This window comes from Streptosporangium jomthongense (assembly GCF_042650425.1).
In the GTDB taxonomy this organism is placed as follows: domain Bacteria; phylum Actinomycetota; class Actinomycetes; order Streptosporangiales; family Streptosporangiaceae; genus Streptosporangium.
The window spans coordinates 261,182-313,736 of record NZ_JBHSBC010000003.1; the positions used below are offsets into that span (position 1 = coordinate 261,182).

The 52,555-nt window shown below is 70.2% G+C and carries 53 protein-coding genes and 1 tRNA gene (1 of these 54 only partly in view); 40 read left to right on the top strand and 14 right to left on the bottom strand.

The features are described 5' to 3' along the window. From ACFOYY_RS05800 to ACFOYY_RS05840, 9 genes are all read left to right on the top strand, one after another. Positions 1-1,246, top strand: the 3' portion of a protein-coding gene (locus ACFOYY_RS05800; RefSeq protein ID WP_386188418.1) for a glycosyltransferase family 2 protein. Its footprint begins 698 nt before the window's first position; 1,246 of the gene's 1,944 nt are visible here — the last part of the coding sequence; its start codon lies beyond the left edge, outside the window; its stop codon occupies positions 1,244-1,246. A 69-nt stretch (positions 1,247-1,315) separates the two neighbouring features. Next, positions 1,316-2,356: an energy-coupling factor ABC transporter permease gene (locus tag ACFOYY_RS05805; protein WP_386188420.1), complete on the top strand. Its 1,041-nt coding sequence runs from the start codon at positions 1,316-1,318 to the stop codon at positions 2,354-2,356. Next, positions 2,356-3,129, top strand: a complete 774-nt coding sequence (cbiQ, locus tag ACFOYY_RS05810; protein ID WP_386188423.1) for a cobalt ECF transporter T component CbiQ — start codon at positions 2,356-2,358, stop codon at positions 3,127-3,129. The genes ACFOYY_RS05805 and cbiQ overlap by 1 nt, the downstream gene beginning before the upstream one ends. Continuing rightward, on the top strand, positions 3,129-3,878 hold the full coding sequence (locus ACFOYY_RS05815; RefSeq protein ID WP_352014696.1) for an energy-coupling factor ABC transporter ATP-binding protein: 750 nt from the start codon (positions 3,129-3,131) through the stop codon (positions 3,876-3,878). The genes cbiQ and ACFOYY_RS05815 overlap by 1 nt, the downstream gene beginning before the upstream one ends. Positions 3,879-4,139: 261 nt before the next feature. Beyond that, entirely contained in the window at positions 4,140-4,478 is a 339-nt protein-coding gene (locus ACFOYY_RS05820) for an STAS domain-containing protein (protein ID WP_352014697.1), read from the top strand. A 56-nt stretch (positions 4,479-4,534) separates the two neighbouring features. After that, positions 4,535-5,308 carry an SDR family oxidoreductase gene (locus ACFOYY_RS05825; protein WP_352014698.1) on the top strand — a complete coding sequence of 258 codons (774 nt, stop codon included), beginning with the start codon at positions 4,535-4,537 and terminating at the stop codon, positions 5,306-5,308. Positions 5,309-5,332: 24 nt separating this feature from the next. Beyond that, positions 5,333-6,097, top strand: coding sequence for a crotonase/enoyl-CoA hydratase family protein (locus ACFOYY_RS05830; RefSeq protein WP_386188426.1), 765 nt, complete (start codon positions 5,333-5,335; stop codon positions 6,095-6,097). Positions 6,098-6,208: 111 nt separating this feature from the next. After that, on the top strand, positions 6,209-6,844 hold the full coding sequence (locus ACFOYY_RS05835; protein WP_352014700.1) for a rhomboid family intramembrane serine protease: 636 nt from the start codon (positions 6,209-6,211) through the stop codon (positions 6,842-6,844). 128 nt (positions 6,845-6,972) lie between these two features. Next, positions 6,973-7,512, top strand: coding sequence for a GntR family transcriptional regulator (locus tag ACFOYY_RS05840; RefSeq protein ID WP_386188428.1), 540 nt, complete (start codon positions 6,973-6,975; stop codon positions 7,510-7,512). A 38-nt stretch (positions 7,513-7,550) separates the two neighbouring features. Here the strand turns inward: ACFOYY_RS05840 and ACFOYY_RS05845 are convergent, their stop codons facing one another. The 4 genes from ACFOYY_RS05845 to ACFOYY_RS05860 are packed head-to-tail and all read right to left on the bottom strand — an operon-like array spanning position 7,551 to position 11,045. Further along, positions 7,551-8,753: an ABC transporter permease gene (locus ACFOYY_RS05845; RefSeq protein ID WP_386188430.1), complete on the bottom strand. Its 1,203-nt coding sequence runs from the start codon at positions 8,751-8,753 to the stop codon at positions 7,551-7,553. Beyond that, positions 8,750-9,427 carry an ABC transporter ATP-binding protein gene (locus ACFOYY_RS05850; protein WP_386188432.1) on the bottom strand — a complete coding sequence of 226 codons (678 nt, stop codon included), beginning with the start codon at positions 9,425-9,427 and terminating at the stop codon, positions 8,750-8,752. The genes ACFOYY_RS05845 and ACFOYY_RS05850 overlap by 4 nt, the downstream gene beginning before the upstream one ends. Further along, on the bottom strand, positions 9,424-10,569 hold the full coding sequence (locus ACFOYY_RS05855; protein WP_386188434.1) for a peptidoglycan-binding protein: 1,146 nt from the start codon (positions 10,567-10,569) through the stop codon (positions 9,424-9,426). Before ACFOYY_RS05855 ends, ACFOYY_RS05850 begins: the two co-directional genes overlap by 4 nt. Continuing rightward, on the bottom strand, positions 10,566-11,045 hold the full coding sequence (locus ACFOYY_RS05860; RefSeq protein ID WP_386188436.1) for a hypothetical protein: 480 nt from the start codon (positions 11,043-11,045) through the stop codon (positions 10,566-10,568). The genes ACFOYY_RS05855 and ACFOYY_RS05860 overlap by 4 nt, the downstream gene beginning before the upstream one ends. A gap of 169 nt (positions 11,046-11,214) precedes the next feature. Here ACFOYY_RS05860 and ACFOYY_RS05865 point away from each other — a divergent pair, with 169 nt between their 5' ends. Next, positions 11,215-11,868, top strand: coding sequence for a response regulator transcription factor (locus tag ACFOYY_RS05865; protein WP_386188438.1), 654 nt, complete (start codon positions 11,215-11,217; stop codon positions 11,866-11,868). A gap of 3 nt (positions 11,869-11,871) precedes the next feature. Next, a complete protein-coding gene (locus tag ACFOYY_RS05870) occupies positions 11,872-13,098 on the top strand; it encodes a sensor histidine kinase (protein ID WP_386188440.1) in 1,227 nt (408 codons plus the stop codon). A 158-nt stretch (positions 13,099-13,256) separates the two neighbouring features. Here the strand turns inward: ACFOYY_RS05870 and serC are convergent, their stop codons facing one another. Together serC and ACFOYY_RS05880 are read right to left on the bottom strand one after the other, a co-directional pair. Beyond that, positions 13,257-14,366, bottom strand: coding sequence for a phosphoserine transaminase (serC, locus tag ACFOYY_RS05875; protein WP_362915210.1), 1,110 nt, complete (start codon positions 14,364-14,366; stop codon positions 13,257-13,259). A 157-nt stretch (positions 14,367-14,523) separates the two neighbouring features. Next, on the bottom strand, positions 14,524-15,630 hold the full coding sequence (locus ACFOYY_RS05880) for a citrate synthase 2 (protein ID WP_352014709.1): 1,107 nt from the start codon (positions 15,628-15,630) through the stop codon (positions 14,524-14,526). A 168-nt stretch (positions 15,631-15,798) separates the two neighbouring features. Here ACFOYY_RS05880 and pdxH point away from each other — a divergent pair, with 168 nt between their 5' ends. The 5 genes from pdxH to ACFOYY_RS05905 all read left to right on the top strand — a co-directional run bounded on the left by pdxH (position 15,799) and on the right by ACFOYY_RS05905 (position 21,902). After that, positions 15,799-16,452 carry a pyridoxamine 5'-phosphate oxidase gene (gene pdxH / locus ACFOYY_RS05885; RefSeq protein WP_352014710.1) on the top strand — a complete coding sequence of 218 codons (654 nt, stop codon included), beginning with the start codon at positions 15,799-15,801 and terminating at the stop codon, positions 16,450-16,452. Between the two features lie 91 nt (positions 16,453-16,543). Further along, on the top strand, positions 16,544-17,761 hold the full coding sequence (locus ACFOYY_RS05890) for an MFS transporter (RefSeq protein ID WP_352014711.1): 1,218 nt from the start codon (positions 16,544-16,546) through the stop codon (positions 17,759-17,761). Positions 17,762-17,933: 172 nt separating this feature from the next. Further along, a complete protein-coding gene (locus tag ACFOYY_RS05895) occupies positions 17,934-18,638 on the top strand; it encodes a metal-dependent transcriptional regulator (RefSeq protein ID WP_352014712.1) in 705 nt (234 codons plus the stop codon). A 120-nt stretch (positions 18,639-18,758) separates the two neighbouring features. Continuing rightward, positions 18,759-20,987 (top strand): ATP-binding SpoIIE family protein phosphatase, encoded by a 2,229-nt coding sequence (locus ACFOYY_RS05900; RefSeq protein WP_352014713.1) that lies wholly within the window; start codon positions 18,759-18,761, stop codon positions 20,985-20,987. Positions 20,988-21,125: 138 nt separating this feature from the next. Beyond that, positions 21,126-21,902: an alpha/beta fold hydrolase gene (locus ACFOYY_RS05905; protein WP_352014714.1), complete on the top strand. Its 777-nt coding sequence runs from the start codon at positions 21,126-21,128 to the stop codon at positions 21,900-21,902. Positions 21,903-21,971: 69 nt separating this feature from the next. On the opposite strand, the gene ACFOYY_RS05910 is transcribed toward ACFOYY_RS05905, so the two are convergent. Next, positions 21,972-22,133 (bottom strand): hypothetical protein, encoded by a 162-nt coding sequence (locus ACFOYY_RS05910; RefSeq protein WP_352014715.1) that lies wholly within the window; start codon positions 22,131-22,133, stop codon positions 21,972-21,974. Between the two features lie 120 nt (positions 22,134-22,253). Between ACFOYY_RS05910 and ACFOYY_RS05915 the strand changes: the two genes are divergently transcribed. Continuing rightward, complete coding sequence (locus ACFOYY_RS05915; RefSeq protein ID WP_352014716.1) at positions 22,254-22,781, top strand: hypothetical protein; 528 nt, start codon at positions 22,254-22,256, stop codon at positions 22,779-22,781. A 98-nt stretch (positions 22,782-22,879) separates the two neighbouring features. Here the strand turns inward: ACFOYY_RS05915 and ACFOYY_RS05920 are convergent, their stop codons facing one another. Beyond that, positions 22,880-24,025 carry an acyl-CoA dehydrogenase family protein gene (locus ACFOYY_RS05920; protein WP_386188445.1) on the bottom strand — a complete coding sequence of 382 codons (1,146 nt, stop codon included), beginning with the start codon at positions 24,023-24,025 and terminating at the stop codon, positions 22,880-22,882. Positions 24,026-24,313: 288 nt separating this feature from the next. On the opposite strand from ACFOYY_RS05920, the gene ACFOYY_RS05925 reads away from it, so the two are divergent. From ACFOYY_RS05925 to ACFOYY_RS05935, 3 genes are all read left to right on the top strand, one after another. Beyond that, positions 24,314-25,624 carry a hypothetical protein gene (locus ACFOYY_RS05925; RefSeq protein WP_386188447.1) on the top strand — a complete coding sequence of 437 codons (1,311 nt, stop codon included), beginning with the start codon at positions 24,314-24,316 and terminating at the stop codon, positions 25,622-25,624. A gap of 61 nt (positions 25,625-25,685) precedes the next feature. Then, entirely contained in the window at positions 25,686-26,564 is an 879-nt protein-coding gene (locus ACFOYY_RS05930; RefSeq protein WP_386188449.1) for a class F sortase, read from the top strand. Between the two features lie 377 nt (positions 26,565-26,941). Continuing rightward, complete coding sequence (locus tag ACFOYY_RS05935) at positions 26,942-27,907, top strand: threo-3-hydroxy-L-aspartate ammonia-lyase (protein WP_362915218.1); 966 nt, start codon at positions 26,942-26,944, stop codon at positions 27,905-27,907. A 27-nt stretch (positions 27,908-27,934) separates the two neighbouring features. Here ACFOYY_RS05935 and ACFOYY_RS05940 read toward each other — a convergent pair whose 3' ends face one another. Then, the gene (locus tag ACFOYY_RS05940; RefSeq protein ID WP_386188451.1) at positions 27,935-28,714 is read right to left on the bottom strand and encodes a methylenetetrahydrofolate reductase; all 780 of its coding nucleotides are present in this window, start codon (positions 28,712-28,714) and stop codon (positions 27,935-27,937) included. A gap of 107 nt (positions 28,715-28,821) precedes the next feature. On the opposite strand from ACFOYY_RS05940, the gene ACFOYY_RS05945 reads away from it, so the two are divergent. Next, a complete protein-coding gene (locus ACFOYY_RS05945) occupies positions 28,822-29,739 on the top strand; it encodes a hypothetical protein (RefSeq protein ID WP_386188453.1) in 918 nt (305 codons plus the stop codon). A 9-nt stretch (positions 29,740-29,748) separates the two neighbouring features. After that, positions 29,749-30,276, top strand: a complete 528-nt coding sequence (locus ACFOYY_RS05950; RefSeq protein ID WP_386188455.1) for a GNAT family N-acetyltransferase — start codon at positions 29,749-29,751, stop codon at positions 30,274-30,276. Here the strand turns inward: ACFOYY_RS05950 and ACFOYY_RS05955 are convergent, their stop codons facing one another. Then, positions 30,277-31,263 carry an alpha/beta hydrolase gene (locus ACFOYY_RS05955; protein ID WP_386188457.1) on the bottom strand — a complete coding sequence of 329 codons (987 nt, stop codon included), beginning with the start codon at positions 31,261-31,263 and terminating at the stop codon, positions 30,277-30,279. It abuts the gene before it with no gap. Positions 31,264-31,419: 156 nt separating this feature from the next. Between ACFOYY_RS05955 and ACFOYY_RS05960 the strand changes: the two genes are divergently transcribed. From ACFOYY_RS05960 to ACFOYY_RS05985, 6 genes are all read left to right on the top strand, one after another. Further along, entirely contained in the window at positions 31,420-31,833 is a 414-nt protein-coding gene (locus tag ACFOYY_RS05960; protein ID WP_362781276.1) for a DUF4259 domain-containing protein, read from the top strand. Between the two features lie 128 nt (positions 31,834-31,961). Further along, entirely contained in the window at positions 31,962-32,744 is a 783-nt protein-coding gene (locus ACFOYY_RS05965) for a class I SAM-dependent methyltransferase (RefSeq protein WP_386188459.1), read from the top strand. A 179-nt stretch (positions 32,745-32,923) separates the two neighbouring features. Beyond that, positions 32,924-33,835 carry a hypothetical protein gene (locus tag ACFOYY_RS05970; protein WP_352014727.1) on the top strand — a complete coding sequence of 304 codons (912 nt, stop codon included), beginning with the start codon at positions 32,924-32,926 and terminating at the stop codon, positions 33,833-33,835. Positions 33,836-33,847: 12 nt separating this feature from the next. Further along, positions 33,848-34,657, top strand: a complete 810-nt coding sequence (locus ACFOYY_RS05975) for a class F sortase (RefSeq protein ID WP_362781281.1) — start codon at positions 33,848-33,850, stop codon at positions 34,655-34,657. After that, positions 34,654-36,150: a DUF2079 domain-containing protein gene (locus ACFOYY_RS05980; RefSeq protein WP_352014729.1), complete on the top strand. Its 1,497-nt coding sequence runs from the start codon at positions 34,654-34,656 to the stop codon at positions 36,148-36,150. Before ACFOYY_RS05975 ends, ACFOYY_RS05980 begins: the two co-directional genes overlap by 4 nt. A gap of 70 nt (positions 36,151-36,220) precedes the next feature. Continuing rightward, complete coding sequence (locus ACFOYY_RS05985) at positions 36,221-37,372, top strand: acetyl-CoA C-acetyltransferase (protein WP_362781285.1); 1,152 nt, start codon at positions 36,221-36,223, stop codon at positions 37,370-37,372. Between the two features lie 51 nt (positions 37,373-37,423). Here ACFOYY_RS05985 and ACFOYY_RS05990 read toward each other — a convergent pair whose 3' ends face one another. Further along, on the bottom strand, positions 37,424-37,576 hold the full coding sequence (locus tag ACFOYY_RS05990) for a hypothetical protein (RefSeq protein ID WP_386188462.1): 153 nt from the start codon (positions 37,574-37,576) through the stop codon (positions 37,424-37,426). Between the two features lie 191 nt (positions 37,577-37,767). Continuing rightward, positions 37,768-38,499 (bottom strand): class I SAM-dependent methyltransferase, encoded by a 732-nt coding sequence (locus tag ACFOYY_RS05995; RefSeq protein WP_352014732.1) that lies wholly within the window; start codon positions 38,497-38,499, stop codon positions 37,768-37,770. Positions 38,500-38,859: 360 nt separating this feature from the next. On the opposite strand from ACFOYY_RS05995, the gene ACFOYY_RS06000 reads away from it, so the two are divergent. Then, on the top strand, positions 38,860-40,911 hold the full coding sequence (locus tag ACFOYY_RS06000; RefSeq protein ID WP_386188465.1) for an ATP-binding protein: 2,052 nt from the start codon (positions 38,860-38,862) through the stop codon (positions 40,909-40,911). Between the two features lie 32 nt (positions 40,912-40,943). Then, positions 40,944-42,809 (top strand): ATP-binding protein, encoded by a 1,866-nt coding sequence (locus ACFOYY_RS06005; protein WP_352014734.1) that lies wholly within the window; start codon positions 40,944-40,946, stop codon positions 42,807-42,809. Here ACFOYY_RS06005 and ACFOYY_RS06010 read toward each other — a convergent pair. Continuing rightward, positions 42,806-43,837, bottom strand: a complete 1,032-nt coding sequence (locus ACFOYY_RS06010) for an adenosine deaminase (protein ID WP_352014735.1) — start codon at positions 43,835-43,837, stop codon at positions 42,806-42,808. The two genes, ACFOYY_RS06005 and ACFOYY_RS06010, sit on opposite strands and share 4 nt — an antisense overlap. Before the next feature lie 138 nt (positions 43,838-43,975). Then, a complete protein-coding gene (locus tag ACFOYY_RS06015; protein ID WP_352014736.1) occupies positions 43,976-45,181 on the bottom strand; it encodes a pyridoxal phosphate-dependent aminotransferase in 1,206 nt (401 codons plus the stop codon). 260 nt (positions 45,182-45,441) lie between these two features. Here ACFOYY_RS06015 and ACFOYY_RS06020 point away from each other — a divergent pair. From ACFOYY_RS06020 to ACFOYY_RS06065, 10 genes are all read left to right on the top strand, one after another. Then, positions 45,442-45,514 (top strand) — tRNA-Trp (locus ACFOYY_RS06020). Between the two features lie 75 nt (positions 45,515-45,589). Then, entirely contained in the window at positions 45,590-45,838 is a 249-nt protein-coding gene (gene secE / locus ACFOYY_RS06025) for a preprotein translocase subunit SecE (RefSeq protein WP_352014737.1), read from the top strand. A gap of 66 nt (positions 45,839-45,904) precedes the next feature. Continuing rightward, positions 45,905-46,690, top strand: a complete 786-nt coding sequence (nusG, locus tag ACFOYY_RS06030; RefSeq protein ID WP_352014738.1) for a transcription termination/antitermination protein NusG — start codon at positions 45,905-45,907, stop codon at positions 46,688-46,690. Between the two features lie 116 nt (positions 46,691-46,806). Beyond that, positions 46,807-47,238, top strand: a complete 432-nt coding sequence (rplK, locus tag ACFOYY_RS06035) for a 50S ribosomal protein L11 (RefSeq protein WP_184712590.1) — start codon at positions 46,807-46,809, stop codon at positions 47,236-47,238. Between the two features lie 155 nt (positions 47,239-47,393). Further along, the gene (rplA, locus tag ACFOYY_RS06040; protein WP_352014739.1) at positions 47,394-48,107 is read left to right on the top strand and encodes a 50S ribosomal protein L1; all 714 of its coding nucleotides are present in this window, start codon (positions 47,394-47,396) and stop codon (positions 48,105-48,107) included. A gap of 152 nt (positions 48,108-48,259) precedes the next feature. Beyond that, complete coding sequence (locus tag ACFOYY_RS06045; RefSeq protein ID WP_386188470.1) at positions 48,260-49,096, top strand: DUF1396 domain-containing protein; 837 nt, start codon at positions 48,260-48,262, stop codon at positions 49,094-49,096. Between the two features lie 357 nt (positions 49,097-49,453). After that, complete coding sequence (gene rplJ / locus ACFOYY_RS06050; RefSeq protein ID WP_352014741.1) at positions 49,454-49,978, top strand: 50S ribosomal protein L10; 525 nt, start codon at positions 49,454-49,456, stop codon at positions 49,976-49,978. A gap of 85 nt (positions 49,979-50,063) precedes the next feature. Further along, entirely contained in the window at positions 50,064-50,456 is a 393-nt protein-coding gene (rplL, locus tag ACFOYY_RS06055) for a 50S ribosomal protein L7/L12 (protein ID WP_352014742.1), read from the top strand. A 651-nt stretch (positions 50,457-51,107) separates the two neighbouring features. After that, positions 51,108-51,569 carry a hypothetical protein gene (locus ACFOYY_RS06060; RefSeq protein WP_352014743.1) on the top strand — a complete coding sequence of 154 codons (462 nt, stop codon included), beginning with the start codon at positions 51,108-51,110 and terminating at the stop codon, positions 51,567-51,569. After that, positions 51,566-52,081 (top strand): hypothetical protein, encoded by a 516-nt coding sequence (locus tag ACFOYY_RS06065; RefSeq protein WP_386188473.1) that lies wholly within the window; start codon positions 51,566-51,568, stop codon positions 52,079-52,081. Before ACFOYY_RS06060 ends, ACFOYY_RS06065 begins: the two co-directional genes overlap by 4 nt. Positions 52,082-52,555: the final 474 nt, after the last annotated feature.

Here is a 52,555-nt window from a genome sequence, read left to right on the forward strand (position 1 = left end):
CGACTGCTACCACCTGGTCGCCAGGCCGGACGGCAGCAGCATCATGCAGCAGCCGGGCAGCCGCGACCCGGTCGCCTGGATTCGGATGATCAAGAAGTCGGTCGAGTTGATGGTCGGCCACGTGCGTCCCGGGGCGCTGCGCGACCACCTGCTCGGGCGGCACTTCAGGATGGACGCGCTGAGCAACCTCGGCAGGCCCTTCCTCGACGCCGGGGAGGAGACGCGCAGGCAGATCGCCGCCGAGGTCGCCGACATGTGCGAGCGGTGGCTGACCGACGGCGTCCGCGAACGCCTCAACCCCATCGACCGGGGCCGCGTCGCCGCCCTCCAGGACGTCGACCGCCTGGTACGGCTCGCGCACATCGAGTCGGCCGTGGTTCGCAGGCGGCTGACCGGCCTGGACTGGGACCCGCGGGACGGGCTGGTCGTCACGGGCCGGGTCGCGCTGGACGCCCTCGAACGGGACGGGGGCCCCGACCTCGTCGCGGGCGGCCTCGACCTGGTGCTGCGGCTGCGCGGCGGCGCTGTGGAGGGTGACCGGGGGCGTCCGGTCGAGCGGGTGTTCCCGGTCGGCGGCGACCACGAGGGCTTCAGCGCCGTCGTGGACGTCACCACGCTGTCCTCCGGGGTCTGGGACGTCTATCTGAACGTCGAGTGCGAGGGCGTCACCCGTCTGGTACGGCTCGGCGCCGACCGGGACGAGCCGGTCACCCGGCCCGCCCCCCGGATGATCGGCGGTGTCGTCGCCCTGCCGTACTTCACCAGGTCGCACGGCAACCTCAGCCTCGACGTCGGCGGACACGTGGTGCGGGTGCCGGGCCGCGTCCGGCTGACCGGGACCCGCTGGACGGCCGGGAACCGGCTGGCGCTCGACGGGCGGGTCAGCGTCGGCTCGGCGGCGCCGGGGACGCGGGCCGTACGGCACCTGGTGTGGCGGGAGCGGTGGTCGGGGAAGGAGTGGCGCGAGCCGGTCGAGGTCGAGGAGGGGGGGACGTTCGCCATGCGGCAGGCACTCGGCAGACTGGGACCCGGCACCTGGGACGCCTACCTGGAACTCGACCTGGGCGGACCGCCCGCGCGGTTCAGGGTCGAGGCGCCCGCCGAGATCGTCGCGCCGCCGCGCACCTGGTGGCGCGGGCTGGTCAGACGCAGCGTCAGGCCCTACGCGACCACGGGCAAGGGGCGGCTGAGCGCGGTCGTGCGGACGTTCACCCCGAGGTCGTTCGCCCGCCGCGTCCTCCGCTAATGCCACTCTCTTGCAAGTGCAAGCCCATGGCTTAAAGTAAGGAGGATTTCGCATCCCCGGAGGCTTGCCGTGCACGTACCCGATGGCTTCTTCAACGCAGCCGTGTCGATTTCGGCCGGGGCCGTCGCGGCCGCCGGCGTGGGGATCTGTCTGCGGGGGGCTCGTAAGGAGCTCGACGACAAGACCGCGCCCATGGCGGGTCTGGTCGCCGCCTTCATCTTCGCCGTCCAGATGCTCAACTTCCCGGTCGCGGCGGGCACCAGCGGGCACCTGCTCGGCGGCACGCTCGCGGCGATACTCGTCGGGCCGTACACGGCGGTGTTGTGCGTGGCCGTCGTCCTGCTGGTACAGGGCTTCTTCTTCGCCGACGGCGGTCTGACCGCGCTCGGGGTGAACATCACCCTCATGGGCATCGTCGCCGTCCTGGCGGGCTGGGCCGTCTTCCGCCTGGTCACGAGCAGGGCGCGCGGGAGGGGCACGGTGGTCGCGGGCGCCTTCGTCGCGGCGCTGGTCTCGGTGCCGGTCTCGGCGATCTCCTTCGCGCTGCTGTTCTGGATCGGCGGCACCGCGCCCATCGAGGTCGGCACGGTCGCCATGGCCATGGGCGGCGTGCACGTGCTCATCGGCATCGGCGAGGGCCTGATCACCGCGGTCACCGTCAGCACCGTGCTCGCGGTCAGGCCCGACCTGGTCTACGGCGCGCGCGGGCTGGCCGCGCCCCTGGTGCTCAGGGGCGCCGACGGCGCGGCCACCACGGTGGACACGGCCCCCAGGGCGGCGGCCCCGCGCCGCATCGGCTGGTTCCTGCCCGCGGGCGTCCTGGTCGCGGCGCTGCTGGCGGGGATCGTCAGCTTCTACGCCTCCTCCTCGCCCGACGGCCTTGAGCGGGTCGCCGAGGACAAGGGCTTCATCGGACAGGCCGGGGACCACGCCCTCGGTGACCAGCCGCTGGCCGACTACGGCGAGGTCGGCGGCATCCCGGTCGGTGTCGCCGGCCTGGTCGGCGTCGGGGTGACCCTCGCCGTCGGCGGCGGCCTGTTCTTCGCGGTACGGCGCCGCAATCAGGGCGAGACCCGCGACGACTCGGCGAAGGACGAGGTCACCGCGTAGTGGGGGCGGGCCACAGCCACCAGCTCTACCGGCCGGGGGACACCCTCGTCCACCGGCTGCCACCCCAGTGCAAGCTGGCGGCGGTCGCGGCCTTCGCGCTGGTGGTCGTGGCGACCCCGCGTGAGTGGCTGTGGGCCTTCGGGATCTACGCGGTCCTGCTCGGCGTGGCCGCGTCCGCCGCCCGGGTCCCGCCGGGCTTCGTGCTGCGGCGGATGGTGATCGAGCTGCCGTTCGTGGTGTTCGCGGTGGCGCTGCCGTTCATCGGGTTCGGCGAACGGGTGCCGTTCCTGGGGGTCACACTCAGCGTCGAGGGGCTCTGGGCGGCCTGGAACATCCTGGCCAAGGCCACGCTCGGGGTGGTCGCCAGCGTGCTGCTGGCGGCGACGACCGAACCGAGACTGATGCTGCTCGGCGCCCAGCGGCTGCGGCTGCCGCCGCTGCTGGTGCAGATCGCCATGTTCATGCTCCGCTACATGGACGTGATCGTGGACGAGATGCGCCGGATGCGGGTGGCCAGGGAGTCGCGGGGCTTCACGGCCAGGGACGTCCGGCACATCCCGGCGGTCGCCAAATCGGCGGGGGCGCTGTTCATCCGCTCCTACGAGCGCGGGGAACGGGTGCACCTGGCGATGCTCAGCCGGGGCTACACCGGTTCGATGCCGGTCATCCAGGACCTGTCCGCCTCCTCGCGTCAGTGGCTCACTGCGGGTATGTTGCCGGGCGCGGCGCTCGTGGCGCTGCTCGGCACGACACTCGTGAACGGAGGCCTGTGATGACCGCCTCGCTGGAGGTGCGCCGCCTGGCGTACGCCTATCCGGACGGCACCCAGGCGTTGTTCGGCGTCGACTTCGAGATCGCGCGCGGGGAGCGGGTCGCGTTGCTCGGCCCGAACGGCGCGGGCAAGACCACGCTGGTGATGCACCTCAACGGCATCCTGACCCCGGGGCACGGCACGGTGACGGTCGCCGGGCTGCCGGTCGGCAAGGAGTCGCTCAAGGAGATCCGCAGGCGGGTCGGGCTCGTCTTCCAGGACCCCGACGACCAGCTGTTCATGCCGACGGTGCGGGAGGACGTCGCCTTCGGCCCGGCCAATCTCGGCCTCAGGGGGCCGGAGCTACGGCGCCGGGTCGAGGAGGCCCTCGACCGCGTCGGCATGCTGGAGGCGATCGACAGGCCGCCGCACCACCTGTCCTTCGGTCAGCGCCGCCGGGTCGCGGTGGCGACCGTGCTCGCGATGGAGCCGGAGATCCTGGTGCTGGACGAGCCGTCGTCGAACCTGGACCCGGCCTCAAGGCGCGAGCTGGCCGAGATCCTCAGGGGGCTGGACGTGACCGTGCTGATGGTCACCCACGACCTGCCGTACGCCCTGGAGCTGTGTGAACGGGCGCTCGTCCTGTCCGGCGGCGTGATCGCCGCCGACGGGCCGACCGCGAAGATCCTCGCCGACTCCGACCTGCTCGCCGCCCACCGTCTCGAACTGCCGTACGGCTTCGCCCTCCCGCGAGCGGAGCATTCTCCATGATCGTCGACATGTGTATCGATTCGCTGTGATAGCGGTTTATATGATCTTTGTCCCACGTTATTCGTGATTTTTCCGGTATAAATCGGCGGGGGCGCCGTGGCTGGGCCGTGGCTCCATTGACGGGGAAGCGGAACGGGGTGAGGGTGATGTGTGGCGTTTGCGGTTCTTCCTCCGCCCGGTGCGAATGATCATAGAGTCGCGGGACCTCACATACGGTGATGGCGAAGTAAAGTGGGTCTGCCTCATGGGCGAGGAGGACTGATGAAGCTACGGCTGGCTCGCCGCGCCGTCGGTGACGCCGTGGTGGTGGCCGTCGAGGGCGAACTCGATCTGTTCACCGCCCCCTTTCTGCGAGACGAGGTTCGCGATGCGATCAAGCTCGACGGGTCCCGGCTGATCCTCGACCTCACCGCGCTGTCGTTCATGGACTCAAGCGGCCTGTCCGTGCTCATCGAGGCCTGGCGGCTGGCCACGGGCGAGGGGGGCGGCGTCAGCCTCGCGGCCCCGCAGGCGCCGGTGGCCAGGATTCTGCGCACCACCGGCCTCGACCGCCGCATCAAGGTCTATCCCGACGTGGTCACCGCGGTCGGCGAGGGCTGAGATCCAACGGGCACCCCTGATAGAACTTCATTCGGTATCCGCGTTAGAGTCCGCTCATGGACCTGAACGGAGCAGCAGCAGTCATCTCGGGCGGTGCCAGCGGCCTCGGTGAGGCCACGGCCCGTCATCTCGCCGCGCACGGCGCCACCGTGGTCGTCGCCGACCTCAACGAGGAGCGCGGCAAGCTCGTCGCCGAGGAGATCGGCGGAGTCTTCGTCAAGACCGACGTCTCCGACGAGCAGCAGGTGCAGGCGGCGGTCGACGCGGCGGTCGCGACCGGCAGGCCGCTGCGCGTCGTGGTCAACAGCGCGGGCATCGGCTGGGCGGGCCGTACGGTCAACCGGGACGGCTCACCGCACGACCTGGCCTCCTACCGCAAGGTCATCGAGGTCAACCTGATCGGCACCTTCAACCTCCTGCGCATCGGCGCCGCCGCCATCGCCAAGACCGACCCGGTCGACGAGGACGGCCAGCGCGGCGTGATCGTCAACACCGCCTCCGTCGCGGCCCTCGAAGGCCAGACGGGCCAGGTGGCCTACTCGGCCTCCAAGGGCGGCATCGTCGGCATGACCCTGCCCGCCGCGCGCGACCTGTCGCCCGTCGGCATCCGCGTCAACACGATCTGCCCCGGCATCATCGACACCCCGATCTACGCCTTCAACGACAACGCCGAGGAGTTCAAGGCCAGGCTCGTGGCCCCCGTCGTCTTCCCCAAGCGCATGGGCAGGCCGGAGGAGTTCGCCCACCTGGTGCGCTCCCTGATCGAGAACGACTACATGAACGCCGAGACCGTCCGGTTCGACGGCGGCATCCGTTTCCAGCCCAAGTAGTTCCCGGCCCAGAGGAGTCAACCGGTGTCTGATGAGGTACTCGCCGAGGTCGGCGACGGCGTCGCGGTCATCACGATCAACCGCCCCCAGGCCAGGAACGCGATCAACGGCGCGGTCGCCAGGGGGATCGCCGCGGTGCTCGACGAGTTCGAGGAACGCGCGGACGTCTCGGTCTACGTGCTGACCGGGGCGGGCGGCACCTTCTGCGCGGGCATGGACCTGAAGGGCTTCCTCAAGGGAGATCTGCCCTTCCTTGAGGGCAGGGGCTTCGGCGGCATCGTCGAGGCGCCGCCGAGGAAGCCGATCGTCGCCGCCGTCGAGGGCTACGCCCTGGCCGGAGGCTTCGAGCTCGCGCTGGCCTGCGACATCATCGTGGCCTCGGAGAAGGCCGTCTTCGGCCTGCCCGAGCCCAAGCGTGGCCTGGTCGCGGCGGCCGGGGGCGTGATGCGGCTGCCGCGGCGCATCCCCTACCACGTCGCGATGGAGATCGCCCTGACCGGCGACCACTTCTCCGCCGCACGGTTGAGCGAGGTCGGCCTGGTCAACCACGTCACGCCCGAGGGCGAGGCGCTGACCAGGGCGGTCGAGCTGGCCGGGCGGATCGCGGCCAACGCCCCGCTGTCGCTCGCCGCGACCAAGCGGGTGATCGTCGAGTCCGCCGACTGGAGCGCGGGGGAGATGTTCGCCAGGCAGGCGGAGATCATCGACCCGGTGTTCGCGTCGAAGGACGCGCAGGAGGGCGCGGCGGCCTTCGCCGAGAAGCGCGCCCCGGTCTGGAAGGGCGAGTAGTCCCGTTCGAGACGCCGGGCACGGCCGTACGGGTCGCGCCCGGCGCACTTCCCGCCTGGAGTGCGTACGGTGGAAGGGCGTGGCGACCGCTCCCGAAGGCCAGGAGAGTGCATGGACGACCGATTTCCCCCGGCGGAACGCCCGGCCGGTGAGCGGCTCAGACGCGGGGCGGGTGAGCTGGCGGCGGGCGCGGCCGGAGCCGCGATCCTCGTCATCCTCCTGGTCGGCGGCATGTGGGCGATCGAGGTCGCCGACTACGTCCTGCCCGGAGAGTTCGACGCCTACGGCATCAGGTCGTGGGACGTCGAGGGGCTGGGCGGCATCCTCCTGGCGCCGTTCCTGCACGCGGGCTTCGGCCACCTCATGGCCAACTCGCTGCCCCTGCTGATCCTCGGCTTCCTCGCCGCGCTGCGCGGGATCGGCAGGTTCCTGCTCGCCAGCCTGATCATCATCGTGGTCAGCGGCCTCGGCGTCTGGTTCACCAGCTCGCCGTACGTGGTCACGGTCGGGGCGAGCGGGCTCGTCTTCGGCTACTTCGGCTTCGTGGTGGCCAGGGGCCTGTTCGACCGGAGCGTCCTCGACATCGTCATCGCGGTCGGCGTCGCCGTGGCGTACTACTCGATCATCTGGGGCGTGCTGCCGGGGGAGGCGGGCATCTCCTGGCAGGGGCACCTGTTCGGGCTGGTCGGCGGCGTCCTGGCGGCCTGGGCACTGCGCCGCAGACGGCGGACGCTGCCCGCCTACTGACACTCCACTAGGGTCGGGGGACGGCCTCAGCCGGTGCCAGGAACGCCGTGGAGGAGCTTTCAGTGGGATCTCAGGAGACAGCGGACCCGAGCCGGGAAAGCGGCGCCACGGGCCACAGGACGCCCCGCGTGGTGGTGCGGCGCTCGCTGCCGACCCAGCCCGCCGTACGCGGCTCGGCCTCGCTCTTCATGACCGAGGCCGCCGCGCAGGGGATCACCCCGGGCCGCCGCATGCTGGGCGTCGCTGAGGAGCCGGCCTCCGGTGACGTCGCGGCGGCGCTGCGCGTCGAGCCGGGCACCGACGTCCTGGCCCGCAGGAAGCTGCTGCTGGCCGGTGACGTCCCGGTGCGGATCGCCACGAGCTACTTCAGGCTCGACCTGTTCGGCGGCACCCCGCTGTGCGACCCCGACTTCGTACGGCCCACGCTCCAGGCGGGCATCGAGGCCCTCGGCCACCGCTTCGGCCACGCCGAGGAGCACCTGGTGGCCCGCCCGCCGAGCGGCTTCGAGGCCGTGACCCTGGAACTCGACCCCGGCGAGTGGATCGTGCAGGTGCTGCGCGCGAGCTACGGAGACGACGACACCCCGGTCCACGTGCTGGAGACGATCTGCGCCGCCTCCCGGCACGTCTTCGTCGTCGCCCAGGTCACCGGCGCCGACGAGTTCTGACCGGGGGCCCCTTTCCCGGGCACTGGTCTCAAGCCGGGTCATCCGGTGGCGAGCGCCTGGGTCGGGGTGAGCCGGGCCGCCCTGCGCGCCGGATAGAGGCCCGCGACCGCGCCGATCAGCGTCGAGGCGACGACCCCGCCCGCCAGGGCCTGGACGGGCAGGACCAGCGGCCAGCCACGGGACGCCGCGTAACCCAGCGTGACGAGGACGCCGAGCAGGACGCCGGACAGACCGCCGAGGAGGGACAGCACGACCGACTCGGCCAGGAACTGCAACCGGATCTGACCCCGGTTGGCGCCGAGGGCGCGGCGGAGCCCGATCTCCTGGCGGCGTTCGAGCACGGAGATGACCATGGTGTTGGCCACCCCGACGCCGCCGACCAGCAGGGCGACCGCGCCCAGGCCGAGAAACAGCGAGTTGAAGGTCGAGGCGGCGGCGAGCTGGGCGGTCAGGGCGTCCGAGGGGCGGCTGACCTGGACCTCCTCGGGGTCGCGCGGGTTCACCGCGGAGGCGAGCACCTCCCTGACCGCCGTGACGGCCTCCTCGTCGGAGCGCTCGTACAGGGTGGTCGGGTGGCCGTCGAACCCCAGGAGTCCCTCGGCGACCGGCCAGCCGACCAGGGCCGACCGGTCGATCTCGGGGTTGAGCGGCAGGGAGTCCAGGACGCCGATGACGGTGAACCAGTGCCCGGCGAGATAGACCTGGGCGCCGGGTTGTCCTACCCCGAGCCTGCCTGCGGCGACCGAGCCCAGCACCGTGGCCGGATACATCTCGGTCGCGGAGTTGAGGAAGACTCCCGAGCGTACGGATCCCCCCAGCGTGGTGAGCAGGTTGAGCCTGGTCGCGGCCACCGAGATCCCGCCGGTGTCCGCTTCCGGGATCTTGTCGGTACGGCGCACCGTGCCGTTCTCCACGGCGCCGACCGCGGTGACCGACCGGACCGAGGGGACGCGGGCGACCATGCCCACCGACTCCACCGGCAGCCTGGCGTTCTCCCCGAACAGGCTCTGGCCGGGGTGGACGGTGAGCATGTCGGTCCCCAGCGTCCGGATCTGGTCCAGCAACTGCTGTCTGCTGGCCGCGCCGACGCCCAGCACGGCGACCATGGCGGCGACGCCGATGGCGATGCCGAGCGCGGAGAGGGCCGCCCGCAACGGCCGTCCGCGCAACCCCACCAGCGACACCCGCAAGACGACGGCGGCGGAGAGCCGAGCCGAAGGAGGAAGCGGTACGGAGCTCATGAGCCCTTCCCGTCGTAGTTGATCCGGCCGTCGAGGATCTCCACCCGGCGCGGCAGGCTGCGGGCGATCTCCTGGTCGTGGGTGACGATGACGATCGTGGTGCCGTCGGCGTGCAGTTCGCGGAGCAGGCTCAGCACGCCCGCGCCCGAGGCGGAGTCGAGGTTGCCGGTCGGTTCGTCGGCGAAGACGACCGCGGGACCGGCGACGAGGACGCGGGCGACCGCGACCCGCTGCCGTTCGCCGCCGGAGAGCTCGTGCGGCCGGTGGCCGAGCCGGTGGCCCAGGCCGACGCGCTCAAGGGCAGCGGTGGCGCGCCGGGCGCGGGTCCCGGCGGACACGCCCTGGTAGAGCAGTCCGGTGGCCACGTTGTCGACCGCGCTGAGGTGCGGTGTGAGGAAGAACCGCTGGAAGACGAAGCCGATCCAGCTCGCCCTGACCGCGGAGATCTGCCGGTCGCGGAGGGTCGCCAGGTCGTGCCCGAACATCCGGACGGTTCCGCTGTCGGGCAGTTCGAGCGCCCCCAGGATGTGCAGCAGGCTCGACTTGCCGGAACCCGAAGGGCCGACGACGGCCAGCAGCTCCCCGCGACGCACCGACAGCGACACCTCGCGCACCGCCGCCACCCCGCCCGGGTAGGTCTTGGACACCTTCTCAGCGGTGATCACGGCGGTCATGACGACGGCACCTCGACGCGTGCGCCCTCGGTGATCCCGGGGCCGCTGACCTCGACCAGCCCGAGGGCGAAGGAGCCGAGCCGTACCGGGACGTCGTGTCCGGCGCCGGACGCGTCGACGACGCGGACCGCGTAGGAGTCCTTGCTCCGGGCGAGCAGCGCGGCCACGGGTACGGCGAGCACGTTCCGGTCCACCCGGCTGGTGAAGCTCACGGTCACCGGGGCGCCGTCCAGCCCGCCGGTGGCCTTACGCCCGGTGAGGACCACCTCGACGGGGACGGTCGCCTCGCCGGTGGCCTGACCGGGCTGTCGGTCCTGGGCGGAGCCCGACGGGGAGGTGGCCACCGCGCTCACCCGCCGGACGTGTCCCGGCACGGTCCGCCCGCCCGGCAGGTCGACGCTCACCTTGGCGTTCCTGACGGCCAGCTGCCGCCGGTTCACCGGGAGGTCGACGTTGACGACCTGCCGGGTTCCGGTGGCCCTGACGACGACCCCGCCGGCGGTGCCGCCCGAGACGCCGGGCACGGCGGCGATCCGCAGGGCCTCCGGGGCGACGACGGCGTCGCCGGGGTTGACCACCCCGGTCTGTTCGACGCCGAGGTGACGCTGCCAGCGCCGGACGGCACGCCAGGTGGCGTAGCCGAAGTGCCTGTCGACCGTGACGTCCTGCCCGTAGCCCAGCGCCACCAGGTTTCTCTCCAGGACGGCGATGTCCTGCCCGTCGCGCACCCCCTGCCGCAGCGGGCGCCACAGCGGTGTCGCTCCGTAGAAGAGCGGTACGGAGTGCCCGTTCACGCCGTACACCCGCTGCCCCCGGCGTACGGTCCGTCCGGTGGGGGGCAGCCAGGTGAGGGTGCCTCCACTGGCCGAGACGAGGTAGGTGCCGGAGTAGCCCAGCGTCCCGTCGATCTCCTCGTGGTCGGCGAGGTCGGTGCGGACCACCGGGGCGGTGGTCACGGCCGCCTCCCGCGGCGCCGGGGCGCGGGACGGCGGCCGCGTCACGACCACGACGGTCGCGGCCACGGCGACCGCGAGACCGGCGGCGGCCCACAGCAGGCGGCGACGGCGCCGGGGGTGCCGCTTGGCGGCGGGTCCGGGCGCGGTGCCGTCGCCGGGGGAGCCGTCGGAGGAGGGGTCCCTCATCCCGCGCCGCCGGAGGACGACTTCCGGCAGGCCAGCAGCGCCTGCTGCACCTCGGGGTCGTTGAGCCGGTCGCGGATGGTGAGCCCCTGACCTGGCTGGGGATCCGGCGCGTCGACGCCCTTGCCCCGCAGGCACCGGGCGATCGCGACCATCCGGTCCATGTCCTCGGAACCGCCCATCTTCTCCTGTGCCTTGACGGGCAGGTACTGCCGGCACGCCTTCATCGCGGCCTGCAGGGCGGCGGTGTTCCCCGGTTTGGGGATGGTGACGGCCCCGGGCCGGTCGGGGTCGGGGTCGGGGTCGGGCATCTTCACCCCGTTCTCCCGCATGCATCGCGCGTAGGCGACCCCCTGGTCCTGGGCGTTCGGCGTGCTCGTACCGGTCTGCGCGTTCCGGCCGGAGTCTGTGGTGCCGCAGCCCGTCAGGACCAGTGCGGCGGCGATCGTCACGGCTCCGCCGAGCCGGGGAGTTCTCATGGTTTTTCGACCTTCCGTCTTCCGTGGTACGGCGCGGCTGTGAACGGCGGCGCCGTGCTCCACAGGTCTACAGACGGGGGTGTTCGGCTGACGTTTCCGTCATTGGAAACATCGGCTTTATCCACGTCGTCCTACTGTGGCGACACACCCACCTGAGGAGAGGCGTGCCATGCGCGTGCTGATGGTCGAGGACGAGCGTGTGCTGGCCGACTACGTCGCCGACGGGCTGCGCGGAGAGAACATGACGGTCGACGTCGCCTACGACGGGACCGACGCGCTGAGAAGGCTCGCCCGTTCCGACTACGACGTGGTGATCCTCGACCGGGGCCTTCCGGGGGTCTCCGGTGACCAGGTGTGCGAGGAGCTCACCAGGGAGGGCGGCAGGACCAGGGTGCTGATGCTCACCGCGGCGGGCGGTGTCCGCGACCGGCTCCAGGGTTTCAGCCTGGGCGCCGACGACTACCTGCCCAAGCCGTTCGACTACTCCGAGCTGCTCGCCAGGGTGTCGGCGCTCGGCAGGCGGACCGGTACGGCGCTGCCCCCGGTGCTGCGGTGCGGCGGTCTCACGCTGGACACCTCACGGCTGCGGGCCTCCCGTGACGGGGTCCCGCTGGCGCTGTCCCCCAAGGAGTTCGCCGTCCTGGAGGTGCTGATGTCGGCTCAGGGACGGGTCGTCAGCGCCGAGGAGCTGCTCGAACGGGCGTGGGACGAGAACGCCGACCCCTTCACCAGCGCCGTCCGCGTCGTGATGGCCAAGCTCAGGGCCAAGCTGGGAGGCCCGCCGGTGATCGAGACCGTGCTGGGCATCGGATACCGGATCTGAGCCGTGGCGGCCTCGCGCCGGGCGCCCGCGCGGTGGCGCGGCCTGCCGGTCAGGGTCAGGCTCGCCGCGGTACAGGGCGGGCTCATCCTCGCCGCGGGGACGGTCGTCGTCCTCGTCGTCTACTTCCTGCTGGCACGGAGCGTCGACTCCAAGGTCAAGGTGATCTCCTTCACCAACAAGCCGACCGCGAGGTCGCCGGGCGAGTCGGTGGACGTCATCGTCTCCATGGCCAGGTCCTACACGACCGAGGCCGTCGACAGGCGGCTGGCGCAGGCCCGCCACGAACTGCTGCACCAGCTGTTCACCACGTCCGCCGCCTGCCTGGCCGTACTGGTCGTCATGGCCGCGCTCATCGGCTGGTGGCTGGCGGGCAGGATGCTCAGGCCGCTCAACCAGATCGCGGAGACCGCGCGGCGCCTCTGCCTGGACAACCTGCACGAGCGCATCGAACTCAGGGGACCGGACGACGAGCTCAAGAGGCTCGCCGACACCTTCGACGACATGCTCGCCAGGATCGAACAGGCCGCCGACAGTCAGCGTCGTTTCGTCGCCAACGCCTCCCACGAGCTGAGGACCCCGCTGGCCGTCCAGCGCACGGTGCTCCAGCTGGGGCTGGCCGGGCCGATGTCGGAGAAGGCGGCCCGGGCCAGACGGGAACTGCTGACCATCAACGAACGCAGCGAGCGGCTGATCGAGGGACTGCTGCTCATGGCGCAGAGCGACCGGGGCCTGGCACGCAGGGAGCCCATCCCGCTCCACGAGGTCGCGGGGGAGGTCCTGGCCCAGTACACCGACGTCGCCGCCGCGGCCGGTGTGCGCACGGAGCTGAGGGCCGCGCCGGTCGAGATCTCCGGCGACCGGGTCCTCATCACGCAGCTCCTCATGAACCTGGTGCAGAACGCGGTCCGCTACAACCGTCCCGGCGGTGTGGTCGAGGTGAGCGTCACGGCGTCGGGCGACCTGACGGTCGGCAACACCGGCCAGGACATCCCCCCGGACAAGGTCGACGAGCTGTTCGAGCCTTTCGTCCGGTTCGGCGAGGCGAGGTCCGGCCCCAGGGAGGGAGCCGGTCTGGGGCTGTCGATCGTCCGTTCCATCGTCGCCGCCCACCGCGGCGTGGTCGTCGCCCGCGCCCGCTCAGGCGGAGGCCTGGAGGTCAGCGTGACGCTGTCGCCCGCCGGATCCGGTCTCCGGCCGCTTCCACAGGATTCCCGAGCCGCCGGAACCTGAGGGCCCGGGACGGAGCTGAGAGGGCGCTGGGAGCCCGTTTCCCGGCGCGCCCCGAAAAGGGCCCGGCCTCCGGGCCCCACGGGTGTCCGCGTGGTCACCAGGGCCTCCGGTGGGGGAAGGACGTCGCCCTTCCCCCACCGGCCAGGCTCAGAGAAGGGCTAGAGCCGCTCGACCACGTGGTCGATGCACTTGGTCAGCGCCTCGACGTCGTCGGGGTCGATGGCCGGGAACATCGCGATGCGCAGCTGGTTGCGGCCGAGCTTGCGGTAGGGCTCGGTGTCCACGATGCCGTTGGCGCGCAGGACCTTGGCGACCTCGGCGGCGTCGACCTCGGCGGAGAAGTCGATGGTGCCCACCACGTTCGAGCGGAACTCGGGAGCGGCGAACGGCGAGGTGTAGGAGGTCTTCTCCGCCCACGTGTAGAGCCGCTGGGCCGAGTCGGCGGTGCGGGCGGTGGTCCAGGCCAGGCCGCCGTTGCCGTTCATCCACTCAAGCTGGTCGGCCAGCAGGAACAGCGTGGCCACCGCCGGGGTGTTGTAGGTCTGGTCCTTGACGGAGTTGTCGATCGCCGTCGGCAGGCTGAAGAACTCGGGGACGTACCGGCCGCTGCCGGAGATCTCCTCGACCCTGGCCAGCGCGGCCGGGGACATCAGGGCGAGCCACAGACCGCCGTCGGAGGCGAAGCTCTTCTGCGGGGCGAAGTAGTAGACGTCGAACTCGCTCGCCTCGACGGGCAGGCCGCCCGCGCCGGAGGTGGCGTCGACCAGGACCAGCGAGCCCTCCTCGCCGACCCGCTTGATCGGCATCGCGACGCCGGTCGAGGTCTCGTTGTGGGTGAGCGCGTAGACGTCCACGCCCTCTTCGAGACGGGCCTCGGGGTGGCTGCCCACCTCGGACTTGATCACGGTCGGGTCGCCCAGCCACGGGGCCTTCGCCACGACGGAGGCGAACTTGGAGGAGAACTCGCCGAAGTGCAGGTGCTGCGACCTCTCACGGACGAGCCCGAAGGCGGCGATGTCCCAGAACGCGGTGGTGCCGCCGTTGCCGAGGACGACCTCGTACCCCTCGGGGAGGGAGAACAGCTCCCGCAGGCCCGCACGCACGCGCCCGACGAGCGACTTGACGGGCTTCTGCCGGTGGGAGGTGCCCATCAGGGTGGAACCGGAGGCGGCCAGAGCCGCCAGCTGCTCAGGTCGTACCTTCGAGGGCCCGCAGCCGAAACGGCCGTCGGCGGGCTTGATGTCAGAGGGAATCACGATGTCAGCCACCTGAACAGCGTACTGAGCCCGCCGCGCGCTCCCGCTCGGGGTCCGTATTTCGAGACGTGCGTGGTGTCCGGAATGAGACTGAAATCACCCGATAAACACGAGACGGCTGCCGCGCGAGAGTGCGTCGCGCGACAGCCGTACGAGACTGATCGGGGGGTCAGAAGGAGGCGAGGACCTCGGCGGCGCCGGGGACGTCGTTGATCGAACGCTGCGGTGGGCCCACGTACTTGGCGCTGGGGCGGACCAGCCTGCCCGTGCGCTTCTGCTCCAGGATGTGAGCCGCCCAGCCCGCGGTGCGTGCGCAGGTGAACATGGAGGTGAACATGTTGGCGGGGACCTCGGCGAAGTCCAGGATGACCGCGGCCCAGTACTCGACGTTGGTGGCGAGCACCCGGTCGGGCTTACGGGCGTGCAGTTCTTCGAGGGCGGCCTGCTCAAGCGCCGCGGCGACCTCGTAGCGGGGCGCGTTGAGCTCCTTGGCCGTACGGCGCAGCACGCGGGCTCGGGGGTCCTCGGCCCGGTAGACCCGGTGGCCGAAGCCCATGAGCCGCTGGCCGTTGTCCAGCTCCTGCTGGACCCACTTCTTGGCGTCGCCCAGCTTCTCGACGCCCTCGATCATGTGCAGCACGCGGGCGGGGGCGCCCCCGTGCAGCGGGCCGGACATGGCGCCGACCGCTCCGCTCAGCGCCGCCGCGACGTCGGCACCGGTCGAGGCGATCACCCGGGCGGTGAAGGTGGAGGCGTTCATGCCGTGCTCGGCGGCGGACGTCCAGTAGGCGTCGATCGCCTTGACGTGCTTGGGGTCGGCCTCGCCCCGCCAGCGGATCATGAACCGCTCGACGATGCTCTCGGCCTTGTCGACCTCGCTCTGCGGGACCATCGGCAGGCCGAGGCCGCGCGCCGACTGAGCGACGAAGCTGAGGGCGGTCACACTGGCGCGCGCCAGGTCGGCGCGTACCTGCTCGGCGTCGATGTCGAGCACCTGGTTGAAGCCGTACGCGGGGGCCAGCATGGCCAGCGCGCTCTGTACGTCGACGCGGATGTCACCGGAGTGGACAGGGATGGGGTACGGCTCGGCCGGGGCGAGGCCCGGCTGGAACGTGTTGTCGACGAGCAGGCCCCACACGTGTCCAAAGGAAACGCGACCGACAAGCTCCTCGATGTCGACGCCCCGGTAACGAAGGGCGCCCCCTTCTTTGTCCGGTTCCGCGATCTCCGTCTCGAAGGCCACCACGCCTTCGAGCCCGGGTTTGAAGTCGGACATTCTCGGCCGCCTCCCTTTCTTGAAGTCAAAGCCTTGATGTCGAGATACCGGCGGGTCATATTCAACCCCCTAGGGCGCGGTGGTGTGCCGCCGGACCCGCCGGAACGCGATCGTCCCAGGTGGGGGCGGTGCGCATGCTCTCCGTCAAGCACGGGAGAATACCGTCCCGTGGATGCCACCTCGCGCCCGCCTTCGCTTGCCGGGCTTCGCCGCACCTACGAAGGTCTCCCTCTGCTTGAGGAAGATCTCGCCCCCGACCCCGTCAGCCAGTTCGCCCGATGGTTCGACGACGCCGTGGCGGCCGAGCTTCCCGAGCCGAACGCGATGGTCGTCGCGACCAGCTCGGCCGGCGGCAGGCCGACGGCAAGGACCGTCCTGCTGAAGGGCTACGACGAGGACGGATTCGTCTTCTACACCAACTACGAGTCACGCAAGGGCCGCGACCTCACCGAGAACCCCAGGGCCAGCCTGCTGTTCCCCTGGCACTCCATCCGCCGCCAGGTGAGGATCGAGGGCCACGTGGTACGGCTGCCGCGGGAGGAGTCGGCCGCCTACTTCAGGTCCCGTCCCTACGGCTCGCGCATCGGGGCGTGGGCCTCGCGGCAGTCGGCCGTCGTGCAGTCCAGGCGGGAGCTCGACGAGCGCTACGCGGAGCTGGCCGAGCGCTGGCCGGAGGACCCGCCGGTGCCCGACTTCTGGGGCGGTTTCCGGGTCGTGCCGTCGGAGGTGGAGTTCTGGCAGGGTCAGCTCGACCGCATGCACGACCGTCTCCGCTACCGCCGTACGGGCGCCTCGTGGACCGTCGAACGCCTGGCCCCGTGACTTGTTACCTGGCCATTACTGATATATCCCCATATGTCCTAAGGGCTGAGGGGGATACGTGGCGGTCAGGAATCTCGTCAGGAGACTCGCGGTGGACACCCGTCCACTGCGGGTCCCGGCCTACCGGCGGCTCTGGATGGGTCAGGGCGTCTCGTTCATCGGCTTCCAGCTCACCTCGGTAGCGGTCAGCGCCCAGATCTACGGCATGACCGGCTCCTCCTTCTGGGTCGGCATGCTCGGCCCGACCAACCTGATCCCGCTGGTCGCCTTCGGCCTGTGGGGCGGGGCCGTCGCCGACGCCGTCGACCGGCGCAAACTGCTGCTGGTCGGCTCCCTGATCGCCTGGAGCGCGACGCTGGCCCTGCTCGCCCAGGCGCTCCTGCAGGTGTCGAGCATCGGCCTGCTGCTGGCCACCGTCGCCGTCCACGCCACCGGGTTCGCCATCACCGGCCCGACCCGGGGGGCGATCATCCCCAGGCTCGTCTCCACCGAGCTCGTCCCCGCCGCCAACACCCTCAACTTCCTGGTCGGCAACCTCGGGACCGTGATCGGCCCGCTGATCGCGGGCTTCGTGCTCGCCCAGAGCGGCGTCGCCGTCGCCTACCTGATCGACGCCCTGCTGTTCGGCGCCGGCTTCTACGCCGCCGTACGGCTGCCGCGCCTCGAACCGGTCGGCGCGGTGACCAGTCCCGGCCTGCGCTCCGTCGTGGACGGCCTGCGCTACATCTCCGGCCACCCCGTGGTGATGATGTCGTTCGTCGTGGACATCATCGCCATGGCGTTCGCGCTGCCCAGGGCGCTGTTCCCCGAGATCGTCGCCGAACGCTTCGGCGGTGACCCGCTCGCGTTCGGCTGGCTCTCGGCGAGCATCTCGATCGGCGCGGTCCTCGGCGGCCTGCTGTCCGGCTGGGTCGGCCGGATCAGCCGCCAGGGGCTCGCCCTGACGTTCGTGATCGCCGCCTGGGGCGTCAGCGTCGCCCTGGCGGGACTGGTCGGCCAGCTGTGGCTGATGATCGCCCTGCTGGCCCTGGGCGGCGCCGCCGACCTGGTCTCGGCCGTCTGGCGGCAGACGATCCTGCAGACCCACGCGCCCGACGACATGCGCGGGCGCATGCAGGGCGTGTTCACGGTCGTGGTCGCCGGAGGCCCCAGGCTCGGCGACCTCAGGGCGGGCGCGACGGCCGTGTGGTTCGGCGCCACGGCCTCCTGGGTCGGCGGGGGGATCGCGTGCGCCGTGGTGGTGCTCGCGGTCGGGCTGGCCGTACCGGCGTTCAGGCGTTACCGTTCCGCCGCCGCGGGGTCCAAGTGATCAGAGTGTTTGGGCAGGTTGGGAAGGATTTACCTGCCCCCGATGTTGCCATCGTTGGCCGCTGTGGGCGGATCTCGCAATAGGGTCAGAGTCCGAGGACTTCAGGTCTGTCGCTGTCCCCAGGGGAGGACGCCGCGACCGGCCTTGGAACGAGATAAGGACGGGAGGAGCCTTGACCGCACACGGCCTGATCGACACCACGGAGATGTACCTCCGCACGATCTTCGAGTTGGAGGAGGAGGGAATCACCCCTCTCCGTGCGCGCATCGCCGAGCGGCTTCAGCAGAGCGGTCCCACCGTCAGCCAGACGGTGGCCCGGATGGAGCGCGATGGCCTGGTCAGGGTTGAGGGAGACCGGCACCTGACGATGACCGACCTGGGACGCACGCTCGCCACGCGCGTCATGCGCAAGCACCGCCTCGCCGAGTGCCTGCTCACCCAGGTGATCGGCCTGCCATGGGAGGAGGTGCACGTCGAGGCCTGCCGCTGGGAGCACGTCATGTCCGAGTCCGTCGAGGCCAGGTTGGTCACGCTGCTGAACCACCCGAAGGAGGACCCGCACGGCAACCCCATCCCGGGCCTTGAGGAGTTGGGCGTCGCGGCCCAGGACGGCGCGGCCTGGCAGTCACTGCCGTCGATGGCGGCGCTGGCCGGACCCAGGGATATACCCGTTGTCGTCCGCCGAATTAGCGAACAAGTGCAAAGTGATCCGGCTGTGATGCTTAAACTCAAGCAAGTTGGGATACAACCCGGACGCGAGGTAACGCTCGCGGCAAGCGACGACGGTGTGCGGGTGACAGGTGACGACAAGGCGGAGAATACTCTGGCGGACCTCCCGCGAGACATCGCCGCGCATGTCTTCGTCTCCACCCGATGACCAAGATCCATCTGCTTGGTTGAAATCCCCCCGGGAGACCCTCCACTCCCCTGCCGAGACCGCAGCAGGAGCAACCGTGGTTCGCTTTGCGCAAAGCCGTCCCCAAGGGGTGGTCGCTGGATGAAACGGTGGGGGGATCTCTCACAGGACACCGCCGACCACCTTTCGGCGCATTCGGTCCTCGACCATGCCGAGATGGCGGTGGTCGTCACCGACCGCTTCAGCAACGTCGTCTACTGGAACCCCTTCGCGGAACGGCTGTTCGGCAGGCCGGGCCCGGCGGCCCGCGACCAGTCACGTTCCCTGGGCATCATGGAGAAGGACCACCCCCTCGCCGTCGAGCTCGCCAAGCACGTGCTCAAGGGCGGGGTGTGGGAGGGCACCTTCGACGTCAAGCGCGGCGACGGCACGATCATCTACGTCCGGGCCCAGGCCGTGCCGCTGCGGCACCAGTCGGGCTCGGTCACCGGCATCGTCATCACCGCCAGGGAGGCGATGCGCAGCAACGAACGCGAGAAGGACCGCTACGGCCTGCTCGAACGGATCGGCGAGCGCCTCGCGGGCTCGCTGTACGTCGAGGAGACGCTCAACCGCGTCGCCGAGATGCTCGTCCCGCAGTTCGCCGACCACTGCTTCATCGAACTCATGGACAACGGCAGGCTGACCAGGAAGGTCTCCAGCCACGTCCCGGGCTGGAGCCCGCCGCCCAACACCTGGGCCCCCATCGGCGCCGACATCAACTACCCGACCGGGCACTACGCCGAGATCGCGCTGCGGCGCCAGGAGACGATCCTCGTCGAGGACTTCTCCCAGACCAACTACCCCAGCCCCGGAGAGGCCAGCACCCGCCTCGCCGCCGAGATCGGGATGACCTCGGCCATCGTGGCGCCGCTGTGCGTGCGCGGTGAGGTCCTCGGGCTGATGTACCTCGGCCTGTCCAACCTGACCGACCGGCGCAGCCCGCACTACGACGCCTTCGACCGTGACTTCGTCGGTGCCGTCGCGACCCGGGTCGCGCTCGCCGTGGACAACGCGCTGCTGTTCGAGGAGGAGCGGCACACCGCCGAGTCCTTCCAGAAGAACCTGCTGCCCCCCGCGCCGCTGCCCGAGCTCGACGGCCTGGAGATCGCGGTCCGTTACTGCCCCGCGGCGCCGCTCGCCTCGCACGGCCAGGGCATCCAGACCCAGGTCGGCGGCGACTGGTACGACGTCATCCCGCTGTCGGCGGGCCGGGTCGGCATCGTCATCGGCGACGTCGAGGGCAGGGGAGCCAAGGCCGCCGCCGTCATGGGCCAGCTCAGGGCCGCGCTGCGGGCCTTCGCCCAGGACGACAAGCCACCCGCGGAGATCCTCGCCAGGCTCGACGACTGGACCCACAGCATCGCCACCCCCGAGTGGGACGACAGCGGTGCCGACATCAGCGTCCCGCCCATCGTCACCTGCCAGTACCTCGTCTACGACGCCTGGTCGCGCCAGCTGTCCTTCGCCAACGCCGGGCACGCCCCGCCGCTGCTCCTGGTCGACGGCACCTGCAGCGAGCTGGAGATCGAGGAGGTCGGCAAGCCCCTGGGCGTCCGCGCCCGTGGCATCAACGCCGACCTGGTCTACAAGGAGGAGACCCGCACGCTGCCCGCGGGGGCCGCGCTGCTGCTCTACACCGACGGCCTGGTCGACCGCCGTCCCCTGCGCGACGCCGACGGCAGGCCGCCGAGCGACGAGGAGACCCTCGCCGCGCTCTTCGGCAAGCTCATCGAGGTCTCCGACGACACGGTCGAGAACATCGCCCAGGCCGCGACGGACGCCGTCCCCGGCGAGATCGACGACGACATGGCCATCCTGGTCGTCAGGTCCGCCCGTGACGAGCTCGACGTCGAGGAACGCACCTTCCCCGCCCAGCCCATCATGGTCGGCGAGGCCCGCAGGATGGCGGCGGAGGCCTTCAGCGGCTGGAACGTCCCCGAGGAGCGCGCCGAGCTCGCCTGCCTGCTGGTCTCCGAGGTGGTCACCAACGTCGTGCTGCACGCGGCGAACGCCAGCGTCCCCCGTCGTGACCTGGTGATCGACACCACCACCCCCTTCTCCTTCGACGAGTCGTGGGACATCCCGGGCTTCGAGGACGAGGTCGTCAACGAGAAGGAGTTCACCCTGAGGCTCCGCAGGGGAGGCGAATCCGTCTGGGTCGAGGTGTTCGACCAGGACCTGCGCCTTCCCCGCATCCGCAGCGCGGGGGAGAACGACGAGGGTGGCCGGGGTCTCTACCTCGTCGACCAGCTCGCCAAGCGCTGGGGCTCCCGCCCGACCAGAGAGGGTAAGGCCGTCTGGTTCGAGATCCCCACCAAGTCACGCTGACCAGAATCAAGATCACTGCCAGGTTTCGTGAGCTTGTCCGGAAATTTCCCGCAGGTTACGCGTCCTGAGCCGGTGAGGCGGTCAGGGCATGGCGCCCCCGTCATAGAAGCCGGGGACGATCGGTGCTTCACTCGGGGGATGGATCTGGCCTTCGAACGTCGCGGGACAGGGGAGCCCCTGGTCCTGCTGCACGGAATCGGTCACCACTGGCAGGCGTGGCTGCCGGTGCTCGACCTGCTCGCGGCCGAGCGGGACGTGATCGCCGTCGACCTTCCCGGCTTCGGTGCCTCCCCGCCGCTGCCGCCGGGCTCGCCGTACACGGTGGAGAGCCTCGCCGACGCGGTCGAGACGTTCTGCGCGAGGCTTGGCTTCGGCGAACCCCACGTCGCGGGCACCTCCCTCGGCGGATACGTGGCCCTGGAGCTGGCCTCACGGGGGACGGTCCGTACGGCCACGGCGCTGTCGCCCGTCGGATTCTGGAACCGGAGCGAGCTGGTGTACTCGCGGGCGGTGCTCAGGACGTTCCGGGCACTGGCCTTCGCGCTGGACTCGGAGCGGGGCGAGGCCCTTGCGGCGAACCCGCTGGGTCACACGCTGGCCGCCGGGCTGCTCGTCGGCCACCCGTCCAGGCTCTCCGCACAGGACCTCTCCTCGGCCAGGCGGGCGCTGCGGGAGGCGCCGGGGTTCGACGACACCCTCGACTCGTTCGTCTGGCTGATGCCTCCGGCGCCGCCGAAGACGCCGGTGACCATCGCCTGGGGCGACCGCGATCGGCTGTTCCCCCGTCGGCAGGCCGTACGGGCCGCCAGGTGGTCGGGGCAGCGGGTGCGGCTGCTGCGGGGTTGCGGGCACCTGGCGATGAACGACGATCCGGCCCTGGTCGCGCGGGTGGTGCTTGAGGGGTCACGGAGCTGACGACGGGACCGTCGGCCCCGTTCCGTACGGCGTGCGGGGCCGGCCTCGTCGGGTCGGCGGCTCGGTGGGCTAGCGGAAGGTCTGGCCCCAGAGGGCGAGCATCACCAAGATGAAGACGATCATGATGCCGGCGTAGGCGACCGTGCCGAGCCGCATCGCGCGCCGTACCCGGTTGAGCCCCCAGGCGAACAGGAACGCCAGGAAGACCAGCAGGATCAGTCCGCTGTCCATCAACACCGCCTCAGGGGGAGCCTACGGTGACCAGTATGCGTCGACCGTGAGGATCTTGTGGCGATTAACCACGACACCGTTTCTCGTGGAATGGTGCTGTCCGTGAGTAGATGGGTGAAAGTGACACGCGTTCCTTCGGCCGTCCGGGGCTCCGTGCTCGCCGTCGCGCTCGCCGCCTGCCTGGCGGCCTGCTCCTCGGGAGGCTCGGGGACCTCGGGAGCCTCGGGGGAGAGCCCCTCGGCCGCCGCGTCGCCCACTGCGTCCGTCACCGCCGACACGTCGCAGGTGCCGTCCGAGACACCCAGTGAGAGCGTGCCGGACGTTCCGGTGGAGCCGAGCGTCACCCCCACGGCGACGCCGACACGCAGCGGGAGCGTTTCGCGGGTCGACGACGTGACGGGGCGGCTCAGCCCGCTGGGGAAGGAGTCGGTCGTGGTCGACGCTTCCGACGGGCCGCACGAGGTGCACCTCACCGGTGACACGGTCGTGCTCGACACGCAGGGGAGCGTCTGCCAGAAGGGGGCGGTTCCGCACCGCTGCACGTCGGCGGAGCTGTTCAAGGCGCTCAAGGCGGGGGTCACGTTCGAGGCGAGGGTACTGATCTCGGAGGGCGACGCGATCAAGATCGAGGAGATCGTCAAGGAGTGAGGGACCGGGCCGCCCTTCCGTGGTGGGAGGGCGGCGTCCCGGCGTTCCCGGGGCGTTGCGGCGTCTCCGAGGGGCCATTCGAGGGGTCATTCGAGGGGTCAGAAGCCGAACGAGCGGCCGATGATCTCCTTCATGATCTCGGTCGTGCCGCCGTAGATCGTCTGCACCCGGCTGTCGATCCAGGCCTTGGCCACGGGGTAGTCCATCATGTAGCCGTAGCCGCCGTGCAACTGCAGGCAGCGGTCGATGACCTTGTTCTGCAGCTCCGTGGTCCACCACTTGGCCTTGGCCGCGTCCACCGCGCTCAGCTCCCCGGCGTTGAGGGCGAGGACGCACCTGTCCACGTAGTGACGGGCGATCTCCAGCTCGGTGTCCAGTTCGGCCAGGACGAACCGGGTGTTCTGGAAGCTGCCGATGCTGCGGCCGAATGCCGTACGGGACCTGCAGTACTCGATGGTCTGCGCCAGGACGGCCTCCGCCGAGGCCACCGCCATGACCGCGATCGACAGGCGCTCCTGCGGCAGGTTGGCCATGAGCTGGTAGAAGCCCCGACCCTCCTGCCCACCGAGCAGGTTGGCCGCGGGAACCCGTACGTCGTCGAAGAACAGCTCCGCCGTGTCCTGGGCGTGCATGCCGATCTTCTCCAGGTTGCGGCCCCGGCCGAAGCCCTCCATGCCCCGTTCGACGACCAGCAGCGAGACGCCCTTGGCGCCCGCCTCCGGGTCGGTCTTGGCGACCACGACGACGAGGTCGGAGTTGATGCCGTTGGTGATGAAGGTCTTCTGGCCGTTGACGACGTAGTGGTCGCCCTCGCGCCTGGCGGTGGTCCTGATGCCCTGCAGGTCGCTGCCCGCGCCGGGCTCGGTCATCGCCACGGCCGTGATCAGCTCTCCCGAGGCGAACCCGGGCAGCCAGCGGGCCTTCTGGTCGTCGTCGGTGAGGTCGACGAAGTACGGCGCCATCACGTCGTTGTGCAGGGAGAAGCCGAGACCGGTGGCGCCGATCCGCATGACCTCCTCGACGATCACGGTGTTGTAGCGGAAGTCCTTGATCCCGGCGCCGCCGTACTCCTCGGGCACTCCGAAGCCGAACATGCCGATCTCCCCGGCCTTCCTCCACACCTCGCGGGGGACGATGCCGTCCTTCTCCCACCGGTCGTGGTGGGGAACCACCTCGCGGGCCATGAACTCGCGCACGGTCTCCAGGAAGAGCAGGTGCTCCTCCTGGAAGAGGTCTCGTCGCATGGGCTTGCCTCCTTGGGATACGAGGACAGAATACGATTCTGTTACCCATAGGTACACCCAGGTAGCGGGCGTTGTACGGCCTCCGCCGGAGATTCGGGCGGATCACAAGTCCGCCACAGTCTGCTGGGGGTCTTGTCATCTTCCTGCGTCATGCTGGGGCTGGGCAGTACGATCCGGAGCGAGTTGTGACTTTATGACCGGTTTTATGGCCAGATCCGATGATCGGAGCGACCAGTGGTTCGGTGGGGAGCAGGACTCCGCAAGGCAGTCGCGGCGTCAGTCCTAGGGGTGGCGGCTGGTTCCCTGGTCGTTCTGACGAGCTCTCAGAGCGTTGCCGACACGGACACCTATATCTCGGACTTCTTCTGCACTCCTCCGGCAAGTGATTTGGCTCCGGATGGAACGAAGATTCAGGTCAGGGTCGCTTTTCCGACGAAGGTCTACATCGGGCAGTCACTTGATATCAAGTGGACTCTGGGTGATTCCCCTTTCAAGGCTCCGGAGGACTCGCCCGCGAAGGCGCGTGTGGTCGCCCGGGGCAGCGCGGGGATATCCGACTACTGGAGCGGCACGGGAACGCTCGACTCGATGGGAGAGACCGTCGTCGCCAACGCTCTGCAGAAGGGCGCGCCGCTTCCCCTTCCCACATTGGCGCCGGGTTCCTACATCGTCGGGAAGGAAGGCGAGATCAAGGTCACGCCCAGGAGCCTCACGGTGCAGTACCTGCCCTCCGATGAGGTGATCGTCTTCAACGACAGTGTCAACGGGGCGGAAAACCCTGCGATCAAGTATTCCGTGGGCAACAAGTGGACTCGCAGGGCCGACGACAAAATCGACGACATCGGGAAAGACGTGCACGCGACCACTGATGATGGCGCGACCGCCGAGTTCTCGTTCACCGGCACTGGAGTCGAATACGTCACCGAACGCGATGACGACATGGGTGAGGTCGAAGTCACCCTCACCAAGGCTGGAAGTCCGGTCCAGCCTGCGACGAAGGTCAATGCCTCAAAGGAGGCGGACGGTCAGACCAACGTTCCGGCCGATGTGAAGCGGACGCAGCAAGTTCTTTGGTCCGTGAAGGGTTTGAAGTACGGAACGTACACCGTCAAGCTGAAGAACGCCTCCCCTGGAAAGTATTTGATCGTCGACGCTTTCAGGGTGCTCAAGGAACCGAAGCCCGAGCTTTATACAGATGTCGACAACTTCAATGCTGTCTGTAAACCCACCAAGGCCGAGACGGTGCCGGTGAAGGTCGAGAAGACGCCTGCTCCAACGGTTACCCCCACGACTCCGACCCCCACCCCCACCAGGACTCCGACCGTGGTGCCCAGCACCTACTACACGACCGTGCCGCCCCACACCGCCACTCCCAAGCCCACCCTCACCGTCACCGCGACCGTGACCCCCACCCGGCCGACGCCGACCGCTCCTCAGGTGATCGTGACGCCCAGCGGTGGTGCGCAGACGGGTGAGGCTCCCGACGAGAATCGTTCGGGCGCGGGGCTGATCGGCGGCGGGACGGCGATGGTGCTCGCGAGCGTGGTCGGCGGAGTGGCGTTGAGGCGGCGGCGTGCGGCGCACAGCCAGGGCCGCTGACACGAAGCGGGTCGATAGGGGACAGTAGGCGCATGCGCGGGGACAGGTAAGGAGGCGCCGGATGTATCCAGGGCCTTCACAGGGTCAGGGCCCCTACTACGGCGGCGGCCGTCCGCCCAGGAAGGGCGGCGGCCTCCTGCTGCCCACCCTGCTGGTGGTCGGCTCGCTCGGCGGGGTCGCCGCGATCATGGCCGGGCTGCTGACCTACCTGACGCCGGTCGCCGACGACGAGCCGTACGGCCCACCCGTGCCGCGGGCGGCCGACAGCATGATCGTGCAGGACGTCCCCACCCAGGGTGGCCAGGAGACGCAGGCCGTACAGCCGGGGCAGTCGCAGGATCCGCAGCCGCAGGAGCCGGTCGCGGCGGCCCCCGCCGAGGTGGGGCACGGCGGGCTCGACGCGCCGTTGACGGCCGCCGCTCCTACGGCGGCGCCGCCGCTGCCCGTGGTCAAGCCCCCCGCGCCGCTCAAGAGCGCGGGGGTACGGCCGAACAAGCTGGCCATTCCCAAGATCGGGCTGCTGGCTCCGCTGATGGCGCTGGGTGTCGACGCCAAGAAGGAGATCCAGACCCCGCCGTTGAGCAAGCCGAACCTGGCAGGTTGGTACAAGAACGGCCCGGTCCCCGGGCAGCAGGGCCCCTCGGTGGTGCTCGGGCACGTGAACACCCGCAGTGGGGCGGCCGTCTTCAGCCGCCTGAAGGAGATCAAACGCGGGGACAAGATCAAGGTATCCAGGTCGGACAGGACCATCGTGGAGTTCACCGTGGACGGGGTCGAGCAGGTCAGCAAGACGTCGTTCCCGTCGAAGCGGGTCTACGGCAACACCGGAGAGGCGACTCTGCGCCTGATCACCTGCGGCGGCGTCTACAACAGCCGGACCCACCACTACACCGACAACATCATCGTCTACGCGACCCTGTCGGCCACCCGCAAAGCCTGACCCGCGAAGCCTGACCCGAGAGGCCTGGCCTGCAAAGCCTGACCCGCGAAGTCTGAGCCGATCAGTCTGGTCCGTGCAGCCCGCTCCGCGGTGCCTGACCCGCGAGGCCTGGTCCGGGAAGTCCGGCTCGCAGGGTCTGGTCCGTGAGGCCCGACCCGCGGAACCCGCCCTACGGGGTCTGGTTCGCGGTGCCGGGCCCACAAGCCCTGACCTGCGAGGACCGTCCCGGGAAGCCTGGTCGACGGGGCCCGGATCCGTGCGGCCCGACCGGGAGGCGGACCGGCGGGAGGGCTGACGCGAACGGCCGGGGCGGTTACCGTGGTCGTGTCGAAGATCGTTGCGAACCGTCGAAGAACCCCGAAGGGGAGAAGCCGCCGATGCTCCAGCTGCCGACCTACGACGACGTCCGGGACGCCGCCGCCCGTATCTCCTCCCACGCGCACCGCACCCCCGTGCTGCGCTCGCGCCGGATCAACGAGAGCGTCGGCGCCGACGTGGTGTTCAAGTGCGAGAACCTTCAGCGCATGGGCGCCTTCAAGTTCCGTGGCGCGTTCAACGCCCTGTCCCGGTTCACCCCGGAGCAGCGGCGCGCGGGCGTGGTCGCCTACTCCTCGGGCAACCACGCCCAGGCCGTGGCGCTGGCCGCCAGGATGCTGGACATCCCGGCCACGATCGTCATGCCCCACGACGCGCCCGCCGCGAAGGTCGCCGCGACCAAGGGGTACGGCGGGCGGGTCGTCGGCTACGACCGCTACGCCGAGGACCGTGAGGAGATCGGCCGCGCGCTGGCCGTGGAGCACGGGCTCACGTTGATCCCGCCATACGACCATCCGGACGTCATCGCGGGGCAGGGCACCGCCGCCCTGGAGCTGCTGGAGGAGGTCGGCGACCTCGACGCGCTGTTCGTGCCGCTCGGCGGGGGCGGGCTGCTGTCCGGCACCGCGCTGGTGGCCAAGGAGCTGTCGCCGGGCTGCGCGCTGTACGGCGTGGAGCCCGAGGCGGGCGACGACGGCCTGCGGTCCCTGCGCCAGGGGAGCGTCGTCCACATCGACACCCCGGTGACCATCGCCGACGGCGCGCAGACCCAGCATCTCGGCGCCCACACCTTCGCGATCATCAGCCGCGACGTCGACGACATCGTCACCGCGACCGACGCCGAGCTCGTCGAGGCCATGCGGACCTTCTTCGCCACCATGAAGATCGTCGTCGAGCCCACCGGCGCACTCGGCCTCGCCGCCGTCCGCAGGCTCGCGGGAGACCTGGCGGGACGGCGGATCGGTGTGATCATCAGCGGCGGCAACGTCGATGTCGACCGTTTCGCCGCACTGCTGACCGGCCGCTGACCGGCCGGGCGTTCTGGGACGAACCTGTCAGAGCAGTTCCTCAAGCCGGGCGGCGACCTGGCGGTAGCGGGAGACCGGGATCAGGTGAACCCCGTCGAAGGCGCCGGATTCGCGGATCTTGAGGACCTGCTCGCAGGTGGCCTCGACCCCGGCCTGGCGGTCGGCGGCGACCGTGCGGACCAGGTCCTCGGGGATGTCGATGTCCGGGATCGCGGCGGAGAGACGCCGGGCGTGGTTCTCGCTGGCCAGGACCATCACGCCCGCGTAGACGGGGACCTCGACGGGGTTGGCCTCCCGCCACCTCAGCAGGGCCTCCAGGGAGAAGCTGACCTGGACGAAGACGAAGTCGGCCGCGTGCTTCCAGGCGGGCAGCGGGCGAAGGCCGGCGGCCGTACCGACCTGGAAGGGGCGCACCCCGGCGAAGGCGGGGTCGTCCGGCAGGGCACGGACCTCCTCGATCATCGCGCGCACGTTCAGGTCGCCGGTGCGGTTGCCCGTCGCCGGCTTGTCCCCGTAGACGAACAGGAAGCGGTCGACGCCGTAGGCCGCGGCGGTCAGCAGGTCGCGGCGGAACCCCAGCAGGTTGCGGTCGCGTGAGTTGAGGCACGCGATGCTACGGCCTCCCATCGCCTCGACCTCGTGCGCGACCGCCACGCTGGAGACCGTGGCACGGCCGATGTGGTTGTCGGGCACCAGGAAGGTGTCGGAGATCTTGCTCAGGGTTCCGATCTGGTGCCGGACGTGCATCAGGTCGGGCCGGGTCGGCGGCTCGATCTCGCAGATCACCTGGAATGGGGAAGTCGTCATGGACCAAATGTAGGCAGACCGAAGCGGGGAGGCCACCTGCTTTCCTCGCGTATAAAGCGCTTCGGGAAAACGGAAATCGCATTTCTGAAACGGTTAGGATCCAGCACATGGCGACTACGCGGGCCGGCAACCGTAGAATCCGGATAATCGTCGACCCCGCCCTTCCTGAGGAGACGGCGACCGTCCTCGGTGACAACGCGCTCATGCTCGAAAAGGTGCGAAAAGGCTGGAAACCCCTGCCACCGCCCAGGAAGCGGTCGGCCGCCTCCCTCGCGGTCAAGGGAATGCTGACGGCATTGGCCCTTGTCGCCGCGGTTTTCGTCGGCGCCGGTCTTCTGGTCGAGATCGTGCTTTCCCTCACGCTGGTCGGCCTCGTCGTCGCCGCGATACGGGCCGCCGGCGACGCGGAGGACCGCCTTTCTCCGGAACACGTCTTGTACGGCCTCGCCGAAGACTGCCGGGAGAGTTATCTCCTTGAGGAGGATTTCGACGACGCGGCGAGAGAACTGCTCGTCAGGACGAGGACGGCGGCCGGTTCGATCCTCGGTTCGCGGGTCAACGCCGAGGGTCTTCTCGACGACGTGCGCAACACGGTGGTCCTGCCCGCGCAGGAGTGGGAGATCGCACGCCTGCTGGCCAAGCTGTCCGCGTTGCGCGCGGAGCACAGGACACTCATGGCCGGTGGGGTGACCCCGGAGGTCTCGGCCGCGGTGCGGCCCCTGGAACGGGTGCTGGCCGAGAGCGAGAAGGCGGTCGTCGCCAGGGTCGAGGCGATCGAACGCTACGCCGCCCATGTCGCGCGGGCGGAACAGGCCCAGCGGGCGCATGACCAACTGCGGGCGTTCGCCGAACGACTGCCGCGCTACGAGGAGCTGCTCGCCGAGTCGGGGGCGGACGCGCTGGCCGTACCCGAGGTCGGGCGGCTGGCCGAGGAGGCCGACGAGCTTGAGCGGGCGCTGCGGGACAGCCTCGGGGCGGCGCGGGAGGTCTTCGGGCATCTGGACGGTTCGCCCGGCGGTTCGTAGCGTGACGGCATGAGCGTTGATCAGGTGGCGTTACGGCCGATCGTCGAGGAGGACCTGGAGACGCTTGGGCGCTTCTCCGTCGAGCCGGAGGCGGCGGGGCTGTTCGGCTGGCTCGGCTGGTCGGACCCCGGCAGGTGGCGCAGGAAGTGGGCGAAGAACGGCTTCTTCGACGCCGAGGGTGGCCTGTTGCTGGTCGTCAACGGCGCGGAGCGGCTGGGCTTCGTCTCCTGGCGCAGGATCCTGACCGCGCAGACCTCACACTGCTGGAACCTGGGGATCGCCCTGCTGCCCGAGGCCAGGGGCCGGGGCTTCGGCACCCGGGCGCAGCGCCTGCTGGTGGAGTACCTGTTCGCGCACACGCAGGTGGTCAGGGTCGAGGCGGTCACCGAGGACGCCAACCTCGCCGAGCAGCGCGCGCTGGAGAAGGCGGGCTTCACCCGGGAGGGCGTGCTGCGCGGTTACTCGTTCAGGAACGGTCACTGGCGTGACGGGGTGATCTACAGCGTGCTGCGCGAGGAGGTCGACCTGCCCGGCTGATCACCCGGCGGCGACTCTGGCGATCTCGGCGAGGACGAGGCCGGGCTGGGCGTTCTGCACGTAGTGCTCGGTGGTCGAGGCCGTCACCAGGCGACCCCGGCTCGACAGCGCCGCCAGGCTCCTGGCGTGCCTGGTGTCCTCCTCCGGCTGTCCCGCCGGGACGATCACCGTGACCGGCAGGTCGCCCCACGCCCCGGGACGGACCGTCGCGGCCACCTGGGCGGCGCTGTCCACCGACGCCCACGCCTCGGCGCGGGCCGCCGCCATGCTGCCCGAGCCGTAGACGACGGTGGCGTTCGCGCGGGCCGTCGGGGTCGCCTCCGGAGGCACGAAGGCGTCGCCGCGCAGTCTGAGCAACCCGACCCGGGCGACGAACTGGTTGACGCCGAGCTGTACGGCCATCAGCGGCCGGGAGATCCGCAGCGCCGTCAAGGCCGTCTCGTCGGTGACGTCGATCAGCACGAGCCCGGCGGTCAGGCTCCGCCGGCGGTCGGCGAAGACCCGTACGACGTTGCCGCCGAAGGAGTGCGCGACCAGCACGTACGGCCCGGCCTCCCCGGAGGCGGCCAGCAGCGCGTGCAGCTCTCCGGCCAGGCGCTCCGCCGTACGGGGGGAGGGTCCCTCCTGGCTCCAGGCGTATCCCGCCCGGTCGTAGGAGCACACCCGGGAGCGGGCGGACAGGCGGCGCTGGATCACCTCCCAGCTCGCGCTCGACTCGGCCAGTCCCGCTTCGAGCACGACGGTCGGGGCGCCCCGGCCGGTGCAGTACAGGTGCAGGCGGTGGCCGCCCACGTCGACCAGCCGTCCCGGTGCCCGGTGCTCCCGCGCGTCGGCCCGTGAGGCGTTCGACTCGTAGGCGAACCCCACCCCAGAGGCCAGCACGAGCAGGACCAGGGCGAAGGCCGCTGCCCGGAGCAGTGTCCGCAGCAGTCTGCGACCTCTCCTGGGGCGTGGTCTCGTGGTGCGTTCCGGGTTTCTGTCCGCCATGTCTCGAAGGTAGGGACGCGGATGGCCCGTTTCCTCCTCCACGCTGGGGGACCCGTCCACGCCCCCTCATCCGGTCGAAGGAGAACTTTGGGTGATTTGTCGGAGGTGCCGCCTAATCTCCGAACCGAGGAAGAGGCCGGTGAGGAGAGGTGCGACATGGGAGCCTGGGATCTGGGACCGTTCGACAACGACGGGGCACTCGACCTGCTGGCGCATCTCGACGGTACGGCGGACCCGGCGGCGGCCCTGTCGGAGGCGCTGCGGGAGATCCTCGACCAGGACGACTACGTCGAGGGGCCGGACATGGCGGGCGCGGTCGCGATGGCCTGTCTCACGATCGCCCGTCTGGCCGGTGCCGAGTCCGTCGCCCTGACCGACCCGGTGGCGGTCAGATGGCTTGAGGGCAACCCGTTCCAGGTGGACGCGGCGTTGCGCGGGCTCGCCGCCGACCTTCTCGACCGGGCGGCCCGCCCCGGGGACAACGAACTGTACGACCTGTGGCAGGACGCGGACTCCCTTGACGAGTGGCTCGCGACCCTGACTCCCTACCGCCGGGCGCTGGCCGGGTGATCGACGGTCACCCGGAGTGATGGTATGGCCCTTTTACCCGAGGGTTCACCCGTGCTCACCAGGCGATTTACCAGGAAAACCCTTTTTTTCACGATGAGCCATGAAATATGGACCTATATCGTGATGGCATGGGTGGACCCAGCGCTTTCCCCGGCATCGACCCCGAGTCCGCGGCCCGCAGGGCGTCATCGTTCGGCGGCCAGGCTGAGGCCTACGCGCGGGAGCGGCCCGACTACCCCGACGCCGCCGTGCTGTGGGCGCTCGAACCCGTCAGGGGCTCGCAGCCTCCGCGCGTCCTCGACCTGGGAGCGGGCACCGGGAAGCTGACCGAGGTGCTGCTGAGGCACGTCACCGATGTCGTCGCGGTCGAGCCGGACCCGGCCATGCTCCGCCAGTTCCGGGTACGGCTGCCCAGGGTCGAGGCCCTGCCGGGCGGCGCGGAGCGGATCCCGCTGCCGGACAGTTCGGTCGACGCGGTCCTGGTCGGGCAGGCGATGCACTGGTTCGACCTCGACCGGGCCGCGCCGGAGATGGCCCGGGTCCTGGCGCCCGGCGGGGTGGTCGCGGGGTTGTGGAACCTCGACGACGACCAGGTGCCGTGGGTGAACGGGCTGAAGGAGGTCGCGCGCAGCACGGTCTCCCGCACGCAGTGGCGTCCCGACATGCTCGAACTCGGAGAGCCGTGGTTCGGCCCGGTCGAGCAGGCCTGGTTCCCGCACAGCCAGCGCAGGACCGCCGAGTCCATGGTCGCCACGATCGCCACCCACTTCCACGTGCTGACGCTTCCCGAGGGAGACCGCGCCGAGCTGCTGGGCAGGATCGCCGACTACCTGCGCTCGACTCCGGAGACCGCGCGGGGTGAGTTCGAACTGCCGATCACCACGGTGGTGATCCGGGCGCTGCGCGCCTGAGAGGTCTTTTTCCTGGCGTGCACTGTCTTGATGAGACAGGACGGAATTTATGCCCGTTTTGCCAAGACACGTGCATCTCTCTGCTTGTGTTCATAGGATCTATGCCGGACTGTGACCATCGCCTGGAATCGTGGGCAACCGCGCCAAAGCGGTCAGCTGTGCCGAAACGGAGAGTAACTGTGCTGAGGTCCAAGACGCGTCGTCGCGTCGCGGCGAAGACGGCAGCCGGAGTGGTCGGCGCGGGCATCCTCCTCGGCGCGGTTCCCGCGATCGCCTCGATGACGGCGGTGGCCAAGCCGGTCACCTACACGTGCACCGCGGCCTCGGGTACCGGCACCGCCGGCACCTACAAGATGCAGATGGACCTGTCGGGCCCCCTCACGACCCCCACTCCGAGCGCGACCGTCGTGGTGACCTGGAAGGCCGGTCAGCCCCCCGCGCCGCCGAACCTGGTCGCCCCGGTGGCCATCGCCGCGGGGGACCGGATCGTGATCGAGGCGGACACGTCGATCTCCGGGCCCGTGCCGACAACCACGGGGGACATCCACTCGGTCCTGGCCACGACGACGCCCGGGGTCGTGGCCGTCAACGGAGTGCTGCCCCCGCTGCCCACCGTGCTGGTCACCGTGGTCCCGACCGCGGCCGGGGTCGTCACGGTCCGGCCGGACGCCTTCTCCGTCAGCCACCAGGCGGCCGCGGGCACCGGGACGGAGACCCTCATCTACGACTGCCTGGTCGCCACCCCGGCGGAGGCGACCGCCGCCGCGCTGCTGGTCACCGTCAAGCCGACCGGCGCGGCCACCACCACGCCGACCACGACCGCGACCACCACCCCGACGACGACGACCACTCCGGCCGACACGCCCACTCCCGAGCCGGTCGTGACCATCACCCAGACCAAGACCGCCAAGCCCCCCAAGCCCAGGAAGTCCGGGCATGTCGCCGAGACCCCCGGTGGCGGCGCCTCGACGGGCGGGGGAGGGGACGCCGGTCCCGACGCCAGGATGTTCGTCCTCGGCGGGACGGCGATGATCTTGGCGGCGGGGATCGGCGGGTTGATGCTGCGGCGCCGTACGGCGACCCGGGGCTGACCGGGGCGCCGCATGACCACCCCGCCACCGGAAGGCTGGCCGCCGGAGCACCCCGCACAGCCGTACGACCAGGGGTACTACCCCTACCCGGAGTACGAGGAGCCGTACGGCGACCGGGCCGGGGGCGGCAGGATCCTGCGCTCGGTGCTCATCCTCGCCGGGGCGGCCGGGGTGGTCACGGTGCTGGTCGGCCTGCTGATGATGGCGGTCTCCCCGGACGAGTACGGCCTGGCCGAGCAGCGCACGACGCTGCCGCCCCGCAGCGCGGTCAACGCCACCGCGCCCGCCGACCCCTACTTCAGGGCCGATCCGACCGCGCCGCCGCCCGAACCGCGCCTGCCTCCCGCCCCCGCGATGCAGCCCTCGACCCCGCTACGCCTGGTCATCAAGCGGCTGAACATCAACGCGCCGATCACCTCGGTCGGACTCGACAAAAAAGGCGCGATCGAGGTGCCGTCGGTCGGCAATCCGAACCTGGTCGGCTGGTACCGTTCGGGGCCGACGGCGGGCGAGGCCGGTCCCGCGATCATGCTCGGGCACAAGGACACGCGCTCGGGAAGCGCGGTCTTCAGCCGCCTGGCCGAGATCAGGAACGGCGACGAGATCGAAGTCCGGCGGCAGGACGGCATCATCGCGGTTTTCACGGTAGACGGACTCGAACAGGCGGACAAGACGGTGTTCCCGACACAGCGCGTATACGGCGACTCGCCGATACCCCGGCTTCATGTGATCACCTGTGGCGGTACCTACAACCACACGACCGGCCACTACACCGACAACGTCATCGCCTACGCGACGATGACGAGCACCCGCAGAGCATGAGCGCGGTGACCGCGACCGCCGAGGAGCCGGTCGACAGGACGGACAAGGCACGCGACGTCCCGGCGTTCCTGCGCGAGCGGCGACACGGTCTGACGCTCGGCGCGCTCGTCGCCCTGGCCACCGCGGCCTACAGCGTGCTCGGGCTGGTCAAGTTCTCGGCGTTCAAGGCGAGCATCTTCGACCTGGTCATCTTCGACCAGGCGGTGCGCGGGTACGCGAGTTTCGGGCCGCCGGTCGCCCCCTCGGTCGGCATGTTCTACAACCAGGGCATGGACTTCGTCCAGCCGGCCGACCACTTCTCGCCGATCCTGGCCGTCCTGGCCCCGCTGTACTGGGTGTACGACGACCCGCGGACCCTCATCGTCGCGCAGGCGGCGCTGCTCTCGCTGGCCGCCGTCCCCGTCTGGCACTACACGAGCCGCCGTCTCGGCCCGGTCCCCGCGCACCTGGTCGCGGTCGCCTACCTGGTCTCCTGGCCGGTCGCGCAGGCCGCCGGGTTCGACTTCCACGAGGTGGCGTTCGTCCCGCTGCTCAGCGCGATCATGATCGAGCGGGCGGACGCGGGCAGGACCCGCTACGCCGTCCTCGCCGCCATCGGCATCCTGCTGGTCAAGGAGGACATGGGCCTGCTGGTCGCCGGGTTCGGGGTCTACCTGTTCCTCATCAGACGCAGGCTTGAGGGGACGGCCCTCGTCCTGATGGGCGGCGGCGCGCTGCTGCTCATCCGCGGCGTGGTGATGCCGATGATCGGCTCGGGCGGCGAGGGCTTCCACTGGGCGTACGGCAGTCGCGGCGCGACCCTCGGCGAGGTGGCGCTGTCCATCGTCCGTGACCCGTTCGGCACGCTGTGGCAGATGGTCAGCCCCGAGGTCAAGGTGGACACCATGGCCTTCCTGCTGTGGCCGATGCTGCTGACCGCGCTGCTGTCCCCGCTGGTCCTGGTCGCCGTCCCGCTGCTGGTCGAACGGTTCCTGGCCGACCGGCCGCAGTGGTGGGGGACCGACTTCCAGTACAACGCCTTCCTCGCGGCCATCCTCGTCTGCGCCGCCGTGGACGGTGTCCACCGGCTCTCCGGACGGCTGCGCGGGCGCTTCCCCGAGCGGTCGCGGGCGCTGGCCGGGCACTGGGCCTTCGCGGTCTGCGTGATCGGGCTCACCCTGGTGCCGCGCTTCGCCCTGGGCAACCTCGTCGAGTCGTCCTTCTTCACCGAGGAGCCGTCCGTCGCGGCGGCGCGCGAGGCCGTGGCCACGGTCCCCGACGGGGTGGTGGTCGAGGCGGCCAACAACGTCGGTCCCGCGCTCAGCGCCAGGACGACGGTGCTGCTGTGGGGTCCGCAGGCGTACGGCGCGCCGTGGATCGTGGCCGACGTGACGCGCTGGACCTTCCCCTTCGGGGGTCCCGAGGTGCAGCAGCAGCGGGTGGACGAGGCGTTGCGCACGGGCTACACCAAGGTGTTCGACAGGGATGGCTACGTCGTCCTCAAGCGGTCCTGACCACCGTCACGCCGACCGAGGTAACCTGCTGGTAACCGAACAATGCTCGGTTCTGTGAGCAGGAGGCACCGTGGCAGAGGCGTACATCGTCGGGGCGGTCCGCACCCCGGTCGGCAGGAAGCAAGGAGGGCTGTCCACCGTCCACCCCGCGGACCTGGCGGCCCACACGCTCAGGGCGCTCGTCGAGCGCACCGGCGTCGATCCGTCCGCGATCGAAGACGTGATCATGGGCTGCGTCATGCAGTTCGGCCCGCAGAGCATGGACATCGCGCGCACCGCCTGGCTGTCGGCCGGGCTGCCGGAGGGCGTGGCCGGGGTGACCGTCGACCGGCAGTGCGGCTCCTCCCAGCAGGCGCTGCACTTCGCCGCCCAGGGCGTGCTCTCCGGCACCCAGGACCTCGTGGTCGCCGCCGGGGTCGAGTCCATGAGCGTCGTACCGATGGGCTCCCCCGTCACCGCCGCCCTGGAGAAGGGCCTGCCCTCGCCGTTCGGCGAGGGCTGGGCCGAGCGGTACGGCAGGCAGGAGATCTCCCAGTTCCGCGGGGCCGAGCTGATGTGCGAGAAGTGGGACCTGAGCCGCGAGGAACTGGAGCGCTTCGCCTGCGAGAGCCACCGGCGCGCGCTCGAAGCCGTCGCGGAGGGCCGCTTCCGCGACCAGATCGTCCCCGTCGCGGGCGTCGAGAACGACGAGGGCCCCCGCGCCGACACCACCCGGGAGAAGATGGCGGGCCTCAAGACCCTGCGGGAGGGCGGCCGGATCACCGCGGCGACCTCCTCGCAGATCTCCGACGGCTCCGGCGCCCTGCTGGTCGCCTCGGAACGGGCGCTCCGCGAGCACGGCCTGACCCCCAGGGCCCGCGTCGTCACCCTGACGCTCACCGGCGACGACCCGGTCCACATGCTGACCGCGCCCATCCCGGCGACCAGGAAGGCCCTGGCCAGGGCCGGGCTCACGGTGGACGACATCGACGTCTTCGAGGTCAACGAGGCCTTCGCCCCGGTGCCGCTGGCCTGGCTCAAGGAGATCGGCGCCGACCCGGAGCGGGTCAACCCCAACGGCGGCGCGATCGCCCTGGGTCACCCCCTCGGGGCGACCGGGGCGATCCTGATGACCAAACTCCTGCACGAGCTGGAGCGGACCGGCGGCCGGTACGGCCTGCAGACGATGTGCGAGGGCGGCGGCCAGGCCAACGTCACCGTCATCGAACGCCTCGACGGCTGAGACCCGGCGGTGCCCACCCGGAACGGGGTGGACACCGCCTCCGGCCGGCCGTCAGCGACCACCCCGGCCGGGAATCCGGCGCGGCTGCCGGGTGTGCCGGGCGGGAACGGGCGGCATCGGCACCCGCCTGGGCGCCGGGGCCCGCTCGGGCAGCGGGATACGAGGCGTGACGGTCTGCTGCTTTTTGGCAACGCGAATTCGCATATGGACTCCTTGGAAGATCATGACGACGCGGTCTGTGCCGTGCCGGAACCTCAGCTGCCGCGTCAGACGAACGGGGCCAGAGAGCTGAGCGCGGGCGGACCGGCGACGGCCGGTCAACGCCTGCTTTCTAGGAGTTGATCCACATGCGGACCACCGTACGGCGGGCCCGCCGTACGGTGCAACGGGTTTTTCTACCGGGGGACGCGGGCCACGCAGAAGACGGTCTGACCGAACGGCGGACGCACGAAACGCTCGATGAACCGGGTCGCCGGGACGACCGTACGGTCGTAGATCTTGACCAGACGCGGGTCGGGGTAGCCGACACCGCCCCGGCGGACCGCCACCCACCAGGCGATGCCGCCCAGGAAGTTGATCGGCTTGAGCACGTCGATGTCCAGGCCCGCCTTGGAGACCGTGCTGCGCAGGGTCGCGGGGGTGTAGCGGGTGACGTGGCCGACCTTGCGGTCGAAGTCTCCGTAGAGCTGCATGTAGCCCGGCACCCAGATGACGATCCGGCCGCCGGGCGCGGTGACCTTCGCCAGGGAGCGCAGCGCCTCGACGTCCTCCTCGATGTGTTCGAGGACGTTCATCATCACGACCGTGTCGACCTTCTCACCGATCGGGATGTCGGTCGGCAGGCCGAACTGCAGCACGTCCACGTCGTCGCGCTCGGCGAAGCGCTTGTTGAGCTGCTCGACGCAGTAGGGGTCGAAGTCACTGACCACCAGCCTGTCCAGGCGGGGCAGGAACGACTCGGCGAAGTGCCCGAGGCCCGAACCGATCTCCAGCATGGACTTCCCCACGTGCGGGGCGACCATGTCGAGCTCGTACTGCCGGTAGTTCCTGGCCTCGTCCCCACCCAGGTGGTTCTCCAGGGCCTCGTCACCGGCCGCCGGTTGCACTACGCGGTCATACCCAGACATGCGGTTCCGTCCAGCTCACTCATCGGGGAGCCGCGTCGCCCACGACTTGGAGGGCGTCCACGGCCGGGAAACAGCAAGAGTCTAGTGTCGCTTCCCCCGCGGCGACTCCGGAAACGCCCCCATGACGTCCCTGGGAACCCCTTCGTGACGGCCGGGGAGACACCGGACACCGACGAAACGAGGAGGGGTCCGGAGGAGGAATCCCACCCCGGAGGACTTCGACAAGAGGCCGCTGACCTGCGCATCGGCGTGAGATATGCGCCCCGGGAGAAGAACGGACAACCGCGGGTCCTCCGTCAGACCGGGATGGCCGCGCTCCCATGGTTGGCTGGCCATCTAACGCGGAGGGGCGAGGAATCGGTGGAGGAGACGCGCACGCGCCGGGACAACGTGCCGGCGGAGACGGGTGACCTCGTAGGACGGGAGGCGGAGCTCGGCGAACTCGCCGCACTGATCGGCCACTCTCCTCTGGTGACCCTCACCGGGGTCGCCGGGGTCGGCAAGTCCAGGCTCGCGCTCAGGGCCGCGACCACGCTCCGCGGGGACTTCCCCGACGGGGTGTGGGTCGTCGCGCTGTCCGCCGAGCAGAACGGCGCCCTGGTCGGCCACGCCGTCGCCGCCGCGCTCGGCCTGCCGGAGCAGGCCGTGCGGCCCCAGGCGGAGGTCCTCGCCGACTTCCTCGCCGACCGGCGGCTGCTGCTGGTCCTCGACGACTGCGACCACCTCGCAGAGGCGTGCGCGGAACTGCTGCGCCAGGTCCTGGCGCGGGCGCCGCACATCCGGGTGCTGGCCACCGGCCGCGGTCCTCTGGGGCTCGCCGGGGAACGGCTGATGCCCGTCGAGCCGTTCGCCGTACCCGAGGGGGCCGAGGCCGCGACCTGCGACGCCGTCCGGCTGTTCACCGAGCGGGCCAGGGCCCTGGTGCCCGGCGCCGCCCTCGACCCCCACGAGGTGGCCCGGCTCTGCCGCGGCCTCGACGGCATCCCGCTCGCCATCGAGCTGGCCGTACGGCGGCTGCGGGCGCTGTCCGTGCCACAGCTCACCGAGCGGCTCGGCGACCGCTTCGCCCTGCTGGAGGGCGGCAGCCGCGCCCCGCTCGGGCGGCACCGGAGCATGCGCACCGCGGTCGGCCTCAGCCACGAGCTGTGCGGCCCGGGGGAACGCCTGCTGTGGGCCCGCCTCTCGGTCTTCGAGGGCTGGTTCGACGCCGACGACGCATGGGCAGTGTGCGCCGACGGACGACTGGCCACGCTCGCGCTGTCCGGGCTCGCCGACCGGTCGATCCTGGTCGCCGACGTCGCCGGTGGCCCGCGCTACCGGATGCTCGGCACGATCCGCGACTACGGAAGGCAGTGGCTGCGGCTGCTGGGCGAGGAGGAGACCGTTCTCGCCCGCCACCACGACCACTTCCTGGCCGGGGCGCGCAGGGCGGAGGCCGAGTGGTACGGCCCGAGCCAGGCCCGCTGGGCGGCCTGGGCCAGGCGGGCGATGCCGGACCTGGAGGCCGCGCTGGCCCGCGACGAGGGCTTCGACCTGGCCACCTCGCTCTGGTTCGTCTGGTGCTGCCTCGGCAGGGCCGGCCTCGGGCACCGGCACCTGGACCGGCTGCTCAACCGGGAGATCACCCCCGGCCCGGCCCGCACCAAGGCCCTGTGGGTGTGCTCATGGGCGGCGCTGGCCGCGGGCGACACCTCGGAGGCCAGACGCAGGGCCGCCGAGGCGTACGCGGCGGCCACGGCCGAGGGCGACCTCGCCGCCGCCGGATGCGCCAGGCAGGGGGCGGCGGCGACCGCGCTCGCCCTCGGCGACCTCGACGGGGCCGCGCGCCTGGCCGCCCAGGCCGCCGGGCTGTTCGAGCAGGCCGCCCCGGAACGGGCCGCCCACATCGGTCTCCCCGTCGCCGAGACGACGCTGGCGATGGCGCACAGCCTCAGGGGGGAGTTCGGCCCGGCCGTCGAGGTCCTCGTGCGCCAGTGGGCCAGGTGCGCCGAACGGGGTGAACTGTGGGCCCGTTCCCACGGCGACCACGTGCGCTCGCTCGCCGAACTCGGCAGGGGAGAGATCGAGGCGGCCGAGGCCTACGCCCGCGCGGCGCTCGACGCCAAGTGGTGCCTGCGCGACCCGCTCGGCGTGGCCGCGGCCACCGACCAGCTCGCCGCGACCGCCGTGGCGCGCGGTGACGGGCGCAGAGCCGCCCGCCTGCTCGGCGCGGCCGCCCGGATGTGGACGACCGCGGGCCTTCCCACCCCCGACGCCTCGCCGTACGCGACGTCCAGGGCGCGCACGGAACGCCGGGCCAGGGCGTTGCTCGGCGACCTCGCCTACGAACGCGCGTTCGCCAGGGGAATGGCCATGGACATCGACACCACTGTCGCCCGCATCCGGGACACAGACGGCTTCGGTCACCTTTAGCATGAATGCCCACGCCGCGAGGAGACTGCGGAATGAGTGCATTCGTCGGTAGGCAGGGCGAGGTCGCGGAGATCACAGCCCTTTTCGAGCGGGTACGGCTCGTCACCCTGTCGGGGGCGGGCGGTGTCGGCAAGACCAGGCTCGGCCTCGAACTCGCCAGGACACTCGTCCCCGAGCCCGCGGTCGTCGACGTCGCGGAGGTCGCCGAGGTCGGCGGGCCACAGGCGCTGGCCCCCGCCGTCACCGAGGCCCTGGCCGTCTCGGCCGGGTCCCTGCTCGTGCTCGACACCTGCGAGGCGCTGGTCGACGAGGTCGCCTCCCTGGTCGGCGAACTGCTCGCCACCGACCCCGAACTCCGCATCCTGGCGATCAGCCGCCAGTCGCTGGCCGTCCCCGGCGAGCACCTGCGGGTGCTGGCCGGCCTCCCCGCCCCGGACGCCTACGCCCTGCTCACCGGTCTCGGCGACACCTGGCCCGCCGGGACGCGCGAGAGCCTCACCGAGGTGTGCGACAGGCTGGACGGTCTGCCGCTGGCGATCGAACTGGCCGCCGTACGGCTGCGCACGATGCCCGTCGCGGACTTCGTCGCGAACCTGGGCGAGCACCTGGCCCTGCTCGTCGACGAGGAGCGGCAGGGCCCCTCAAGGCACCGGGCGCTGGCCACCTGCATCGGGTGGAGCCACCAGCTGTGCACCGAGCGGGAACGACTGTTCTGGGCGCGCGTCTCGGTCTTCCCCGGCGAGTTCGACCTGGAGGCTGCGACCTACGTCTGCCGGGACGAGACGCTGCGCGCCCAGGACATGATCGACGTGGTCACCGGCCTGGTCGACAAGTCCGTGCTGCTGCGCAGGGAGACCCACGCCGGAGTCCGCTTCCTGATGCCCGGCGCCACCCGCGAGTTCGGCGCGGGCTGGCTGGCCCTGCTCGGCCAGCAGGAGGAGGTACGGCTGCGCCACCACGACTTCTACCTGGCCCTGGCCCGCAACGCCGAACGCGAGTGGCCACGCCGCCAGGTGCGCTGGCACCACAGGCTCCGCGTCGAGGCGGCCAACCTCGCCCAGGCACTGGAGACGGGCCTTGAGGCGGGGACCGGTCTCGAACTGGCCGGAGCGCTGTGGATCCTGTGGGTGTGCTGCGGGATGCACGCCGAGGGGCGCGACTATCTCGACCGCGCCCTGGCCACGGACCCTCGGCGTGGACCGGCGCGGACCAGGGCGCTGTGGGTCTGCGCCTGGGTCGCCAGCCTCCAGGGAGACCTGCTCGGAGCCGAGGAACGGCTCTCCGAGTGCCGCGAGGCCGACCCCGGCGGCCACGCGGGCGCCTACGTGACCCAGCTGGCCGCCCAGGTCGCCGCCCAGCGGGGGCAGGCGACCCGCGCCGTGCTCGGCATCAGGGCCGCCCGCGACCGCCACCACTCGGCGGGACGCGCCTTCCCCGGCCTGCTGCCCGGCTACGCCGTGGTGGCCGCCTGCCTGCTGACGCTGGGCGACGTCGAGGCGGCCGTCGGCGTCCTCGTCGAGGGACTCGACCTCTGCGAGACCTACGAGGACCTGTGGACCCGCTCCCACCTGTGCCACCTGCGCGCCCACGCCGACTATCTGCGCGGAGACCTCACCGCCGCCGGGGAGCACGCCCGCGAGGCCCTGCGCACCGCCCGCCTGTTCGACGACCGTACGGCGCAGGCCGCCGGGGTCGAACTGCTCGGCGCGCTCGCCGTCGCCGAACGACGGTCACAGGAGGGCCTGGAGCTGCTGGCCGCGGCCCGCGACGCCTGGACGGCGCTCGGCGGCGAGCACCTGCGCCCGCCGCTGCTGGCCTCGATCGCCGTCCCGGAGGTCCTCCCCGTCGAGGGCCTGCCCCTCGACGCCGCCACCAGCCTGGCCCTCAAAGAGCCCTAGACACCCTCGGGGTCGGGGGAGGACAGCCACTCGTCGATCTCCCTGAGGATCTCCTTGCGGACGCTCTCGGGGGCGGCGGAGGCCCTGATCGACTGCCGGGCCAGCTCGGCCAGCTCCGCGTCGCGGAAGCCGTACACCTGCCTGGCCAGCTCGTACTGGGGCAGCAGCCTGGCGCCGAACAGCAGCGGGTCGTCGGCGCCGAGCGCGATGGGCACCCCCGCCTCGAACAGCCGCCGCAGCGGCACGTCCTGCGGCCGTTCGGCAACCCCGAGGCCGACGTTGGAGGTCGGGCAGACCTCACACGTGACCTGCCGGTCAGCCAGCCGCTCCATCAGCCGTGGCGACTCGGCCGCCCGCACGCCGTGCCCGACCCGGTCGGCGCCGAGCTCGTCGAGGCACTCGGCCACACTGGCCGCCCCCATCAGCTCCCCACCGTGCGGTACGGCCAGCAATCCGGCCCGCCTGGCCAGCCTGAAGGCCCCGTCGAAGTCACGGGCCCGGCCCCTGCGCTCGTCGTTGGACAGCCCGAAACCGACGACGCCCTGGTCCATGTGGTGCGTGGCGAGCCTGGCGAGCGTCTTGGCGTCCAGGGGGTGCTTCGTGCGGTTGGCGGCGACCACGAGCGCCACTCCGATGCCCGCGTGCGCCGAGGCTTGGCGCGCCGCGTCGAGCATCAGCTCAAGGGTGGGGGTGAGACCGCCGAACCGGTGGGCGTATCCCGAGGGGTCGACCTGGATCTCCAGCCAGCGAGACCCCTCGGCGACCTCGTCCTCCGCGGCCTCCCGCAGCAGCCGGTAGACGTCGGACTCCCGCCGCAGCACCGCCCGTGCGATGTCGTAGAGCCGCTGGAAACGGAACCAGCCCCGCTCGTCGGTCGCCCGCAGCCGGGGCGGCCAGTCCTGCTCAAGCGCGTCCGGCAGGTGCAGACCCTGCTCACGGGCGAGCTCGATCAGGGTCGTGTGCCGCATCGAGCCGGTGAAGTGCAGGTGGAGGTGGGCCTTTGGCAGGTCGGTGAGCGGGCGTGGCATTTCCATATGGTGCCGTATGCCGGGCACCGCACGGTGCCACACGCCGAACCCGCTCCCACGGAGCCGGAGGGCGGGCCGCCGGGCGGCGCCGTACACGCGCCGCCCGGCGGTGGACCTCAGACGGGTCTCAGGTGGGCCTCAGCCGACCTGGCCGAGGAACTTGGCCACCCGGCTCACGCCCTCGACGAGGTCCTCGTCGCCGAGCGCGTAGGAGAGCCGGAAGTAGCCGGGGGTGCCGAAGGCCTCGCCGGGGACGAGGGCGACCTCGGCCTCCTCAAGGATGAGCTCGGCCAGCTGGGCGGACGTCTCGGGACGCCTGCCACCGAAGTCCTTGCCCAGCAGCTCCTTGACCGACGGGTAGGCGTAGAAGGCGCCCCTGGGCTCGGGGCAGAGCACGCCCGGGATCTCGTTGAGCATGCGGACCATGGTCTGGCGGCGGCGGTCGAAGGCCTCGCGCATCTTCGCCACGGCCGACAGGTCGCCGGACACGGCGGCCAGGGCGGCGGCCTGGGCCACGTTCGAGACGTTGGAGGTGGCGTGCGACTGCAGGTTGGTCGCGGCCTTGACGACGTCCTTCGGGCCGATCAGCCAGCCGACCCGCCAGCCGGTCATGGCGTAGGTCTTGGCGACGCCGTTCAGCACGACGACCCGGTCACCCAGCTCGGGGACGACGGTCGCGATGCTCGCGAACGTCGCGCCGCCGTAGGTGAGGTGCTCGTAGATCTCGTCGGTGACCACCCACAGCCCGTGCTCGGCCGCCCAGCGGCCGATCGCCTCGACCTGCTCGGGCGAGTAGACCGCGCCCGTCGGGTTGGACGGGGAGACGAACAGCAGGGCCTTGGTGCGCTCGGTGCGGGCCGCCTCGAACTGCTCGACGCTCGCGAGGTAACCGGTGGTCTCGTCGGTCACCACGTCCACCTGGACACCGCCCGCGAGCTTGATGGCCTCGGGATAGGTCGTCCAGTAGGGGGCGACGACCAGAACCTCGTCACCCGGGTCGAGGAGCGTGGCGAAGGCCTCGTAGACGGCCTGCTTGCCACCGTTGGTGATCAGCACCTGGGCCGCGTCGACCTGGTAGCCGGAGTCGCGCAGCGTCTTGTCCGCGATGGCCTGCTTCAGCTCGGGCAGGCCCCCGGCCGGGGTGTACTTGTGGAACCTGGGGTTGCGGCAGGCCTCGACGGCGGCCTCGACGATGTAGTCGGGAGTCGGGAAGTCCGGCTCGCCCGCGCCGAAGCCGATGACCGGGCGGCCCGCCGCCTTCATGGCCTTGGCCTTGGCGTCCACGGCGAGTGTGGCGGACTCGGAGATCGCGGAGATGCGCGCTGAGATGCGAGGACGGGTCATGCCTTCCATGGTTACAGATCTGTGAGGTGCCCCCCGCCTCCCGCCGGTTTTTCCGTACGGCGGGCCGTACGGAAGGGGAAGGGCTGTGACGTGGGAGATCAGGGGGAGGCGAGGGGTCGATCACCTGCCGGTTCGACGTGGGGGCCATTCCCACGTAGACTCCCGCATGTTCCTAACCGCCGTGTGCACGAACTCGGCGGTCGGGACCCGTGAGCCACGGACAAACTTCGGTCCAACCGATGTATGGTGGTTCATGTCTTAGGGCACTAGCGCAATTGGTAGCGCACCGGTCTCCAAAACCGGCGGTTGGGGGTTCGAGTCCCTCGTGCCCTGCGAGGAGCGGTCCGCGCATCAGGGCGTCTAGCGCGCCGCAGACATGCGTTGGACTCGACGAAGCAGGTGAGGACTGTGGCGATCGACACGCGCGGCGAAACCGCAGACAAGCCGAGCGGTGAGAAGAAGGCCAAGCGCACTTCTCCCGCCCTCTTCTATCGGCAGATCATCGCTGAACTACGCAAGGTCATCTGGCCTACGCGCAAAGAGCTTCTCTCGTACACCACGATTGTCATGGTCTTCGTTCTGATCATGGTCGGGGTCGTGTCCGGACTCGACGCGTTGCTCACCGAAGGTGTGCTGCGGATCTTCGGCGGAGCCTGAGGCCGGACCCCGGCGGATCGCCCCCCGTAATTTCATCAGCCCATCGACGAAAGAGAATGAGCCACCGTGTCCGAGTCTCCACAGCCGGCCGGCGAGTCCCGCGAAGAGCGGACTGACGAGCCGGAGCAGGTCGTCGACGTCGCGGAGGACTCGCTCGACGCCGACACCGAGACCGACGAGGTCACGGCCGACGTCGACGAGGACGAGGCAGAAGAGGCCGGGCAGACCGGTGAGGTCGACGAGGACGGCGACGTCCTGCCCGATGTCGACCCGGTCGAGGAGTTCAAGCGCCATCTGCGCGGCCAGTACGGCGAGTGGTACGTCATCCACTCCTACGCCGGTTACGAGAACCGCGTGAAGTCGAACATCGAGACCCGTACGCAGTCCCTCAACATGGAGGACTACATCTTCCAGGTCGAGGTGCCGACGCACCACGTGACCGAGGTGAAGAGCGGCAAGCGTCAGCTGGTCAAGGAGCGGGTGCTGCCCGGCTACGTGCTGGTCCGGATGGAGCTCACCGACGAGTCCTGGTCCGCGGTGCGCAACACGCCCGGTGTGACCGGCTTCGTCGGTCTGTCGAACAAGCCCAGCCCGCTGAGCCTGGACGAGGTGGCCAAGCTGCTGGCTCCCGAGCCCTCGGAAGAGGTCAAGAAGTCGACCGTCAAGGCCACGGCCGCGACCGTCGACTTCGAGGTCGGCGAGTCCGTCACGGTCATGGACGGCCCCTTCGCGACCCTGCCCGCCACGGTCAGCGAGATCAGCGCCGAGTCGCAGAAGCTCAAGGTCCTCGTGTCGATCTTCGGTCGCGAGACCCCGGTTGAGCTCTCGTTCAACCAGGTCTCGAAGATCTGACCGATCACATAAACTAAGACGTTCGGTGGCCGTGTCTCGCGAAGCACGGCCTTCCGACATGCTCCCCGTGTCTGCGTGGGAGCCGCATCACCCCGATTAGGACCCGGAGAAGAACCATGCCTCCTAAGAAGAAGATCGCGGCACTGGTCAAGGTCCAGCTCCCCGCTGGCCAGGCCACGCCCGCTCCGCCGGTCGGTACCGCCCTCGGTCCGCACGGCGTCAACATCATGGACTTCGTCAAGCAGTACAACGCTGCCACCGAAGCCCAGCGCGGCAACATCATCCCCGTTGAGATCACCATCTTCGAGGACCGCTCCTTCACCTTCGTCACGAAGACGCCCCCGGCGCCTGAGCTGATCAAGAAGGCCGCCGGTGTGGCGAAGGGCTCGGCCGTCCCGCAGAAGGACAAGGTCGGCAAGCTCACCAAGGAGCAGCTGCGCCAGATCGCCGAGACCAAGATGCAGGACCTCAACGCCAACGACATCGAGGCGGCCGAGAAGATCATCGCCGGCACCGCCCGGTCGATGGGCATCACGATCGCCGACTGACGACAGGCGACTCGGTCCCGAGCCGGTGATCCGGCGACGGATCGGAAAACGGCGGAACGCGACGGTGGTCGTGTCCGTCACCAGGACATCGAAGTGAGTGGAAGGGCCAGGCGCTGGCCCGCACCACGGACACTCGGATTCACAGGAGTGAGCAAGTGAAGCGCAGCAAGGCATTCCGCGCGGCGGCCGCACAGGTCGACGGCGAGAACCTCTACAGCCCGGCCGCGGCGGCGAAGCTCGCCAAGGGGACCAGCGTCACCAAGTTCGACGCGACCGTCGAGGTCGCGCTGCGACTGGGCGTCGACCCCCGTAAGGCCGACCAGATGGTGCGCGGCACCGTCAACCTCCCGCACGGCACCGGTAAGACCGCCCGGGTCCTGGTCTTCGCGACCGGTGACCGTGCCGAGGAGGCCCGCGCCGCGGGCGCCGACATCGTCGGTGCCGACGAGCTGATCGACGAGGTCGCCAAGGGCCGTCTCGACTTCGACGCCGTCGTCGCGACCCCCGACCTCATGGGCAAGGTCGGCCGTCTCGGCCGCGTGCTCGGTCCCCGTGGCCTCATGCCCAACCCCAAGACCGGCACCGTCACCCCGGCCGTCGGCAAGGCCGTCACCGACATCAAGGGCGGCAAGATCGAGTTCCGTGTCGACCGGCACGCGAACCTGCACTTCATCATCGGCAAGGTGTCCTTCGGCGAGCGTCAGCTGGTCGAGAACTACGCCGCCGCCCTCGAAGAGGTGCTGCGTCTGAAGCCATCCGCCGCCAAGGGCCGTTACCTGAAGAAGGTCACCTTCTCCACGTCCATGGGCCCCGGCATCCCGGTCGACCCGAACGTGACGCGGGCGCTGACCGCCGAGCTCGACGCCTGAGACGTCCGCTAGCAGACGCCTTCTCGGAAAGGCCTCAACCGAATGGCCATTCGGTTGAGGCCTTTCTTCGTTCCTATGGAGGAAGCGTGTCGGGATTGCCCGGCGTATGGTCATAAACAAGTCCATCGGGGGACACGAAGGAGTGAAGACCAATGCGCCGATTGGCTCCCGCACTGACACTGGGAGCGGCCGCTCTGATCGCGGTCACGGGATGCGGTGCGCAGAGCACCGGAACCCTCGGAAACGTCAAACTGGCCGCCGCCGAGGCGGTTCAGCAGAGCGCGCAGAGGGCCGGGGAGGTCACCTCGTACTCCGCGGACCTCGTCCTTGACGCCACAGGCGGCGACAGGGGCGCGGGCAAGATCCAGGGCAGCGTGGTCTACCAGAGCCAGCCTCAGCTGGCGACCGACATCACGCTGGACACGATCAACTTCGACGGGCAGAACGTCCCCGGCGGAGCCAGGGCGATCTTCACCGGTGACACGGTCTACCTGAAGTCGCAGCTGCTCGCCAGGTTCGCGGGGGCGAACAAGCCCTGGCTCAAGGCCTCGATCTCCGACATCGACGCCGAGGGCCAGAAGGGCGTAAGGAGCTTCCTGGAGCAGGCCAGGCAGTTCGATCTCGCCGCGACGGTCAAGCTGCTCACCGCGTCCAAGGACGTCAAGGCCGTGGGCACCGAGACGGTCGGCGGGACCGAGACGACCCACTACAGCGGCACCTTCCCGGTGGCCGAGGCCGCCCAGGTGCTCGACCCGGCCAAGCAGGAGCCGCTCAAGGAGCGACTCTCGTCGGTCAAGGACGTGAAGTTCGACCTGTGGGCCGACGGCCAGAGCCTGCCCCGCAAGGTCACGCTCAGCGGCTCGAAGAACGGTGAGTCGTTCAACCTGACCGCGCTCTTCAAGGGCTTCAACGAGCCCGTGACGATCGCGGCCCCGCCCGCCGAGCAGGTGGGCGACCTGCCGAAGAACCCCGTCCCGAGCGGCCACTGAGGGCCCGCTGGGAACGGCTCGTGGAACCCCGTCCGGGGGACCACGAGACCCATGTACGGCCCGCCTCTCCCATCGCACCGGGGGAGGCGGGCCGTCGTGTTTTCCTGGATTCCTTCCCGAGCGGAGCCCGGTTTGGCGTTCCTCCCGCCAGGGCGTATGCTGTCAACGCCGAAGACCGCCGGTTGTCGTCAGGCCTCATGGTTCGACGACCCAAGGTTCCACTTCGTGGACGACCAGCGCAGGTGTGATGTGAGTTTCCATTTGGACTGACCTCCTCATGTGAGCCCCGTGCGCCTGCGCCCGGGGCTTGTTCGCGTCTGTGGCCCCTTGCCGGTGGCAACATCTGGAAGGAGGCCCATGGCGAAGGCGGAAAAGGCAACGGCTGTAGCCGAGCTGCGGAGCAGCTTCGAAGGCTCCAACGCTGCCGTTCTGACCGAATACCGCGGTCTCACCGTCGCTCAGCTCAAGCAGCTGCGCGTCTCTCTCGGTGAGCATGCGAAGTTCGCCGTGGTGAAGAACACGCTGACCAAGATCGCGGCCAACCAGGCCGGGATCAGCGAGCTCGACGACCTGCTCGCGGGTCCGTCGGCGATCGCGTTCGTCGAGGGCGACGTGGTCGAGGCCGCCAAGAGTCTGCGTGACTTCGCCAAGGCCAATCCCCTCCTGGTCATCAAGGGCGGTGTCGTCGACGGCAAGTCGATGAACCCGGCCGAGATCAGCAAGCTTGCCGACCTTGAGTCGCGCGAGGTCCTCCTCGCGAAGCTGGCCGGTGCCATGAAGGCGAAGCAGGCCCACGCCGCCGCCGTCTTCAACGCGCTGCCCACCAACATGGCTCAGCTCGTCGAGGCTCTGCGCGCCAAGCGCGAAGAGGCGGGCGAGTAGGTCCGCGCTGGCGGACTCAGGGGATTAGCGCATATATACCGCGGTCCCGAATTCTCAGTTTTTAGATCCATACGGAGGAATCATCATGGCGAAGCTCACCGCTGACGAGCTGCTCGAGTCGTTCAAGGAGATGACCCTCCTTGAGCTGGCCGACTTCGTGAAGCTCTTCGAGGACGCCTTCGACGTCAAGGCCGCCGCCCCCGTCGCCGTGGCCGCCGCCCCGGCCGCCGGTGGCGCCGCTCCGGCCGAGGAGGCCGAGGAGCAGGACGAGTTCGACGTCATCCTCGAGGCTGCCGGCGACAAGAAGATCCAGGTCATCAAGGAGATCCGCGCCCTGACGAGCCTGGGCCTCAAGGAGGCCAAGGACCTCGTTGACGGCGCCCCCAAGCCCGTCTTCGACGGCAAGGTCAACAAGGAGCAGGCGGAGAAGGCCAAGGCTGCCCTCGAGGGCGCCGGCGCCACCGTCACCGTCAAGTAGTCCCACCTGGCCTGAAGGCCTCGTAGGAGAGCTCGACGAGACTCAACAGAAAGAGCGGGTCCACCTGGTGCCGGTGGCCCGCTCTTTCTGCTTTCCCGGCCCGTCAGGGGCGTGTCAGAGCCCGTCTGGGGTTGGTGAAGGCCTCGGCGAGGGGCGTCCGTACGACGCTCTCATGCCTTCGGTCGGCTTCTCCTGCGGCGAACTTCTCATGATTTATGGCTTTATGGGCGGTTTGTTCACTAAATCGCCATTAAATGCTCTGAAATGGGTTTGGGATGCGACCCGAAGAGCTCGCCGGGCCGTACGGCGGGGCACCGGACGGCATTTCCCCGCGTGAGCCCGAAGGTCGTTTATCGGTGGCGCCTGGGCGCCTGGGCCACGAGATCGGTGGCTCGGGATGGAGAGGGCCACGAGATCAGCGGCCTTGGCAGGGATATTTTTTTCCTGTTATGAGAGGGCGGCTCCTGGGGAGGTGGGCAAAGCCCTCCATGACGATCCGTTTGGCGGGTTATGATCCGGCGATCGGGGAGCTTTCGGCCTGAACGGCCGGCGCCACGTGATCACCGGTCCGTGTTCCGACGGACCCGCGATGGGAGAGAGCGCATGGCGGTGAACACTGCTCGGCGGGCTCGCCCGCTGAGAGTCGCCGGGTTGGTGCTGGCCCTGTTGATCGTGGCGTTGCTCGGCGCGGCGTTCTGGCTGCGCTCGGCGCTTGCGCAGGCCCAGGCGGAGGCCGACGACCGGGAGGCCGCGATACGGGCGGCGGGATCACACGCCCTGGATCTGCTCTCGGTCGGTCACCGGACCGTGGACTCCGACATCAAACGCATCTTGGACACGTCAACCGGCGCGGCGAAGGCGGAGTACGCCAGGAACGTCACGACGCTCAAAGAGACGACGCTCAGGAACAAGGTTCTCCAGACGGGCGCGCTCCGTGCCTCCGGGCTCGTCTCGATGAAGGGGAACGTCGCCAGAGTGATGGTCGTCGGGGACGCCGTCATTCGCTGGGAGGGTAGCAAACAGCCCCCGCAGGAGCGGTTCTACCAGTGGAACATGGAAGTGACCAAGATCGGGACCGCCTGGCTCGTCTCGAAGACGGAGCTGGTCCTGTGACCCGCGTCTCCCTCCTCCTGGTCGGGGTGATGACCGCCGTCGCGCTCTCGCTCGCCGCGGTGGTGTGGATCATGTTCGCGGATCTGAGCCGACTGCGTTCGGACGAGGCCGCCGGACGGGAGGCGCTCGCGACCGCCCGCTCCGTCGCCGCCGACATGCTGTCGTACGACTACCGTACTATCGAACAGGATTTCGCACGGGCTCGGGGATACACCACGGGAAACCTCAGCCAGTACTACCGGCAGCTCACCACGAGCCTGGTGCCGACGGCCAGGAAGGAGCGCGCCGTCCAGCAGGCGACGGTGGCCGGGGCCGGGGTCGAGTCGGCGCGCGCCGACCGGGTCGAGGTCCTGCTGTTCGTGAACATGAGCACCGTGCGGACCATGCCGGGGGACAGGCAGCCCCGGCGCCAGATCAGGCAGAACAGGGCCCGGTTGGTCATGGTCAGGCAGGACTCCCACTGGCTCGTCTCCGAGCTGTCCACCCTGCTGGGAAACCCGCCGCCCCACTAGGTTGGCGTGGCGCTTCATTCAATTGTTATCAAAGTCTGCGTTTAGAGCTGGTTTGTGGCTGGGTACATCGTTCATCGCAGCGTCGATCGTCGGTCGTGTGTGCGTCTGGCGCTCGAAGCTTCGTAGGGCGAGGCGTTAGCCTCCCCGAGGCGCGGGTATCGTCTTGGGGCTGGTGGTTGCGCAGGTCACACGATGGGAAAACTCCCAGCGGCTCGGCTGTTCCTTGGCTGAAATGTCGGCTCACGGGCTTGACGTTTCGGCTCTGACGGGCGATGCTGCGACCAACGTGGAGAGCGCAGCGAGGGTGAACTGGACAGGTGTATGCCGTTCGGCTACACTGCCCCTTTGCGCTGCCCTTTGACGACCCGCTTCTTTTGGTGCTCCGATGCATGGTCGTCTGGCGTGCGTGTAGTCAGTCCGCCGCGAGCCCTCGGAAGGACATCTGTTGGCAGCCTCGCGCAACGCCTCCGCCGT

Excerpts from the sequence above, each read along its gene's own strand:
- ACFOYY_RS05815 (WP_352014696.1), top strand. The coding sequence starts at position 3,129 with ATGACCGCCTCGCTGGAGGTGCGCCGCCTGGCGTACGCCTATCCGGAC.
- ACFOYY_RS05820 (WP_352014697.1), top strand. The coding sequence starts at position 4,140 with ATGAAGCTACGGCTGGCTCGCCGCGCCGTCGGTGACGCCGTGGTGGTG.
- ACFOYY_RS05825 (WP_352014698.1), top strand. The coding sequence starts at position 4,535 with ATGGACCTGAACGGAGCAGCAGCAGTCATCTCGGGCGGTGCCAGCGGC.
- ACFOYY_RS05835 (WP_352014700.1), top strand. The coding sequence starts at position 6,209 with ATGGACGACCGATTTCCCCCGGCGGAACGCCCGGCCGGTGAGCGGCTC.
- ACFOYY_RS05845 (WP_386188430.1), bottom strand. The coding sequence starts at position 8,753 with ATGAGCTCCGTACCGCTTCCTCCTTCGGCTCGGCTCTCCGCCGCCGTC.
- ACFOYY_RS05850 (WP_386188432.1), bottom strand. The coding sequence starts at position 9,427 with ATGACCGCCGTGATCACCGCTGAGAAGGTGTCCAAGACCTACCCGGGC.
- ACFOYY_RS05855 (WP_386188434.1), bottom strand. The coding sequence starts at position 10,569 with ATGAGGGACCCCTCCTCCGACGGCTCCCCCGGCGACGGCACCGCGCCC.
- ACFOYY_RS05860 (WP_386188436.1), bottom strand. The coding sequence starts at position 11,045 with ATGAGAACTCCCCGGCTCGGCGGAGCCGTGACGATCGCCGCCGCACTG.
- ACFOYY_RS05865 (WP_386188438.1), top strand. The coding sequence starts at position 11,215 with ATGCGCGTGCTGATGGTCGAGGACGAGCGTGTGCTGGCCGACTACGTC.
- ACFOYY_RS05880 (WP_352014709.1), bottom strand. The coding sequence starts at position 15,630 with ATGTCCGACTTCAAACCCGGGCTCGAAGGCGTGGTGGCCTTCGAGACG.
- ACFOYY_RS05900 (WP_352014713.1), top strand. The coding sequence starts at position 18,759 with ATGAAACGGTGGGGGGATCTCTCACAGGACACCGCCGACCACCTTTCG.
- ACFOYY_RS05905 (WP_352014714.1), top strand. The coding sequence starts at position 21,126 with ATGGATCTGGCCTTCGAACGTCGCGGGACAGGGGAGCCCCTGGTCCTG.
- ACFOYY_RS05910 (WP_352014715.1), bottom strand. The coding sequence starts at position 22,133 with ATGGACAGCGGACTGATCCTGCTGGTCTTCCTGGCGTTCCTGTTCGCC.
- ACFOYY_RS05920 (WP_386188445.1), bottom strand. The coding sequence starts at position 24,025 with ATGCGACGAGACCTCTTCCAGGAGGAGCACCTGCTCTTCCTGGAGACC.
- ACFOYY_RS05930 (WP_386188449.1), top strand. The coding sequence starts at position 25,686 with ATGTATCCAGGGCCTTCACAGGGTCAGGGCCCCTACTACGGCGGCGGC.
- ACFOYY_RS05935 (WP_362915218.1), top strand. The coding sequence starts at position 26,942 with ATGCTCCAGCTGCCGACCTACGACGACGTCCGGGACGCCGCCGCCCGT.
- ACFOYY_RS05940 (WP_386188451.1), bottom strand. The coding sequence starts at position 28,714 with ATGACGACTTCCCCATTCCAGGTGATCTGCGAGATCGAGCCGCCGACC.
- ACFOYY_RS05945 (WP_386188453.1), top strand. The coding sequence starts at position 28,822 with ATGGCGACTACGCGGGCCGGCAACCGTAGAATCCGGATAATCGTCGAC.
- ACFOYY_RS05950 (WP_386188455.1), top strand. The coding sequence starts at position 29,749 with ATGAGCGTTGATCAGGTGGCGTTACGGCCGATCGTCGAGGAGGACCTG.
- ACFOYY_RS05955 (WP_386188457.1), bottom strand. The coding sequence starts at position 31,263 with ATGGCGGACAGAAACCCGGAACGCACCACGAGACCACGCCCCAGGAGA.
- ACFOYY_RS05960 (WP_362781276.1), top strand. The coding sequence starts at position 31,420 with ATGGGAGCCTGGGATCTGGGACCGTTCGACAACGACGGGGCACTCGAC.
- ACFOYY_RS05965 (WP_386188459.1), top strand. The coding sequence starts at position 31,962 with ATGGGTGGACCCAGCGCTTTCCCCGGCATCGACCCCGAGTCCGCGGCC.
- ACFOYY_RS05975 (WP_362781281.1), top strand. The coding sequence starts at position 33,848 with ATGACCACCCCGCCACCGGAAGGCTGGCCGCCGGAGCACCCCGCACAG.
- ACFOYY_RS05980 (WP_352014729.1), top strand. The coding sequence starts at position 34,654 with ATGAGCGCGGTGACCGCGACCGCCGAGGAGCCGGTCGACAGGACGGAC.
- ACFOYY_RS05990 (WP_386188462.1), bottom strand. The coding sequence starts at position 37,576 with ATGCGAATTCGCGTTGCCAAAAAGCAGCAGACCGTCACGCCTCGTATC.
- ACFOYY_RS05995 (WP_352014732.1), bottom strand. The coding sequence starts at position 38,499 with ATGTCTGGGTATGACCGCGTAGTGCAACCGGCGGCCGGTGACGAGGCC.
- ACFOYY_RS06005 (WP_352014734.1), top strand. The coding sequence starts at position 40,944 with ATGAGTGCATTCGTCGGTAGGCAGGGCGAGGTCGCGGAGATCACAGCC.
- ACFOYY_RS06010 (WP_352014735.1), bottom strand. The coding sequence starts at position 43,837 with ATGCCACGCCCGCTCACCGACCTGCCAAAGGCCCACCTCCACCTGCAC.
- ACFOYY_RS06015 (WP_352014736.1), bottom strand. The coding sequence starts at position 45,181 with ATGACCCGTCCTCGCATCTCAGCGCGCATCTCCGCGATCTCCGAGTCC.
- rplK (WP_184712590.1), top strand. The coding sequence starts at position 46,807 with ATGCCTCCTAAGAAGAAGATCGCGGCACTGGTCAAGGTCCAGCTCCCC.
- ACFOYY_RS06045 (WP_386188470.1), top strand. The coding sequence starts at position 48,260 with ATGCGCCGATTGGCTCCCGCACTGACACTGGGAGCGGCCGCTCTGATC.
- rplJ (WP_352014741.1), top strand. The coding sequence starts at position 49,454 with ATGGCGAAGGCGGAAAAGGCAACGGCTGTAGCCGAGCTGCGGAGCAGC.
- rplL (WP_352014742.1), top strand. The coding sequence starts at position 50,064 with ATGGCGAAGCTCACCGCTGACGAGCTGCTCGAGTCGTTCAAGGAGATG.